Raw genomic sequence first — 57,671 nt, 5'->3', positions numbered from 1 at the left:
ATGCTTCGGGTAGCCACCCGAACCAGCAAATCCGGCGAGCCGCCAAGAACGAAGACTTCCTTGACCTCGGCGAGCTCTTTGAGCTGATGCGCCGAGGAGAGCAAGCGGTCTCGGGCTGTGGACGAGACCACAATAGAGATCATGGCGTTGACGGCCACGCCAAGAAGTTGCTCATTGATCGCAGCATGGTAGCCGGTGATCACCCCCGCCTTGGAGAGGGCTTTCACCCGGCCCAAGCAGGTGGACGGCGCCAGGCCGACTTTTGCAGCCAGGACGTTATTGGCAATTCGAGCATCCTTGCTCAGCTCGGCGAGAATGGACAAATCCGCTTCGTCTACACGAACAGGATTCGGCTTGGCGTCGCCTTGAACTGTCCATAATGAACCTGCCACGGTTGATCAACTCAATTCTTTGGGAAAGTTCAGATTTAGTCGCACTATATCGAATCTGATTCTACGATGGAAACACCATCGAGAACGGAAGTTCTCCCGCTTTGATCTTGGCTGAACAGGAGATCCAATGACCACGGAACTGACCCGAGAGACCCTTGCCCAGTTGGACGCGACAGACCCGCTGGTGGCCTTTGGCGACCGCTTCAACCTCCCGGAAGGCGTCATCTACCTCGATGGCAACTCATTGGGCGCGTTGCCGAAGGGTGCGGCCGAACGTGCCGCCCAGGTGGTGACCGAAGAATGGGGCCAGGGCCTGATCCGTTCCTGGAACACCGCCGGCTGGTTCGAGATGCCGCTGAAGCTCGGCGACAAGCTGGGGCGGCTGCTGGGTGCGAACCCCAGCGAAACCGCGATCACCGATACCACCACACTGAATCTGTTCAAGGCCTTGGCATCGGCACTGCGCACGCAGAAGGCTGATGCCCCGCAGCGCCGGGTGATTCTCACCGAACGCGACAACTTCCCAACAGATATCTATATCGCCGAGGGATTGGCTGATCTGGTCAACTCGCTCTCGCAGGAAACAGGTGTGGCCTATGAAGTGAAGCTCATCGATGGCGAGGCGTCGCTGCGCGCTGCACTGGACGAGACTGTCGCCGTGGTTGCCCTGTCGCACGTGAACTACCGCACCGGTTCCATGTGGGACATGGACGAGACCACCGCAGCAATCCACGGCTCCGGAGCCCTGGTGGTCTGGGACTTGGCCCATGCCGCGGGTGCAGTGCCGATTGACCTGAATGCCGCAGATGCAGACTACGCCGTGGGCTGCACCTACAAGTACCTCAACGGCGGCCCGGGTTCTCCGGCTTTCATCTGGGTCAATGCCCGCCACCATGAACGTTTCTGGCAGCCGCTGTCCGGCTGGTGGTCGCACAAGTCGCCCTTCGAGATGGCTGGCAGCTACACTCCAGCAAATGACATTCGCCGCTTCATGTGCGGTACCCAGCCGGTTACTTCGCTGGCCATGATCGAGGTCGGCCTGGATATCGCGCTGGAAGCGGACATGGACAAGGTGCGCGCCAACTCGCTGGAGCTGGTGGACCTGTTCATCGAGCTGGTTGAAACCCGCTGCGCCGGCTACGGCCTGGAACTGGTGACTCCACGCGAACATGCTGCTCGCGGCAGCCACGTCAGCTTCCGCCATGAGCATGGGTACGAAATCATCGCTGCGCTCATTGACCAGGGCGTTATCGGGGACTACCGCGAACCGGAAGTCCTGCGCTTTGGCATCACCCCGCTGTACCTGACGCGTACCGATATCTGGGACGCCGTGGAGAAGCTGCGTGAAATTCTGCACACCAATGCCTGGCAGCGCGAAGAGTACGCCGTGCGTAATGCCGTGACATAACGCAAATTCCGCCGCTTTCGGGTCTTGGTGCGCCGAAGCCGGCGAATCTGCGCGAGAGTAACCTTAACAACAGCACGGCATTTTCGATGCCGTGCTGTTCGCATAGGTCTAAAGGGAGCATCGTTGGGCAAGCAGCCGGTACGCGCCACTGAATTCGGTTCGGGTTTGAAGAAGTCGCTGACTCCTGGGCAGATGTCCATGATCGCGCTGGGCAGTGCCATCGGCACCGGTCTTTTCGCGGGCAGCAAGCTCGCCATCGCCATGGCCGGTCCCTCGGTGATCATCAGCTACCTCATTGGCGGGGTCGTCGCCTTGCTGGTCATGGGCGCATTGGCGGAAATGACCGTCAAGCAGCCGGTGGCCGGTTCCTTCGGGGTCTACGCCGAACGCTATCTTGGACGTTTCGCCGGGTACCTGACCAAGTACCTGTACTGGTCTGCGCTGATCTTCGCCGTGGGCACCGAAGTCAGCGCGGTAGGCGAGTACATGCAGTACTGGTTCCCCGAGATTCCAGGGCTGGTTTGGGTCCTTGTCTTCTCGGCCGCGCTTTTGGGCGTGAACTTCTCCAGCGTGAAGATCTTCGGAACCACCGAATACTGGTTCTCCGCGATCAAGGTCTTCGCGGTGGTCGCGTTCATCATCATTGCCCTCTGGCTGGTGTTCCACGACCCCAGCGACCAATACGGGTTCCATAACTACTCGGCCGAAGGCGGCTTCTTCTCCAATGGCCTGTTCGGCATGTGGACCGCTGTCATCGTGGCGATCTTCTCCTACATGGGCATCGAGGCGATCTCCATTGCCGCCGCAGAAGCAAAGAACCCCAAGATTGCCGTACGCAAGGCCTTCAAGGTCTCCTTCCTGCGCTTGCTGCTCTTCTACGTGTTCACCATGGCCCTGATCCTCGCGGTGGCGCCCACCAGCGAACTGCTGGCCGGAGGATCGCCATTTGTCACTGTGATGTCCCAGATGGGTATCCCGTTCGCCGATTCGGTACTGAACTTCGTGCTCATCATTGCCGCGCTCTCGGCCATGAACGCCCAGCTCTATGCGGCAACCCGCATGCTGCATTCGCTGGCTGATTCCGGGCACGCGCCGCGCCTGGCACACCGGACCAACAGTGCGGGCGCTCCTATCCACGCGGTGTGGATGTCTGCCGGAGGCATCGCCGTGGCAGCACTGGTCTACGCGCTGGTTCCGGAGGGAGGCTTCGGCATCATGATGTCGCTGGCTACCTTCGGTGCCCTGGCGACGTGGTTCATGATCCTGGTGACCCACGTGTCCTTCCGCCGCCAGGTGCGCCTGGACCGGGCCGTCCTGGAATACAAGCTGCCAGGCTACCCGGCCGCGTCGATTCTCGGCTCGGTACTGCTCGCCGGCCTGCTGGTGACCTCGTTCTTCGTGCCGGAATTCAAGTACACCCTGATTTTCGGTGTTCCCTTCGTCATCTTGATGTCGGTGCTCTACAGGCTGGTTTTCGCCGGCAAGAAACAGCCTGCGGTGAAATAGCAGGGCAACCGTCCGCGGCGCCGGTTCGCTGGCGATCCGCGGCGCGGGCACTAAGATCTTAAGGGGCCTGCCAGTTGGCAGGCACCGCAACTTTCGAGGAGCAATGGTGGCCAAGCTGTATTTCCGCTACGGAGCGATGAACTCGGGCAAATCCACGAGCTTGCTGCAGGCTGCCTTCAACTACGAAGAACGCGGCCAGCGTATCCTGCTGGCCAAGCCGGGAGTCGACACCAAGGGCGAGAAATCAATCGTTTCCCGCCTGGGCATTGAACGGGAAGTCGACTTCAGCGTGGGGCCGGAAGAGAACCTCCGCGAGAAGTTCGCGGCCCATTGCCTCGGCGATGACCCTGATGCCTTGCTGCCGCATGTGGATGCGCCGCCGGTAGCCTGCCTGCTGGTCGACGAGGTGCAATTCCTCTCCCGAACCCAGGTCGATGATCTGCTGCGCATCGCCGTGCTCGATGATGTTCCGGTGCTCGCCTACGGTATCCGTACCGACTTCCGCACCCGCGCCTTCCCGGGGTCGGCACGCTTGATGGAACTGGCGCACTCGCTTGAAGAGCTGAAGACCATCTGCCGTTGCGGGCGCAAGGCCATGTTCAATACCCGCAGATCAGGTGACCACATTGTTTTTGACGGAGACCAGGTCGCCATCGACGGTGAAGAGGTCTGGTACGAGTCGCTGTGCGCTGCCTGCTATCTGGAAGCATCCGGCGGCAAGCTGAGCTAGCTCAGCAGCCTTTCGGACCGGCAGCCAGCGGCCGGTCTGCCCAGTGGCGGCTAGTCCGGTAGCAGTCGAGTGCCGCGTTGCGCCGATAGGCAAGACCGTGCGCGCACCGATCGATGCGCTCCTGTGCCGGACAGTGAAACATATGCCCGGCATCGGACAAGCGCGGGAACGATACGACCAGCTCGAAGAGCAGAATGGAAATTCATCCCGCTGGCCTTGCCTCCGGCTCATCAGGATCCCTCGAAGGCGCAAAACCCATGGCGGAAAGAACGGCCTGCGTCCGGCCGCAAGCACATGCCAGCGGTTCCAGGAGGGAGCCGTGAACAAGGAATTGACGCATGATGCGATCGAGCAAGGGTGTACTGCCGGAGCTGTTGCCATGGCAGTGCTCCACGACCTGGCGCGCAGGACGCCCAACCGTACCAGGATTTCGCGCAGGAACGGATCGCCGCCGCTCGGATGTGCGGCACGCCAGTGATTGCGCGTTGGGTGGCTGATATGGCCTTGGCCGAGTTCGCGTAACTGGAGATCCAGTGCAAAGCAGCCTGGCTGCTTGTCGACTCGGTGCAGGAAGCGAAGGACTACCTGGCAAGTTTGGTTGAGGACGCCCCGGCGCGAGGCGCTAGCCGATGAGGCCGGCAACGGCCCGCTGCAGGCCCCAGTCGAAGCCGTCAGCCAGGGGTGCATCGACATCGAGCTGCACGAGGTTCTGGCGGTAGGCGACCGAGCCGAGCACGTGGTTCAGCAGCAGCTGCTGTCCATGGCGGGCATTTTCGGCAGGCAGCCCTGCTGCTTCCAGCAGGGTGCGAAGCTGCAGCACCGGCTGGAGCTCGGTGGCCTGCATTGCGGTGGCGACTTCGATGACCTCGGGGCTGTCCTGGATCGGCAGCAACGCGAGGTAGAGCTTGCGCGCCAGCTGCAGGATTGCCTCGGATGGGGAATTGTAGTCCTCGGCAACCACCGACAGCGCAGGGGTGTTCAGCAGCTGGGCGGCAACCTGCGCCAGCAGCTCCTGCTTGTTCTTCACATGCCAGTAGAGCGCACCGACCTGGACATCGAGTTCCTTGGCCAATCGGCGCATCGACAAATCAGCCAACCCGAACTGTTGCAGGATGCCGACCGCGGTGTCCACGACCGTTAACTGAGTCAATGCCATGGTGACAAGTCTAGTCGCAACGCCTGTGCGCGTTCAGGTTCCAAACACCGTGCGGTTCAGGAAGCCGTTGCGGAACTTGCCGGACGGATCCAGGCGCTGCGCCAAGGCAATGAAGTCGTTGAACTTCGGATACAGCCCGGCCAGTTGCGCGCCGGTGGCTGCGAAGAGCTTGCCCCAATGCGGACGTGCCGCAAAAGGTGCCAATGCTTCCTCGATCCGTGGAAGGAGCGCCTCGACAGCCTCCTGCTGGGGCTTCCACGTGAAGTGCAAGGCAATGCCGTCACGGCCGTAGTTTCCACTGAGCCACAGGTCATCGGCGGCAATGGTGCGTACTTCCGAGACCAGCAGCAGGGGAGTGATGGCAGGAGAAAGACTGCGGACAGCCTGGATCGTTTCGACTGCGTGCTCGCGCGGAACCAGGTATTCGGTCTGCAATTCATCGCCGGCACTGGGGGTGAAGTCCATGCGGAAATGCGCCAAGCGATCCGACCATGCACCGGCCTGGCCCAACTGGATGCTGCAGATCCCGCCGTCGGCGCCGGGCAGCGGGTGCAGCGCAGCGGTCGCCGGGAACCCGCCGAATCGGCCCTGGTCAATATGCTCTGCCAGCGCGTCGCCAACGCGGCGCTTGAGCCAGGCCTGGCCTACCTGCTCGCCGCTCCAGTCAGTGAACAGGCTGACGCTGTAGGCCGAAGCCTGAATGGTGTCGAAGTCCTCGAGCACCTTGTCCCAGGACAGGTCCTGGTAGACGGTCTGCTCCACCTCGAAGCTGGGCACGATATCCAAGGTGAGGTGGGTCAGCACGCCCAGCGCACCCAGGCCGACCACGATGCCATTGAAATCCTCGCCGCCGCGCTTCACGCTCAGCTGCGAGCCATCGGCCAGCACCAGTTCCACCGCGCGCACGGCGGTGGCGAGGTTGCCATGGGTTTCGCCGGAACCGTGGGTTCCCGTGGATACCGCCCCGGCAACCGAGATATGCGGCAGGGAGGCGAGATTGTGCAGGGCATAGCCGGCGCGTTGCAGTGCATCAGCCAGGGCGCCGTAGGTGGTGCCGGCGCTGACGCGCACGGCCATGGCCAGCTCATCAATCTCGATGGCTTCTGGCATCTTGGCCAGAGAGATCATCAGCTCCTCGGTATCGGCGATGTCATTGAATGAATGGCGCGAACCCAAGACCTTCACGGATTTTGCAGCACGCACCAGGTTCCGCAACTGTTCAAGGCTGGTGGGGTAGAGCAGTTCTTTGGCCCGGTATTCAAGATTTCCGGCCCAGTTCAGTTCCCTGTTGCGCAGTTCCAAGGCTATTCCCTACTTGTCGAGCCACTGGCTGGAAACCAGTGCGCGGTAGCGTTCCAGTACCTGCGGGGCCGGTTCCATCGCCGGGACTTGGGCAGTGCCCTGTGCCCAGTGGGGGAATTCCCCGGCCAGTACGCCGGCCGCCTGGCGGGCTGCGCCATCGGCGACGTATTCGCCCGGGGCCGGGATCAAAATTGGCAATCCCAGGATCTGGGCGGCGATCTGCTGGACCGCGCGGGACTGCGCGCCACCGCCGACAAGGATGATGCGCTGCGCTTCAACCCCTTGGGCTTCCAGTGCGCGCAGGCCGTCGGCTAGCGAGCAAACCACCGCTTCCACGGCGCTGCGGGCCAGATTCGCGGCGGTGTAGTTGGCTCGGGTGATGCCATGCAGCGAGCCGGTGGCCTCTGGCAGGTTCGGGGTGCGCTCGCCGTCGAAGTAGGGCAGCAAGGCCAGCCCGTCGCTACCCGGGACGGCGGATAGTGCCAGGTCATTGAATTCTTCGAGGCTGACCTGCAGCAGGGTGGCGGTGGCATCGAAGATGCGGGTGGCATTCAGGGTGCATACCAATGGCAGGTAGTTGCCGGTGGCGTCGGCGAAGCCTGCCACCAGGCCGGAGGCATCTGCCGATGGGGAATCGGCAACCGCGAAGACGGTGCCGGAGGTGCCCAGGGACATGACGACGTCGCCCACCGTGGCGCCTACGCCCAAGCCGGCCGCGGCGTTATCGCCCGCGCCGGCACCGATCAGTGCTCCGGAAGTGGTGCGGCCAATGGATTCCAGCGGGCCAGCGACCGTAGGCAGAATCGGGGCGTGGCCCAGATGCTGCTCCAGCGCCTCGTAGTCATAGGCGTTTTCGGCGGCACGGTAGTAGCCGGTGCCCGAGGCATCCGAACGATCGGTGCGCAGGGCGGCCAGCCCTGCTGCCCCGGAGCCCGGGCCGTAGCCGGCCAGGCGCCAGGACAGCCAGTCGTGCGGCAGGCAGACGGCAGCGACCTTGGCCGCGTTCTGGGGCTCATTGTCCCTCAGCCAGCGCAGCTTGGTCAGCGTGATCGAGGAGACCGGGACGGTGCCGGTGCGCTGTGCCCAGTACTGGGCGCCCGCCGCGGCATCGCCCTGGCCTGCCTCGGTGATGATCTGGCTGGCCGCCTGCGCGCTGCGGGTGTCGTTCCACAGCAGTGCCGGGCGGATCACCGCACCGCTGGCGTCGAGCACCACCATGCCATGCTGCTGCCCGCCCACCGAGATGGCGTCCACGTCGTCCAGGCCCCCGGCCTGGGCGATCGCTTCCTGCAATGCGCTGAACCAGGATTCCGGATCCACTTCGGTGCCATCGGGGTGCGAGGCACGGCCGGAGCGGACCAGGGCGCCTGTTGCGGCGTCGCGGATGACCACCTTGCATGACTGGGTGGATGAATCTATGCCGGCAACGAGCGTCATTGTTCTTCGGCTGCTTTCTGCGGTGGGCGGGGGTGAGCGGTCTAGCGGGCGTTGAGCAGGTGCTCGATGGCCAGCTGGTTCAGGCGGATGAACGCGAAGTTGCGCTGCGCTGCGGCGTTGGCGTCGAAGTCGGCGAAGCTTGCCGCATCGTCCATCAGCTGCTGCGCGGTTTCGCCGGCGTCCAGGGTGCTCTCGCCCAGCTCGAACACGCCCGAGAGCTTCATCGCCTCCTGGACCTCGGGGTCTGCGCGGAATGCCTGTGCGCGTTCCTTGAGCATCAGGTACATGGACATGTTGGCCTTGGCCGAGTCCCACACGCCGTCGTAGCCGTCGGTGCGCGATGGCTTGTAGTCGAAGTGGCGGGGGCCATCGTACTTGGGTCCGCCGGTCGGGAAGCCGTTCTCCAGCAGGTCGACGGTGAAGAAGGCGCTGGTCAGATCGCCGTGGCCGAAGACCAGGTCCTGGTCGTACTTGATGCCGCGCTGGCCGTTGAGGTCGATGTGGAACAGCTTGCCTGCCCACAGCGCCTGGGCGATGCCGTGGGTGAAGTTCAGGCCAGCCATCTGCTCGTGGCCGGTCTCCGGGTTCAATCCGACAATGTCCCCGTGTTCCAGCTTCTCGATGAAGGCCAGGCCGTGGCCTACGGTTGGCAGGAAGATGTCGCCGCGTGGCTCATTCGGCTTCGGCTCCAGCGCGATGCGCAGGTTGTAGCCTTTTTCCTTGATGTAGCCGGCTGCGGTGTCCACGCCTTCGCCCATGCGGTCAAGTGCCGCGGCCAGGTCCTTCGAGCCGTCGTACTCGGCGCCTTCGCGGCCGCCCCACATGACGAAGGTTTCGGCGCCCATTTCGGCTGCCAGGTCGATGTTGTGCAGGACCTTGGCCAGCGCGAAGCGGCGGATCGAGCGGTCGTTGGAGGTGAAGCCGCCATCCTTGAATACCGGGTGGCTGAACAGGTTGGTGGTCACCATCGGGACCTTCAGGCCGGTTTCCTTGAGTGCTGCACGGAAGTCCGAAAGGATCTGCTCGCGCTGGGAAGCGGTGGCGTCAAAAGGAATCAGGTCGTTGTCGTGGAAGGTGATGCCGTAGGCGCCGAGCTCGGCCAGCTTGTGGACAGCTTCCACCGGATCCAGGTTCTTGCGGGTGGCGACACCGAAGGGATCGGCACCGGTCCATCCCACGGTCCACAGTCCAAAAGTGAAGCGGTCGGCGGCGGTTGGCTGAAGAGTCATGGGATGCATCCTTGGATCGGGGGTTGGCTGATGCCATTTAGTTTATGTCCTGAACTATATGGGTGGTGATGCGCTAGAGTCAATAGCGAGCAGTGAACGATTCGTCCCAAAAAATTCTCAAGGAGAAGGCATGCGCCAACCAGCGTCTAGCGCCCGTGCCGCAAGCTCTTCGGCCCCGGGTAACGTCGGAGACGTGCGCAAAGCCAACCTGGCCAGGGTCCTATCGGTGATCGCAGGCGCAGGGGAAGACCAGCGGTTATCACGCGCCGATATCGCCCAACTCAGCCAGCTCACCAAGGCCTCGGTCTCCAGCCTGGTCGCCGATTTGCTGGCGGCCGGACTAGTTATCGAAATTGGCGTGCACCGCGACGGGGAACGCGGGCGGCCCTCGGTGGGGCTCATCCTGAACCCCGCACGCTGTGTCATGGGCATGGAAATCAACGTTGACTACATAGCCGCCGGGCTGGTGGACCTCAGCGGCAAACTGCTGGCACACGAAATCCTGCCCAGTGCCAACCACAGCTCAACAGCCAGCGAAGTGCTCGCTGCGCTGGGAGAGCTGAGTCAAAGGCTCCAAGCTGCCGCCCGGGCCCAAGGGCTAATGATTCTCGGCGGCGGGTTGGCTGTTCCTGGTTTGGTCAACGAGGAGCGGTACACCGTCCTGCAGGCCCCTAACCTCGGCTGGGAGCGGCAAGACCTGGATGTCGCAGCATTGCTGCCCGACGCCAAAACCCGCTTCAGGCTCTTTAACGAAGCCAACGCCTCAGCGCTGGCCCAGCAGCAGTTGATGGACGTCAAAGAACGCGACTTCCTGTTTGTCTCCGGGGAAGTGGGCATCGGTGGCGGATTGATAATCGACGCTGAACTTTTTGCCGGTCCCCAGGGACACGCCGGTGAACTCGGGCATGTGGTGATTGCCCCCGAGGGCAGGGCCTGCAGTTGTGGCGGTCGTGGATGCTTGGAAACCATTGCCGGGCAGGAAGCGATCCTGGCTGCCGCTGATCTAGGGGCGATGGTCGATAGCGCCTCGCGCCAACGGCGGATCCACCAGCTATTCCAAGCGCTGGAAACCGGAACCGAACCCGCGCTGAGCGCGGTAGCCGAGGCCGGAAAATCCTTGGGAATTGCGGTGGCCTCGGCCATGCGCCTGTATGACGTTTCCACGGTAGTCTTTGGCGGGCACTTTGCCGCCCTGGAACAGTGGCTACGTCCTGCCATGGAAGCCAGCCTCCAGATGCACGCGCCGAGCATCGCCGGCCAGGCTCGACTGCTGTGCTCGCCGCTGGGCCAAACAGGTGCGCTGGTCGGTGCCGCGCGCAGCGTGGCGGGGGACCTGTTGGAGGCCCCGCATCAGCTGGTGGGTTGAGAAACGCCTACCGGCTGCTGCAGTTCGGTCACCCAATCACCTTGGTCTTCGGAGATGGCACGCACGTAGACTTCGCGGCACGGACCGGTCGGAACCAAACCGCGGGCTAGGACTTCTTCGTGCACGGCCTGCCAGCTTTCATGGATGGTGTCCATGGAGCCGAGGTGCACTCCGCAGATGGCTTCGGGCACCGCGGGGAGCTCGATGATTTCGACATCGGCGAGGTTGGGAGCGTTAGTGGCGTATCCGGCAATGACCTCTACTCCATCCTCAGTTCCGTTGTATTGCGCAATGGGCGTGGCAAGGCTTTGGCCCTGAATGGACTGCGCGATTCTGTCGAAGAGCGGGCCGATGCGACCAGCGATTTCAGGTTGCTCGGACACCGTGAAGCGGCCTGCGGCCAAGCGCACTGCGGGCAGTGGCTTGTGGATGATTTCAATGCGTGACATGAGATTCTCCTTTGAGATCAAGCGCAGGCGCCGTTGCACATCCTGCAGCCGCTGCGTGGCCAGCCGGTGTTCGGCCTCGACCTGCGCGGCACGATTCTGCAAGTGCTCAGCAATCTTTTCCGCGGTGGCTCCCTGATCCAGGATCAGGGAAACCTCTTCCAGGCCGAAACCCAGCTCGCGCAAGGCCACGATCTGATGCAAGCGCTGGAGCTGGGAAGGGTCGTAGGAACGGTAGCCGCTGCACGGGTCTACGTGGGCGGGCTTGAGCACCCCGGCGGTATCCCAGTGCCGCAGCATGCGGTGGGTAACCTGGCCGATCTGCGCAAACGCCCCGATGGATAGCATGCTTCAGTTCTCCGCCCTCACACTGTGTCAGGGTCAAGCCCTTGGCTGGTTTTGGAATAATTGTTGCATCGCGAGAGTTCTCCCGGGCGGTTTTGACGGCCGGCAAAGTTCCGGAATCTCCGAGCAGCTACGCATGAATCCTTGGATGAGGCAGCAGCTGGCTATAGTCTTCCAGGGTGAAGACCCGTCAAACCGCCTTGCGCTTCCTCAACCTGGCTCGGATACTGTGGGCGCTGGCCACCCTGGGCGCTATCGTGGCGACCTACGCCGACACTGCCTCACGGGGCCCGGTGCAGCCACTGAATTTCTTTGGCTACTTCACCATTCAGTCGAATCTGGTGGTGGTTCTGGTCGGGCTTATCGCAGGACTGATGGGCCTAGCCAAGGGTGCTTCGATGCCCCGCTGGGTTGTGGGCCTGCGTGCCATGGCGAGCGTGTGCATGGTCGTGGTCGGGCTGATCTACCTCACGCTGCTGGCACCCTTAGGGGCCGCAGGCGGGGTTCCGCTTCCTTGGGCGAATTGGGTAATGCATATTCTCGGTCCCCTGCTGGTTCTGGCCGATTGGCTCTTGGCCAGGGACCGTACTTCCCTGTCCTACCGGGCGGTGCCGCTATTGCTGATTTACCCGTTGCTCTGGACCGGGGTAGTGCTGATTCGCGGAGCGTCCGATGGATGGGTTCCTTACCCGTTCCTCGACCCGGATCAGGGATACCCCGTCATTGCCCTGTACGTTGTTTCCATTGCCGTGCTCTTCGCGGGAATAGCTTTTCTGGTTGTCGCTTATGGCCTGCGTGGGCGACATCGTGACGTGCAACTCGAGATTCGCTAATCGTTTCGGTAAACTTTGGTCGTAAGAGCCCCTAACTCTTGCAACGGACCTTCAGGTTTCAGTGAGCAGGACAGGGGCATATTTTTTGTCCGGCACCGTGCCGGGACGGCGCTAAGCACGCCGCAACCGCTGCTTTAAGCAAGGGGGAGGATCCCATGCCAGCAATCGTGATCGTCGGAGCCCAATGGGGCGATGAAGGCAAAGGAAAGGCTACCGACCTGCTCGGTGGCAAGGTCGACTATGTAGTGAAGCCAAACGGCGGCAACAACGCCGGGCACACCGTGGTCGTAGGCGGCGAGAAGTACGAGCTCAAGCTCCTTCCTGCCGGTATCCTTTCCCCGAACGCCACTCCGATTATCGGCAATGGCTGCGTGGTGAATCTTGAAGCCCTCTTCGAAGAAATCGACGGCCTGGAATCGCGCGGCGCCGACACCTCGAAGCTGCGCGTTTCGGCCAACGCCCACCTGGTGGCCCCGTACCACCAGACCATGGACAAGGTCACCGAACGCTTCCTGGGCAAGCGGGCCATCGGCACCACCGGCCGCGGCATCGGCCCCGCCTACATGGACAAGGTCGGACGCCTGGGCATCCGCGTGCAGGACGTCTTCGACGAGTCCATCCTGCGCCAGAAGGTCGAAGGCGCACTGCGCCAGAAGAACGAGCTGCTGGTCAAGATCTACAACCGCCGCAGCGTCGAGGTCGAGGAAATCGTCTCGTACTTCCTCTCCTACGCCGAGCGCCTGCGCCCGCTGGTCATCGACTCCACCTACGAGCTGAACAAGGCTCTGGACGAGGACAAGGTCGTGCTGATGGAAGGCGGCCAGGCCACCTTCCTGGACGTGGACCACGGTACCTACCCATTCGTGACCTCCTCCAACCCGACTGCTGGTGGCGCGTCCGTGGGTTCGGGCATCGGCCCGACCCGCATCACCCGCTCCATCGGCATCATCAAGGCCTACACCACCCGCGTGGGTGCTGGTCCGTTCCCTACCGAGCTGTTCGACGACATGGGCCTCTACCTGCAGAAGACCGGTGGCGAATTCGGCGTGAACACCGGACGCCCGCGTCGTTGCGGTTGGTACGACGCCGTGCTGGCTCGCCACGCTTCGCGCGTGAACGGCTTCACCGACTACTTCGTCACCAAGCTGGATGTGCTCACCAACATTGAGCAGATCCCGGTGTGCGTGGCCTATGACGTTGACGGTGTGCGCCACGACGAAATGCCGATGACGCAGACCGACTTCCACCACGCGAAGCCGATCTTCGAGTACTTCCCGGGCTGGACCGAGGACATCTCGGGTGCGCAGAGCATGGAAGAGCTTCCGGAGAACGCCCGCAACTACATCCTGGCCCTGGAGAAGATCTCCGGCACCCGCATCTCCGCCATCGGCGTGGGACCGGACCGCGATCAGACCATCGTGCGCCACGATCTGATCCAGGACTAGTTCCTGTAGCCAAGGAGCCGCCGCAGTTCATCAGCTGATGAACTGCGGCGGCTCTTTTTCGTTTGCGTAGCGCCAAAGCATGTTGGCCACGAGATCCAGTCACACCCAGATGAAACTCTAGGATTGAATGGTGCCTGCCGGTTGTGCCGAACAGGCGCAACCAGTATGCGGATGTACCAAGAAGGAACTCGAATGCCAGAACAGATTATTGTCAGCGCCGTCATTTTCAGAAACGATGCGGGGCAGGTTCTGACAGTCCGCAAACGGGGTACGGCATCATTCATGTTCCCTGGTGGCAAGCCAGAGCCAGGGGAAGCGGCTATTGATGCAGCGATGCGAGAAGTGAGCGAAGAGCTGGGAGTGAGCTTGGATTCAGCATTGCTGCGTCTCATTGGAACCTTCACGGCCCCGGCGGCTAACGAAGAAGGGCATAGCGTTCAAGCCACCGTATTTGAACATCCGTTGGTACCGATTGCTGAACCTCTGGCCGAAATTGAACAGCTGCGGTGGATTGACCCATTAGCGGAACTGGACGAGCTCGCTCCTTTGCTCAAAGACGTGGTCTTCCCAGTCTTGGCCGCCCAGCACCGAAAGATTCGAAGGCTGGCAGTTTTCACCGGCTCCGCTTCGGGCAATTCACCTATTTATGAGCAGGCGGCAGAAAACTTCGCGCGCACTGTTGCTGCCTCGGGTCGAGCCATCGTCTACGGCGGCGGACGGGTAGGCCTGATGGGATCAATTGCTGATGCTGCCCGAGCGGCCGGTGGAGACGTTTTCGGAGTTATGCCGCAGGTCCTGGTTGATGGTGAACTGGCGCATCCAGGATTAACGAGCTTGGAAGTTGTGCCCGACATGCATGCTCGCAAGCACCGCATGTCAGAACTGGCTGATGGTTTTGTCGCCCTGCCTGGTGGCGCCGGAACGTTGGAAGAGCTCTTTGAAGTATGGACTTGGCAACAGCTTGGAATCCACGCAAAACCGGTAGCACTCCTGGACGTCGACGGATTCTGGCAGCCGCTGCTGAGCATGCTGGATCACATGACGGATCAGGGTTTCCTGGCCCCGAAGTTCCGTGACTCATTGGTGGTCGCCAGCGAACCGGAAGCACTTTTGGATGCCCTATCCTCGTGGGAAGCGCCAGCGGCAAAATGGGGCGCCGGTTCCAAGAACGGAAGCTCGATGAACCAAACGAGCCCTGTGCCCAGCGGTTTTCACCGCTGGGCACAGGGCTCGAATCTATCTGCTCGACTCGGTATTCCTGGCGGACTAGAGCGTAGGCTCTTGTGCCGTGGCATTGATCGGAGCGTCCTGGATCTTGCCCGCAACCCGCAGGTTCCAGTGCTCAATCACCTGTCGGTCCGTCGACTTGGTCAATAGCGAAACAGCAATGAACGCTGCTGCCGAAGCGATCAGGCCATAGTAGATCGGCTCATTGGCATAGACGCCGTCGAACTTGTTCTCGGCCTGGATCTCCAAGATGATCATGGTGCCCAAAGTAGCTATCGATCCGGCAGCCATGGAGGCCGTAGCGCCAAGGCCGTTGCCGCGCTTCCACAGCAGGCCGCCGATGATTGCCACCAGCAATCCGCCCACCAGGATGTCATAGGCAATGGTCAATGCTGCGACCACGTCATCCACCAAGATCGCCAGCGCGACCGTCACGACGCCCAAGGCCATGACCCAGATGCGGTTTGCGCGCACGTCATGCTCCGGGTTCTCATCGGTATTCACTTCCAAGTGCTTGCCGAACCAGCTGGCGACAAATGGGGTGACGTCGGTGCGGGCCACGGTGGCGGCGGCGATCAGCGCACCGGAGGCGGTGGACATCATCGCGGCCACGGCCGCGGCCATGACCAATCCGCCCACCGCAACGGGCAGCAACTGAGTGGCGACCTCGGCATAAACCACGTCCTTGTTATCCGCCGCGCCGGCGATGTTCGGCAGCGCCACCTTCGCGGCCATGCCAATCAGTGCGCCGGCAGCACCGTAGAAGATGCAGTAGATGCCGGCGGTCATCCCGCCCCAGCGGGCGACCTTCGGGGTTTTGGCGGTGAAAACGCGCTGCCAGATATCCTGGCCGATCAGCAAGCCCAAGGTGTAGACCACGAAGTAGGTGATGATCGACTGCAGCCCCATGCCGGTGAAGCTGAAGAATTCGGCGCCCACGCGCTCGCGGATGCCATCCATGCCGCCTGCGGCATTCATGGAGAATGGCAGCATCAGGGCGAAGATGCCGACGGTCTTGATGACGAACTGCACCTGGTCGGCCAGGGTGATGGACCACATGCCGCCGATAGTGGAGTAGATGACTACGATGGCGCCGCCGATGGCGATGGCCATCCATTTCTCCCAGCCGAAGAGCACCACGAAAATGGTGGCGTAGGCGCTGGTTGAGGTGGCGCAGAGCATCAGCGTGTAGGCCAGCATGACGATGCCGGAGGTATTGGTTGCCGCCGCGCTGCCGTAGCGCAGGGTCAGCATCTGCGAAACGGTGAAGACCTTGAGCTTCTGCAGCGTCGGGGCGAAAGCCAGCGACAGCAGGATCACGCCTGCGCCAATAGCCACCACGAGCCACATGCCGGAGATCCCGTGCTTGTAGCCCAGGCCAACGCCGCCCACGGTCGAGGCTCCGCCGAGCACCACCGCCGCCATGGTTCCGGTGTAGAGGAAGGGGCCCAGGCGCCGGCCGGCCACCAGATAGTCGCTGCTGTTCTTGGTGCGGGATTTGCCCCACCAGCCAAAGGCCAGCATTGCGGCCAGGTAGGCGGCGACAATCGCGCCGTTGATGAATTCCATGGAGAACCTCGATGTCCGGATAAAAGCAGCGCTTACCTTAAGTAAACTTTTGTTGCATCACAGGCTACTAGCGCTGACGCTGCCGATCAACGGAAATCGCGAACATTGCCCACCGCACTGCTCTGGCCAGCCGCAATGTGACGAAGCAAACCGTTCCATTCAGTGAAACTTTCTAGACATTTTGCACTCAAATATGATTCACATACGGCATCGTGTCACATATGCGTAGCATTCGATCGGCAATGTGTGCAATCGCAGCTTGTTTAGTACTGTTTCACGTTGACGCAGCGTTGCATCATTGGCCAGCAGGGCCGTTTTCTCCGCCGTTGCGTCAGACGATTTCTCGAAACCAGAAAGACGCCTAGAAGATGAGTGAAAATGGTCAGGGCCTGACAAAGAAGTCGGCCGGACACGTCATTGTCGACACGCTTGCCGCGCACGGCGTGGAACGCGCCTACGTGGTGCCGGGTGAAAGCTACCTGGATGTCCTTGATGGGCTGCACAACTCGCCAATCGAAACCGTGGTCTGCCGCCACGAAGGCGGAGCCACCTACATGGCCGAAGCCGAAGGCAAGATGCACCAGCGCCCCGGCATTGCCATGGTGACCCGTGGCCCGGGAGCTGCCAACGCCCACGTCGGCCTGCATACCGCATGGCAGGATTCGACCCCGCTGGTGCTATTCGTGGGGCTGATCCCGTTCGAGCACCGTGAAAAGGAAGCCTTCCAGGAATTCGATCCCAAGGCATGGTTCGGCACCGGCGCCAAGCGCGTGATGATCCTGGACCACGCCGATCGCGCCAGCGAAGTCGTCGCCGAGGCCATGTTCGCTGCCATGTCCGGACGCCCGGGCCCGGTGGTCGTCGGCCTGCCAGAAGACATCATCCGCAACGAAGTTTCCGCCGAAGTCCATCCGGAAATCCCGGTGGCTACCGGCGGCATGACCGTGACCGACTGGAAGGCGCTGAATACTGCCTTGCAGGAAGCGGATAAGCCGCTGTTCATTTTCGGCGGCAACGACTGGTCCCACGAAGGCGCAGCGGACTTCACTCGTTGGCTCGAGGAACACGACCTGCCAGCCGCTGCCGAATGGCGTTGCGAGGGTACCGTGCCTTTCAACTCGCCATCCTATGTTGGCCCGATCGGCTACGGCCGCCCCAAGCCGACCTATGACCTGCTGGAAGAGACTGATCTGCTGATCTTCGTCGGCACGGTTCCAGGCGACGTCATCACCGACGGCTTCAATGTCCGCCAGAACTGGGACAAGAAGAACTTCCTGGTCACCATCGACCCGTCGCTGCGCGGACGTTCCGGCCCGGTATCGCACCAGATTGTCGCCAAGCCCGATGTCTTCGTTCGCGACCTGCTGCTGATGGATTTGCCGGTCAAGGAATCCTGGAAGGAGTGGACTTCCCGGATGCGCGGCGAGCAGGAGAAGTTCGCCGAACTTCCACCAGCGCAGCCTTCCGCGGGCCAGGCGAGGATGGCGACCATGATGGCTAATCTGGTTGGATCCCTGCCCGAAGACGCCCTGGTGACCTTCGGCGCTGGCGAGCACACCAACTGGGCCCACCGCTACTTCCCAACCAACGGCTACGCTTCGATGCTCTCGGCACGCAACGGTTCCATGGGCTACTCGATTCCTTCCGCCGTCGCCGCTTCGCTGAACTACCCGGGGCGCCGCGTGGTGACCATCGCAGGTGACGGCGAGTTCTTGATGAATGGCCAGGAGCTGGCTACCGCTGCCCAGTACGGCGCCACCCCGCTGGTGATCGTCATGGACAACCAGCAGTACGGCACCATCCGCACCCACCAGGAACGCCAGTACCCGGAACGGGTTTCCGGAACCCAGTTGGCCAACCCCGACTTCGCGCTGATGGCGCAGTCCTTCGGCGGGTTCGGCGTCCGCGTCGAGAATGATTCAGATGTCCCGGCTGCCCTGGAAAATGCGCTGAAGGCCATTGACGAAAACAAGAAATTCGCGTTGATCCATTTGGTGGTAGAGCAGGGAGTCAAGGCCTACTAGGCACTGGGTGCGCTCAGCGAACAGTCGGGTCTGCGACGTATAATTCCAGCGGGTGTCGTTTCTAGCGATACCCGCTGGATGCTTTAACCAGCAGAGGCAACAGACCGAGACCTTCAACCGTGGAGCGGCCCTAGAATGAACGATGCCCTTATTGCTAGCCTTCTCCGGGCCGTAGAAGCAGCGCCGGACGACCATGCCCTGCGATTGCACCTGGCTGAACAGCTCGATGGTGCCGGTCGATCCGCCGAAGCGCTGTCCCATGTCAGCATCGTGCTGCAGCAGGATCCGGGGAACGCGTCCGCGCTGGGAATGCTTGGAGCGATCAGCGCGTCGATGGCCGCAACGATGGCCCCGCAGGCGCCCGTCGCACCCGCAGCGGATGCCGCGCCGGCTGGAAACCAGCAGAACGATACGCCACCAGGCTACGACTGGGAAGCAGGTTCCAAGGAACTCGGCAGTTCGCTGCCGGCGCCCTTTATTGAAGGACGGGTCCCACTGCATTCAGATGCGGGGTCCGATGTTCCGGAAGCTCCCATCGAGAACCCGGCCGGACCGGGAGTCACCCTGGATGATGTGGGTGGCTTGCAGGCGGTCAAGGACCGCCTGCACGAATCCTTCCTGGCACCGATGCGCAACGCCGCAATTGCCAAGGCTTTTGGCAAATCATTGCGCGGCGGGCTGCTGCTGTATGGGCCACCGGGATGCGGCAAGACTTTCCTGGCTCGCGCGGTGGCCGGTGAGCTGAAAGCCAATTTCATGTCTGTCACCATTACCGATGTGGTTGACTCCTACATCGGTGAAACGGAAAAGCGGCTCAAGGCGATTTTCGACCAGGCCCGCAAGAATGCTCCAACGGTTCTCTTCATCGATGAGATTGATGCCATCGGCATCCGCCGCGGTTCGCTGACTGGATCGGGCGCGTGGATGCGCCAGATGGTCAATCAGCTGCTGATCGAGATGGATTCGCTTGCGGGAAACAACGATGGCCTTTACGTTCTGGGGGCTACCAACCACCCATGGGACCTGGACGAAGCACTGCTGCGTCCAGGCCGGTTGGACCGGACCCTGCTGGTGACTCCGCCGGACGCGCCGGCACGTGAGTCCATCTTGCGGTACCACCTGAAGAACCGCCCGATTGCCGGAATCGACCTGGAATGGATTGCGGCACAGACCGACGGATTCTCGGGCGCGGACCTGGAGCACGTGTGCACCACTGCCGCCGAGAAGGCAATGATGCAATCCATCGAGCGCAACGAGGTTCTCCCCTTGGACATGGGCCATATCAGAACTGCCCTGGCGGAAATCAAGGCGTCGACTTTCCCGTGGCTGGAATCCGCGCGAAATGTGGTGCGCTTCAGCAACCAGCATGGCCGCTACGATGATTTATCCGAGTATCTGGTTTCGCAGAACATGCTCTAGAAAGCACCGGGGGAGTACACCGCATGGAATTCGAGCGACTGCATCACCGGATCACCCACCACCTGGCGATCGGACGGGAAACCGAAGCGATTGCCTTGCTGAAGGATAACCTCAACGAGCACCATCAGGTCCCTGCCTTCTGGATCCTCTATTCGTCATGCCATTTGAGCCTCAAGCAGTGGGCCGAAGCGGAGTCCGCTGCCAGAGCCGGGCTGAATCTGGATCCTGCCAACCCGGTGGCCGGGGAGTGCCTGGCCATCGCCCTGATGCGCCAGCATCGACGGGAGGAGGCGCTGCTGGCGATCCGGCAGGTAATCGAAACGGAACCGGAATACGGCAACGGGCACTACTGGCTGAGCATGATCACGCTCAGCGATATTCGGAGCAACGATGACAGGGTGCTGGCCCGCCAAGCCATCGAGCACGCGATTCGGCTGGAGCCGGGGAACCCCGATTACTACCAGGGCGCGGCAATTGCTGCCGAAGCCCAAGATGACAACCTGGCGGCTCTCGGATTCCTCCAATCCGGGCTGCAGATCGACCCCAATCACCAGGGGCTGTTGCGGGCGGCCGGAAGTATCGGCAATGGCGAAAAAATCGTCGGGGAACAAGGCGATGTGCTGCGTGGATTGATATCCATGGATCCGATGAACGAAGGCCTGCATCAGGACTACGCGGAAACCTTCGTTGCGAAGCAAACTGCCTACGCTAATCGGTTCTGGCTTTTCACTCCGGTGCTGGCAGTTGCCGCCGCCCTGGGGCAGCGGGCTGGTGGAACCGGGGCACTGCTGGCGATTGCCGCCATTGCCATCGTGGCCGGGCTCTTTGGATGGTGGAACAAGAAGGCGGCCAGGTCGTTGCCCGCCGGCTACGCCAAGGACATTGATGCGCGCTTCCCCAAACTGCCCCGAGCTATTCGCTCCTACCGGATTGGTTGGCTCCTGAGCACGAGCGGAGCGGCCCTGGGCTGTTTCCTGCCGGTGGCTGGCATCATCGTGATGCTGCTCGGTGTGCTGGCAAGCCAGCTAGGAGCACTGTGGATCCTGCAAGAAAATGCTGGCCCGCCAAGAAAGGGCTCCGACCGCCACGAGCAACGCCGGTACCTGGTCCGGTGCAGCGGCTTGCACGCGGCTGGCTTCTGGAAGCGGGCGTGCCTGGCGCTCATCCAGCTAGTGCTCTTAGGGATTTGCTTGGCCAATGAAAGCAGGATCGCTGCCGTGCCAGCCGGATCGGTGGCCGCCGGACTGCTGGTACCCGGAGTCTCCTTGCTGGCAGCCCAAGTCCGCCTGGGGTTCAAGGAAAATGCCTTCGCCTACGGGCTGGCTGTCAGCTCCTCGGCCAAAAACCGGAACTGGGCCATGCTGCGCGGCAATATCGGCGGCCTGTATTTCATCGGAGTGCATCTGTTCGCCGGACTGCTTGCCGCAGCTGCTTCGCTGGGGCTGCTCATATCGGGAGTGGAGGGTTCGCTGGATTCGCCACCGGAGCCCCGTCATCCAAGCCAGGATAGCGTCCTCGACGAAGACTTGCTGAATCAGCTCAAGGATGTGGAAACTCCGGATTCCCAGCCCCGTGAATACTCGATCCCTTCGCTGCCGGACATGCCCGATATTCCGTCCCTCGGCGTCCCGAACCAGTGAGCAGGAACCTACGCGGAAAAGATCACAACGCCGTGGGCCTTTCTGTCTTGGCACGCGCCCGCTGAAGAAATAAGATGAATTGCTACCGATTCCCGTGAGCACTAGAACCCCAACCACGAGGTGGATAATCTGATGGCACAGATGAGCGAAGAGCTCATTGAGCAGTGGGCTGACGCAACTGCTGAAATCTACAATGAGTCCCTGACTGGCATTAATCTGAGCCGTCTGCCCGAGGCAGTGGCTCAGTACGTCGACCTATTCGCGCAGAGCGAGAACTTGACGTTCAATGGGGAGGCCACCCCCACCGATTACTTCGATAATCACCCATTCCTCGCGGTGACCGCAGTGCTCAACAGCCCAGAGGCGCTGGAAGCCCTGGATTCCGATGCGCAGGACGCGTTGGATGCGATGGTTGACTTCACCGAGGCCTGGTACAACTTCGACCTCGAGAATGAGCCGGAACTCGGTATCTCCGAGGCGGATGGCGACGACGAAGAAGACTGGTAAGCCTTCTGCCGCCCAGGGGCCGGCACCCAGCAGCGTACGCGCGCTGGGTGCCGGCCTTTGCTGCAGGCGGCCGGAAACCGGATTGCATGCCAACAGCCATGAAGCTATTCCATTTGGCCGCCGAGGGTGGCACTATGCGGATATGAGCCAGTTCAGCGTTTTCGAGAGCACCGTGGTCATTCACCTGCCGGTGCACCGTGTCTGGGAGCTGCTTACCGATTGGGCAGCAACACCCTTGTGGATCCATGGGATCGGCTCCATGCATTCGGACGACCCGCAGCTCAAGGTCGGCACCCAGCTGGTATACCGCGTTGCCGGCCATGAACGCGTGTATCGCGTCCATGACCTGATCGAGAACCGCTTGCTGATCCTGCACACCTCGGAGAATCCCGATGGGCTCTCCTACCGCTACGACCTGAAGGACGACGCGGGGCATACCGAGGTAGTGCTGCAGGTGGCAATCATCAACCCGGATCTGACGGTGGAGCAGTGCGAGGAGCTGGCGGCAAATATCCGCGAAAGCGAAGGGGACAAGCTGGACCAGCTGCGGCTGTACGCAGAGCAGGCCCCCTGAGCACCTGCGCGGCGCAAGACTATTTCCTCGCGCCGGGAGCAGGAGCCGAAGCATAGGCCGTCGAATTCTCCAGCTGGCCATTGAATAGCTGGTCCACGGTGACCGGGGTGTAGCCCTCGGCCTTCAGCTTCTCCACGAGATCCGGCAGTGCCTTGACTGAGCTCTCATGGATGTCATGCATCAAGATGATGGAGCCCGGATGGACTTCGTCCATGGCGATGCGCACCGTTTTCTCCGGATCGTGGTGCTTCCAATCCAGGGTGTCAACATCCCACAGCACCAACGGGTAGGGCACCAGCCGGTCATAGACGGCACCGTGATTCCCATAGGGCGGGCGGAAGACGGTGGGCTCGTGGCCGGAGGCCTTTTCTACCGCTTCGCTGGTCCATCCCAGCTCATGCTGGATCTGTTCTCTGGTCAGCGTCGTGAGATCCGCATGGTCCCAGGTATGGCTGCCCAGCTGGTGGCCTTCGGCGGCCATGCGCTTGACCGCGTCGGGGTATTTGGCAATGTTCTTCCCGACCATGAAGAAGGTGGCTGGCGCCTCCGCGGCCTTCAGCTCGTCGAGCAGCCGCCCGGTGTACTGGCCAGGTCCGTCATCGAAGGTCAGCGCCACGCATCGGGCCACGGCGCAATCCACCTGCTCGCTTGCCGCGGAGCCCGTGGGCTGCGCATCGGGAGCAGGCGCTGGTGCAGGGGAACAGGAAACCAGGAATGCCGGGCCCAGCGCCAACAGCGCCAACAAGGCCAGGCGCGCCATGTCGGGCAATCGAGAAGTCATCCTTCCACCTTCCCGTCATGCCCGGTCCGTGCCCGGGAACTACACGCGAAAATCTGCTGGGAGTTTGATCAGTGCCGGCCCAGCGCCAGCTGGTCGCAACCGGTCAACTGCGCTCGCCGTCCAGCTCCGCCGGAACGGGGTCCGAGAGCGGATGCGCTATTTCGTCGCGGGCAAATTTCCCGGCCCGCCATGCGATGATTCCGAACAGCGGCGAGGCGAGGCCGGCAATGACGAATATCGCCTGCAAGCTAAGCACCTGGGTCAAAGGTCCCGCCGCCGCCATGGACAGCGGCATCAGCGCCAGCGAAACGAAGAAATCCAGGCTGGAGATCCGCCCGAGCAGGTGTCCGGGAACCCGGCGCTGGAGCAAGGTGCCCCAGATGACCATGCCCACGGCGTCGGTGATGCCGAAGGCCAGCAGGATCGCGAAGAGCATCCACGCGGCATCGACGTAGCCCACCAGGGCCAGGGGCAAGGTGCCCAGGCACCAGCAGGCGGTCATCAAGCTCAAGTAGCGCCGCGGGAATTTCGCGGACGCGACCAGCAGCGAGCCGATCGCCGAACCGAGGCCGAAGAAGGCCAGTGCGAAGCTGAACAGTTTCGCGTCCCCGTGCAGGTTGCCGCTGACGATGAAGGGCAGCAGCACCTCGAAGGGCCCGATGAAGGTGAACACCGAAATGACCGAGAACAGCAGCGTCCACAGCAGCCAGCGGGTGCGCACCGTATAGCCGATGCCTTCGCGCAGCTGCCGGAACATCCCGGGCTGTCCCTGGCCGTCAACGGGGCCTGGCGCGTTGTACGCCTGGCGGTTGGGGATCCGGCGCAGCATCAGCAGCGCCGCGAGGTGGATTACGCAGATGCCGACGATGGCGTGCGCCGGCGAGAGCCCCGCCACCACGAATCCGGCGGCCATCGGGCCCAGGGCGGTGTGCACCACCGGCCGGGCTGTCCCTTCCAATCCGTTGGCGGCCAGCAGCTGCTCGGCGGGCAGCATCTTGGGCAGCAGTGCGGAGTAGGCGGGGTAGAAGAAGGCCGACCCGGCCCCGCCGCAGAAGCCGGCGAGCATCAGGTGCCACAGCTCCAGGGCACCGGCCATGGCCAGCACCGCGGTGATGCCCATGACCGCCAGCGACAGCGCCTCGACCAGCATCACGATCCGCCGGCAGGAATGGCGGTCCGCCATGATCCCGCCGAGCAGCACGAAGCAGAGCAGCCCGGCGGCACTGGCGGTGGCCACGGCAGAAAGCTGGATGGGCCCGCCGCCCAGCTGGCGCACCTGGTAGACCATTGCCACGGCCCACATGCCGGCGGCGAAGGTGGAGAGGACAAGTGCGCTGGCCAGCAGGGCGTAGTCGCGGTAGGCGAACGGCTTGATGAGGCGCAGTGCAGAGGTTTTGAGCGCGCTCATGGAAGCTCCTGCGGTAGTGCGTAGGAACTATCATCCATCCACTGATTGAGTTTTGTCAATCAGTGGATGGTAATTAAATAACTCCGGGGACCACGCGATGGCGCGTGGTCCCCGGAGCTCGGCTTCGCGCTACTCGGCGTCGTGGTCGGTTTCCAGGATGGCCGCCAACTGCTCCAGGGCAGCTTCGGCTCCTTCGCCTTCGGCGCGCAGCACTACGGTGGTTCCATATTCCGCGCCCAGGCCCATCAGCGAGAGGATGCTGGACGCGTCCAGCGCCTCGTCCACGGGCTCGCCCTGAAGGGCGATGGTGACCTCGACCGGCGCCTCGGCCGCGGCCTCGGCGAAGATGGCTGCCGGGCGGGCGTGCAGGCCGACGCGGCTGCCGATGATTGCTGTACGTTCTGCCATGATGGCTCCTTCAGGATCTATTGAACGGTTGATTGCGGTAAATTCGGGGGGCCTAGAGGCCGAATCGGTCCAGCTCGCCCAGCTGCGCGCGCACGGCAGTGCGTGCCGCCTCGGCCGACTCGGCGTCCAAGGCCAGCTGGGACAGGCGCTGCGCAGTGGGCAGGTCTACGGTGCGCAGCACCGCGGCAACCGGTGCCAACGCCCGCTTGTTCATGGACAGGGTGTCCACGCCCAGGCCCACCAGCACCACGGCCAGCGCCGGGTCGGCGGCCGCTTCGCCGCACACCCCGACGGGTTTGCCGCCGGCCGCCTGCGCACCGGCGGCGGTGGCGGCCACCAGGTGCAGCACTGCCGGCTGCCAGGGGTCGTTGAGCTCGGCCAGGGCACCGAGCTGGCGGTCCGCGGCCATGGTGTACTGGGTCAAGTCGTTGGTGCCGATGGAGACGAAATCGCAGCGCTGCAGGATCTGGCCTGCCAGCACCGCCGCCGAAGGGACCTCGATCATGGTCCCGGCGGTGGCCAGGCCAGCGGCCTTGGCCAGCTGCGCGAATTCCTGCGCTTCGGACGCAGTGGAAATCATCGGCGCCATCACCCAGATTTCGGCCTGGTGCTCGCCGGCGGCTTGCGCGATGGCCTGCAGCTGGCGTTCGAGCACGCCCGGGCTGGACAGGTCAGTGCGGTAGCCGCGCACGCCGAGGGCCGGATTCGGCTCGCTGGCATCGGTCAGGAAGGGCAGCGGCTTGTCCGCTCCCGCATCCAAGGTGCGCACCACGACCTTGCGGCCGGGGAAGGCGGCGAAGACCGCACCGTAGGCTGCCACCTGCTCGTCATGGGAGGGCTCCTTGTCCTTGCCCAGGAAGCAGAACTCGGTGCGCAGCAGGCCCACGCCCTCGGCGCCCGCCGCGGCGGCCAGCTGCGCGTCGTCGCCGCTGCCGACATTGGACAATAGCGGCACGCGGTGCCCGTCGCGCAGCTGCCCGGTGCCGGAGAACTCCGGCAGCGCCTCGCGGTTGGCGTAGGTGGCGGCCAGGTGCTCTTCGGCCTCGCCGGGACCGGTGATGACCAGCCCGTCGATGCCGTCCACGAAGACATGGTCCCCGTCGGCCAGCGCTGTGGTGCCGGCAGCGGCCACGATGGCCGGAAGGCCCAGCGAGCGCGCGATGATGGCGGTATGCGATTGCGGCCCGCCATCGGAGGTGACCAGCGCCAGGACCTTGGCCGGATCCAGCGTCGCGGTATCGGCCGGAGCCAGGTCCACCGCGGCGAGGATGAAGGGCTGGTCGGAGTCCGGGATGCCCGGGGCGGGCACGCCGCGCAGTTCGGCAACGATGCGCGAGCGCACATCGAGCACATCCCCGGCGCGTTCGGCCATGTAGCCGCCGAGGGCCGACAGCTGCGTGGCGACCGCGTCGGCGGCCTCCCAGATGGCCGATTCGGCGCAGGTGCCCGATGCCACCAGCCTGGTGGCCGACTTGAGCAGCGTGCGGTCGCTGGCCATCAGCGCGGTGGCCTTGAGCACGGCTTGGGCATCGCCGGTGGCCTGCGCCGCGCGTTCCTTGAGCTGCGCGGCGACCGCCTGCGTGGCCTCGGCCAGGCGCAGGGATTCGGCTTCCGCGCTGGAACCTGCTGGCAGGGGCGCGCCGTCGGCGGGCGGGAGGATGGGGTCGGGCATGCGGCGCACGGATCCGATGACCCGTCCGGCGCTGACGCCTACTCCGGTGAATTTCTGGCTCATGCTGCGGCCTTTGCCTCTTCAGCGGCCCGTGCGGGGGCCTTGCGGACATATTTCTTCAGGATGATCACCAGCGCCGCGGAAACCAGCGTGCCGATCACGGTGGCCACCAGGAACATCGGCCAGGTGCTGTCCATCGCGAAGAAGACGAAGATGCCGCCGTGCGGTGCCTGGGAGAGCACATCGAAGCTCATGATCAGCGAGCCGGTGACCCCGGCACCCACCATGGAGGCCGGGATGACGCGCAGCGGGTCGGCCGCGGCGAAGGGGATGGCGCCTTCGGAGATGAACGCGGCACCCAGCAGCCAGGCCGCTTTGCCGTTTTCGCGTTCCGCCCCGGTGAACAGCTTCGGGGACACCGCGGTGGCCAGGGCCATCGCCAGCGGCGGAACCATGCCGGCAGCCATCACGGCTGCCATGATCATCAGCGGGGCCGGGTTCTCGGCCACCGAACCGGCGCCCAAGCCGGCTACCGCGAAGGAATAAGCGACCTTGTTGATCGGCCCGCCCAAATCGATGGCCATCATCAGGCCCAGGACCAGGCCGAGGATCGCCGCCGCGGTGCCGGACATGCCCGCCAGCCAGCCGTTGAGGGCTTCGGTGAGCTGGGCAATCGGCCCGCCAAGGAACAGGAACATCAGGCCCGAAGCGATGATTGAACCGAGCAACGGAACAATGACCACTGGCATCAGCCCGCGCAGCCAGCGTGGCACGGTCCAGGAATTGATCCAGCGGCAGGCCAGGCCGGCGATAACGCCGCCGACGATGCCGCCAATGAACCCGGCTCCCATGAAGCCTGCCACGGCACCCGCGGTGAAGCCCGGGGCGATGCCCGGACGGTCGGCGTAGGCATAGGCGATGTAACCGCCCAGCGCCGGGACCAGGAAGCCCATGGACAGGCCACCGATCTTGAACGCCACCGCGCCGAGGTAGGCCAGCAAGCCAGCTTCCGGCAGATTGAACAGCGTATTTTCGGTCAAGTACTGGTCTGCTGCATCAGTGATGGCGTAGCCGCCGAGCAGGAAGCCCAAGGCGATCAGCAGGCCGCCACCGGCGACGAACGGGATCATGTAGGAGACACCGGTGAGCAGCGCGCGCTTCAGGCCAGCGCCGAAGCCCTCGGAAGCAGAATCCGTGGAGCGCTCGCTTGCCGTTTCGTTGCCGGCTGGTACCTTGCGGGCCGCCGGATCCTTGGCCGCGGCCAAGGCATCCTTGAGCAGCTTTTCGGGTTCATCCACACCGCGCTTGACTGGAACCTGGATCACTGGCTTGCCGGCGAACCGCGATTGGTCGCGCACGTCGACGTCCACCGCAAAGATCACCGCGTCGGCCTGGGTGATTAATGCCGGATCCAACGGCTTGGACCCCGAGGACCCCTGGGTTTCCACAGCGAAGTCAATGCCGAGTTCTTCGGCGGCCTGTGCCAGGGAATCGGCGGCCATGTAGGTGTGGGCGATGCCGGTCGGGCAGGCGGTGACGGCCACGATCTTCGGCCGCGCCGTGGCAGCGGGTGCAGCTGCTGGTGCAGCTGGTGCGGCGGGGGCATCGGAGAGTACTTCGGAGACCAACGCGACGATTTCCTCGTTGCTCCTGGCTGCACGCAGGGCCGCGGTGAAGGGTTTCTTCACCAGTGCGCGGGCCAGCTTGGAGAGCAGCTTCAGGTGCTCCTTGTCGGCGCCTTCCGGGGCGGCAATGAAGAAGACCAGATCTGCCGGGCCGTCCTTGGCACCGAAGTCCACCGGGGTGCCCAGCCGGGCCATGGCCAGGGTGGGAACGGTGACCGCTGCTGAGCGGCAATGCGGAATCGCGATGCCGCCGGGCACGCCGGTGGCCGTCTTCGCCTCGCGGGCCAAGGCATGCTCGGCCAATTCGGCAGCGCTGGCGGCTCGCCCGGCCTGCGTGATCTGCTGGGCCAGGTACTTGATGACGTCGGTACTCGTGGAACCTAGATGCGCATCCAGGGTGACGAGCCGGGTTTCGATCAGATCGCTCATGGTCAGGATCCTTGCCTTGGGGTGAGTTCGATGACGCTGACCGCATCGATGCGGAGGTCGGTTGGGGTTGGGATGCCGGAGCCGGGCAGCGAGGCCGCCGCGGTTCCGTAGGCGATGGCCTGGCGCAGCTTGAACGCCGGCAAGTGGCCTGCCGTGTCTGCCAGCAGATAGCCGGCCAGCGAGGAATCGCCGGCACCTACCGTGCTGCGCGGGGTGATCGGCTGCGGCCAGCCGTGCCAGCAGCCCTCGGCAGTGGCCAGTACCGCGCCGTGCGCACCCAGGGTGGTGAGCACCGCGGCCCCGGGGCGGCGCAGCAGCTTGGAGCTGGCGCGAGCGGCCAGCCCGGGATCCGCTTCGAGCTGGGCTTCGCCCAGGTCCTCGCCCAGCAGCTCGGCAAGCTCTTCGGCGTTGGGCTTGACCAGATCCGGGATGTGGATCTCGTCGTGGGCGAAGAGCTGGCGCAGCGGCTCCCCAGAGGTGTCCACCGCAATCTTCGGGCACTTCGAGCCCAGCTGCTCGCGCAACGACGCGGTAAGCAGAGCGTAGTAGTTCGCCGGCACCCCGGGTGGCAGCGACCCTGCCATGACCAGCCAATCGGCGCCAGCGCAGGAATCGCGCACCAGCTCCGAGAGCTGCTCCAACGTGGCCGCGTCCAGCTCAGGACCGGCCTCGTTGATCTTGGTGGTCGATCCATCCGGCGAGGTCAGCGTCGTGTTGGTGCGCAGCGCAGCATTGATTTCCAGCGCCCGGTAGGGCAACTGGTCGGCGGCCAGGGCGGCGATGAGCGGATCGTTTCCGGCTCCGGGGAGTACAGCGAGGGTCCGCTGCCCGGCGGCGAGGATGGCCCGCGCAACATTCACGCCCTTGCCTGCGGCCTGCAGGTGGCTGCCAGCGGCCCGCTGCACCGCACCGGGCTGCAATGCGGCGACCAATTCGATGGTCTTGTCCAGCGCCGGGTTGACGGTCAGTGTGATAATCATGCGATCACCACCTCGACATCCGCCGCTTCCAGCGCAGCGGCAAGTTCAGTGCCGGGTTGCTGGTCGGTGACCAGGGTGTCGATGTCTTCGAGCCGGGCGAAGCAGACCAGGGTTTCCTGGTCGAATTTGGATCCGTCGGCCAGCAGCACCACGCGGCGGGCACTGGCGACCAGGGCGCGCTTGACGGCAGCTTCCAGCGGGTCCGGGGTGCTCAGGCCGAATCCTGCATGCAGCCCGTTGGTGCCGATGAAGGCGATGTCGGCCCGGTACTGGGAATACTCCTGCACGGTGCGGGCTCCGCTGGAGGCGCCGGTGATGCCGCGGACCCGCCCGCCGATCAGCTCCAAGGCGACATCCGGGCTGTGGACCAGCACCGAGGCAATGGGCAGGGCGTGGGTGATGACCACCAGTCCGGTGCCCGCGGTGCTCTTGAGCATGCGTTCGGCCAGGATTTCCGTGGTGGTTCCCGCGTCGATGATGACCGAGGCATCGGAGACCGGCAGCAGGCTCAGCGCGCGCTGGGCGATGCGGGCCTTGGACTCTGAATGGATGGCGGTGCGCACCACGTAGCTTTCCTCGCGGGTGCTGGCTTCGGTGATGGTGACCGCTCCGCCGTGGACGCGGCGCAGGTAGTTCTCGGATTCCAGCTGGGCCAGATCCCGCCGCACGGTTTCCCGGGTGATATCGAAGCGCTGCGCGAGCTGGGCGACGGTTACTTTCCCGTCAGCTTCCAGCTGCTCAACGATCAGCCGGTGTCGTTCTTCGGCGAACATTCTTGCCTCCGCAATTCCTCATGACCTGCAACACATTGATCTGTGTTTCCATGACTTTATGCCCGATTGTGTGGCATCGTCAAGTGAAAATCCGGGGAATATTTGGCTTTAGTTGGTTTTGAGTGGGTTTGCTAGGGGTTATGCAGAATCAACGGTGGGAGATACGCGCAACCCAAGCAGCGTGCGACTTGATTCTGTCCTCCGGAAATCGCCATCTGTGCGGCCTCAGTTGACTGGAAACCCAGCTAATGAGCAAGACGTCTGTACGGCCAGGAACCAGGGCGGGCAGTTCATGAATTCGACAGGAATCATAGGTTGCTGGGCGAATGAGTTGCGTCAGGACGACGTGCCTGGATCAAGCCATGCCACTCTCCGCGCTTGAATGCGTTCGGTCGAGTTGACTGAAATGCAACAGCCCTTTGTGCATTCCTTTTCTCCTCGGATGTTACTCTGCCAAGGTATAACTTCGACCGGAACAGCGTGGGGGCGATCTGAGGTCAGCTCTTATATTTGCACTAGTGGGCGTCTGCTAAAGTCTTTCCGTTGGATTGGCATTTGGCGATGGATTCGTTATTGCGTTCTTGCAGGCTTCCTAGTTGCATTGGAGTCGAATTTACCATGACGGTGAAAACCATGGGGCCCACCGGCAATCTCGGATCGGCGTCACTGCCGTCGAAGCCAGAGGCCCGCAGCTCGAGGTTGTATTCGCGAACTTCGTCGGAGAGTTCGATTGTTATCTAGTTCGAGCGTTCCTCCCAAACCAAGTACATGATCACCGGAGTAGCATCGGGGAAGTATCGCGTCGAGGGCTGTATCGAATTCGGGCCGGCCTACCAGAGCACCGAATAGCTCGTGATGAATCCAGTGGTCATCGCAGCGGAATCGAATGACGAGGAAGCCCTGGACTTGGCGATCGGCGGCCTTAGCCTTGATTGATCCGCGAGGGGATCCGAAGAGACTGGTTATGGAGTCCTTGAAAAGCCTCTCGCGACTAATGGGGCCCGCATGATCCAACGATATTAGTGCGACACATAGTTGGGAGATTCTAGGACTAGTGAGTTCTCAAGGATTCTCGGCTGGGGAGCGGTGCCCGGCGAGACTTCTCGCAACCATGGAGTTGCAATATGTCTCTGGATGGGTGTCGAATTCTTTTGTCATTGACGAACTTGATTGGTGATTACTGAGCACTCTCAGTCAGAATTAGCGCAGCTCGATAGCCATCTGACTCGAGACAAGACATGGCTTCTAGTTGCTGGAAAGCTATCGGTAGGCAGGTAGCATCCACCCAGCTCTCCCCGCTACTAACATCGACCCAAGAGTCCTCGATGAGAATGACGGGACGTTCCGTGGAACCAGCCGTTCCATGGCAGAGTAGCCAGTGCGGAACATCGTAGCCGAGCATCTGCTGCAATGACACCAGCAACAAGACGCGGGCACCCTGACTTAATGCTTTGTGAATCTGTGAGATTTCCATACGCATAGAGGTCACCGGCAACCCGGTAGCTTCTGCACGGCGGCGCGAGTCAGCCTGCAAGATGCCCCGCCAACCACGTTCAACCTCGGGATAATAGTCGACGATTACTGGCTTATCGGTATCCAAAGACACCTGAACTGAGCTTGCTGGCCAGCGCTCAGCGATGGCCAGCCCGAGCCCCACGGGTTCGCAAGCCATGAAATTAGTCGCTTGACGCCACAGTAACAACTCGGCGGTACGCAGGCGATCCATCGTTGCAATGCTCATCGTTTCCCCGTGCGCGGCCAGCGCGGAAACCGCCGCGCAGGTGAAGTTCTCGCTTTGCTGGTAGTGCGAGGTACGCAGATATCGGGCTGGATGTGACCAGTGCACATAGCCGAATTTTGGAATCGATACCGAAGCATCTGTGGTGAAGCGTGGAGCAGGCAACGACTGGAAACCCATTTGTTCAGCCAGGTCTGCTAGCCACGGTTCTCCCGACCAGCTTTCCCATTTCACGCAGGCCAGATCTTTTTCCCTGGCATAGTCCAGCACCGCACGGACGAGCTCTTCATATGCAGCTGTGTCGCGGGCAAGAACCCCAGAGATCTTCACATATGCAGTCGCCGAACGGGCGGTAAGCAATGCGGCACCGAGTATGGTGGCATCTGATGACTGTATCGTGAGCAGCCGAGCGTTGACCGTTGCCATGAGACTTTCCCACGGACCTGATATGGAACCCAGATGCCGTAATTGCGCCGGGTGCTGCTCGGGGTCAAAGGCCTGGATTCTCGTTTGCCGGGCAGAGCGTTTCGCCATGATTCCTTACTATTAGGTGGGGTGGAGGCGGAGTCGGTTAGGATCCTCGCTTAACACCTAGCCGCGTGATCGGTACAAAAGCCAAATGAAGTACGGGGAGCCGAGTAACGACACGATCAGACCGGCGGGAATCTGTGCCGGCGCGATTGCGGTACGGCCCAAGGTATCGGCCAGGCAAACTAGCAAGGCTCCGAAAACCATGGACACCGGGATCGCCCGGTGATGGCGGGAACCCACCAACGACCGCGCCAGATGCGGGGCGATGAGTCCGACAAAGCCAACCACACCTACGGCCACGACGCTGAGTGCCGCAAGCAGCGCGGCAATGGACAATGAGACTAATCGGATGCGAATGGTCTTGACGCCCAGCACCCGGGGCAGGTCTTCGTCGATGGCTAGCAGGTCCAGCTTGCGTCCCATGAGCAGTACGACCGGAAGAGCTAATGCCAACACCGTCAGAACAGGTAACACGTCTGCGAACTGACGTCCATAAGTTGAGCCAGACAGCCAGGTGTAGATGCGCGGAGTTTCCCACGAATTAATGCTCAGCAGCAGGTAGGTGGTGACCGCAGAGAGCGTGTAGCCAGCACCGATGCCGATTAGCACAAAACGTTCGGGGGAGAATCCTCGACGCCAGGCTAGCGCGGTGATGGCAGCGAAGGTCGCGAGCCCGGCAATCACCGCAAAAATCACCAGTAGCGGGCGGGAACCGCCAAAGGCAGTGACCACTACAGCCGCGCCCAGCCCTGCCCCCGCGGTAATACCCAGGATTCCGGGCTCGGCCAATGGGTTTCGCACGGCGCCCTGCACCAAACAACCAGCCAGTCCTAAGGCGGCTCCGGCACCCAGCGCCGCGCTGGTCCGTGGTGCACGTTCGGAGAAGGCTCGGGCAATGAGCTTGGGCGCATCATCCTGGAACCACAAGGCGAGATCTCCCAGCTTGAGTAACATGCTCCCGGCCAAAAGGCCTAGAATCACGGCTCCCAACAGCAAACTGAATCCCAGCGTCATGGTGAGAACGAATCGGCGGTTGCTGCGCAATTTGCTTGCTACCTGTAACGGGTTGCGGGAGCTGGAAGCTTCGGGCAGTCGCATTGCCAAGATGATGATCAGCACCCCGCCCAGGATCGCGGTGGGAACTCCAGTAGGAATGGAAGCCGCACCTTGCGCACCGAGCGAGGCACGAAGCGAAACATCGGCCAGCAGGATCAGTAGCGCACCAATCAGGCCGGTGGCGGGCAGCAAGAACAGTTGACGGCGCAAGACTACCAGGCGGCGCGACAGCAGTCGGGCGAGCACGGGGGCGCCAAGCCCTACAAAAGCAATCGGGCCGGACAGCGAAACGGAAACGCCGGTGAGCAGCACAGCACACAGGACGGCCAGAGTGCGGGTTGAGCGCACCGGGATGCCGAGCACCGCAGCGTTTTCATCACCCAAGGACAGGACATCCAGTCGGCGAGAGAGCAAGAGGCAGATGGCCAGCACCACCAAGATCACTGGCAGACTGCGCAAGAATGCATCGAGATTTAGTTGGGCCAGCGACCCTGAACCCCAGGCATACAGTCCAGTCGTATTTTCCTTGAACAGCAGCAAGATGATTCCGCTGCCTGCTTCCAACGCCATGGCGATGGCTGAGCCAGCGAGGATCAACCGGGTGGTGGCGGTTCCCGCGCTGCGCCCAGAGATAGCCAATACGATCCCGGCGGCGAGCAGCCCGCCAGCGAATGCGAGAGTGCTGGAAGCCAGCGTGGACATGCTTATTCCCAAGGCAGCAGCCACGCTCAACGCGAAGAATGCACCTGAGGTGACAGCCAATGTGTCCGGCGAGGCCAGCGGGTTGCGGGTGACGGATTGGAGCAGTGAACCTGCTACCCCCAAAGCCAGACCAACGGCGGCACCCGCACAGAGGCGCGGTAGCCGGGAGCCGGTGAAGATCTCGGCGGCTCCCACCCCTCCGATACGGGTGTCATCTCCGGTGAGTGCGCGTAGCAGTTCACCCAAACCAATACCGGAGGTCCCCTGGGTGAGGTGCCAAGCACCCACCAGCAGTACCGCTGCCGCTAAGGCGGCTAGCAGACCTAGGCCAGTGGCGAGACGGTTACCGGTGACCGGCGCGGGGGAATAACCAAGGCCGGTCATTTGGATGCCGACCCTGCTGTCCACGATGTGTCGCTCTGCTGATTTTTCAGCGGTTTTCATTTCAGTTGTACGCTACTTGGCTTCCGAGGCGGAGGTCAGTGCATCGGTGAAGGCATCTACCGCTTGACTGGTGGATTTCGGCCCGCCGGCACCCCAGATGTTTGGGAACTGGAAGGTCCGGCCTTCCTTGACTGCGGTCAAGTTGTTCCAGATCTCGCTGGATTCCAGCTCGGTGGTCCACCCGGTGCCTGCGTCGTTGGAGTAGAACAGGTTGACGTCGCCAACGCCCGCTAGGCCTTCTATGTCCGTCTGGGCCAGCCCGTATTCTTTGTTCACGCCGCCGGATCCGAAGGACTTGTTGATGTCATCGTTCCAAGCTGGGCTCAGGCCCAGTTCCTTGCCAAGCTCTGTGAACAGAGCCCCATCAGTGTATGGGCGAATCGTCAGGTTGGAGCCGTCAACCCAACCGTCGAAGAAGAGGAAGTCGGTGGTTTCCAACTTCACCTCGGAGACTTCCTGTTTTTTCTGCGCCAAGTGGGCGTCGAATTCGTTGAGCACTAGGGCAGCACGCTCGGTGCGGCCGGTGGCTTCGGCGACCTGTGAGAAGACATTTTTCATGTTGCCGATGGGATCCGCAGAATCGTTGCCCTTGACCGCCAATACGGGAACGTCGCCCTTATCAAGCTGCGACAGCACGGGGTCTTCTTCACTAAAAGCGTCCACGATGATTAAGTCGGGGTCCAGCGCGTAGATCGAATCCAGATCTGGCTCGCCACGTTCACCCACCGAAGCGACACCCTCAGGCAGCTCCTCTGCAGTGACGTAGGTGCTATATCCATCAGGGGAAGCGACGCCCACCGGAGTGACGCACAAGGTCAGTACATCTTCAATTTCCTGCCATTCGAGCACCACCACGCGCTCGGCTGGTTTATCCAAGTCAAGTGTGCGGCCCAGATCATCGGTCATAGATACCGGATCTGTGCTAGTGGCGGTGGTGTCATTCGCGCAACTTGCGGATGCGGCAGCGGGGCTCCGTTCGGCACCAGCGCTGCTAATGTCTGTGGTACCGCAAGCGGTGGCTGAGAACAACAGTGCTAGAGCGGCCGCTGAAGTGACTGCATTTCGAGCGAGTGTAGGCATAGGTTTTCCCTTGTAATTATATGTTTCGGTGGTAGAAAGAAAGTGGTCAGCTCATCCGGTGGCGGCTAACCGGTTCGATGCGCAACAATCCATTCTGCTTATCAGAGAGGACCTGCACAGGGATCTCATAGACCTCCGAGAGGTTATCTGCGGTGAGGACCTCAGCGGGGGTTCCTGAGACGTATACCCGGCCGTGTTTCATCAGCACCAGCCGATCAGCCAACGCGGCGGCTTGATTCAGGTCATGCAGGACGATGCCGATGGCTAGCCGATCTTGACGGGCTAGATCATGGACCAGATCTAGGGTCTCGACCTGATATCTCAAGTCGAGGTGATTGGTCGGCTCGTCGAGAAGCACCACATTGGTTTGCTGTGCCAAGCACACGGCCAACCAGACACGTTGAAGTTCTCCACCGGATAGTTCCCCAGCTGCCTTCCGAGACATCGAGGTAGTGCCAGTCAGTTCCATGGCCGAGGCAATCGCCGCATGATCCGCATCGGATAGCCCCGAGAAACCGCGCCGATATGGATGGCGACCGAAGGCGACGATATCTGCCACGGCTAACCCTTCCGGGGTGGCGTGGGACTGCGCGAAGAGCGTAACTTCGTGGGCGAATGTTCGTCCATTCAGCGTGCTAATTTCGCGGGCCTCCCCGTGAGAATTGGAGAGCGTGATCACCCCCGCGGCGCGCTCATGCAACCTTGCCATGGAACGGAGAAGTGTGGATTTCCCGCTGCCATTGGGTCCAATGAGTGCGGTGACTTCACCCGGGGATAAACGGATGGAAGCACCGTCCACTACAGTGCTTTTGCCGTAGCGCAGCACTACCTCGTGGGCGAGCATCGTTCCGGCTGCGGCGGATGCTGCTCCGGACGCCACGTCTAGCATGCGTAAGGAACGGATTGAATACGTCCGATTTGAATAGGTATTTTCACTTAGGTAAGTCTAAGTTAACTAATCGATGTCAGCAATCGATGATTTCTGACAGTGCATCCGGCTTTTCGGTCACCTATTCACATTTGCTAAGGCGAATGTGCCAGGTGTGGAGCCCATGGTGCGTCGAAAAGCGTCGATAAAAGTACTCGGCTGCGCGTAGCCCAGCATTTCAGAGATGTCTTGGACGCCTTCACCGTTGGTGAGCAGCTCCAGGGCGCGATGAATTTTCACCGCTTGACGCCACTGGGCAAAGGATAAGCCGGTTGCTTCGCGGAAGACTCGCGTGATGGTTCGTGAGCTGATTCCAGCATCTACCGCCCATCGCTCGAGAGATCGGTTATCCGCAGGGTTGGCTAGTAAACGGTTGGCAATGCCATGGATACGAGGGTCATCGGGCAAGCGCAGCGCTAGCTGATGAGCTGATGGTTTGAGTACGTCGAAAACTACAGCCTCCGCACGCGCTCTGGCTTCTTGGCTCAGTTCCCGACTGGATAAATGGACCAGCAACGACTTAAGCAACGGTTTCATGTCGATCATTGTAGGGGTACTGAATGGGGTGGTGGTTCGTTCAGGGGAAAAGAACGCGCTGAAAAGTTCTACATGTGCGGTCAGGCGTCCACCGTGCAGCGCTCCGCACGGAATCCACAGACCATGACCCTCGGAGACCGTAAAAATCTGTCCTTCGATTTGAGCGGTGAGTGTCCCATCTTGGGTCCATAAGAGCTCATGGGCCAGGTGCGAATGAGGCTCCCACTCCGTAGAGACCTCAATGGTGTGCGTTTCGCTCAGAATCACAAATGATGAGGTCGCATCGCTAGGCAAGGCAGTTGCTTGCACTAGAGCAGTACCTGGTTCACGGGACCAAGTACCAAGCCCGACGGTCGAGGTAGGAGGGGAAGTCATATTTGCAGTATAGAAAGTATTCGGCATGACATAGCAGGTTTCATGTGAGATCTACCGAACCCCTTGAAGAACGGTTCAATAATCGCGTGCCAAAATTCTACGGATCGGCTACTAAACCAAATACATTTCACCCCCAACTGGTTCAATCAGGAATCTAGGCTGCGTTCGGTTACCCACAGAAGGCTATTCCAGTGTGTAGTACTCAAGCATGTCATCACGTTTTTCCAGTCTGAATCCTCGACTGGTGAGCAGTCGGGTTGAAGCAGTGTTAGCCGGAGCTACGCGGGCACTGAATTTCGTAATTCCGTATATCTTGGGAATTGAAATCAGGGTGCTATCGAGCACGGCTCCACCAACTCCTCGCCCCCATTGATCTGGAGATACCCAGTAACCGACCTCCACGCAACTTTCCTGCCGGGTGCAAAACACGAGGCCCACTGCTGCATTTGCTTCAGTAGCTAGGAACCATCGAGAGCCCCCCACAGTGTCGAGTGGTTCATGTTGGAGGGATTGCTTAACGCAGGCGTTGATGGTTTGCCGGTCCCATGGCTCCCCATACCCAATAAAACGAGCTACACGTTCATCCGAGGCCATGCTGGCAAAGAATTCGGTGTCTGCGCTGCGAAATGGACGCAGGGTAATTGATTGTGAGCGCGACATCCAAAGCCTTTCGATGTCGTAAATTTAAAAAACTCTTAAATGCATTAAACAGTACTAGACCTACCTATGGCGCTCTTATTTCAAATAGAGGTCAATGAGCGCTCAGAATCCCGCGCCGACCGCGCCGAGCGTCCCATAGCGGAAACCGAAGAACACGGCCCAGTGAAACGGTCCACAACGAGAACCTGCGCAAAGAACTGTTGAAGGTGAAACGGGAGAACGGCTTCATAAAAGTTGTCGGCGCCTATCGCGCCTCGAACAGTAAGGAGTAAGCGCGGTCTTAGACTTCATCGAAGCCCACATAGGCGAGTATCCAGTGAACTGGATGGGCAGGAAACCCAGAATTCCAGGGGCAGTCACTACCGATGTCTGAACGCCTGTCAAGAGCTGAGCGAAGCCTAAGTCCTGCGAGCACACCGCACGAAACTGCTCCAGGACGAGTGTGAGGCGTCCAACCAGGTCGCCGGTGGCGGACAATCAGTGGATTTGATCCGCAAAAACCATGAGGAAGACATCTCGACATCCACGGTGATGTCGCTCATGAAAGAGCTGAGAATCCGGGCCAGGCGGATGAGCGCCTTCAAAACCACGACCGTGCGTGAGCGCCAATCCCGGACGGTGCGTATGGAAAACCATAGGGTCGACAATCTCGGCATGCGTGACTTCCGCTCCTCGCGGCTTGCGGCGAAACTGTTAGGCGATATTGCCTGCCTGCGCGCCGGTGAAGGCTGGTTGTATTTGGCGACGGTGATCGATTTGAATTCGCGACAGATCGTGGGCTGGTCAATGGGTAAGAACATGTAAACGTAGTTGGCCATTGACGCGAGGGGGCTTGCTGCGTCGCAGGCGTTCATCCAGTTTGGTAGTGTGTTCCATTCAGACCGAGGCCCCAATGTACCTCGGCGCGTTCCAGAGGTGGTGTGCTGCGCACAGGGTGCAGTAGTCGACGGGACGCGCCGGGGTGTCCCTGGGATAATTCCGTCGCCGAGTCAGCCTTCTGGACGATCAAGAAGGAAATGTTCCACCACAGGTTCTTCAGCAGCAGGGTGGCTGCGTGTGCCGCAGTGAAGGAGTGCATCGCGGTTTGGTACAACCGGAAGCGCCCGTATACGGCAAATGGCGGAGTTAGCCCCCAGGCGGTTCTGGACTCGTATCAGGAAAGGGATCCTCTAGCTTTGACGGCTTGAGGAAATGTACAAAAAGATCAAAGTTCGTGTCCCAAAAACTTGACCAGCTCAGGAGCGAGCTCATCCCTTATGAGCTAACAATCGACGACACTGGCAAGATCCAAAACATCGTAGTGAAGGATGATGAGTATCTTGTCTCGCAGTCTGCGGCACTAGCTCTAACTACCGAAGAAGAGGAAATCGAAGTTGCCCCCACTGTCCCTGGCAGCGAGGAGGACAGTGGGGCATTAATCAATCCTCTCCCCCTGAACGTCGCCGAAATGGCGGCTTCAAAGCTTAGTTCGTCCAACAAGACGAAAGTTGCAAACTACGCAATCAAGTGGGCTAAGTCGTACAATCCTGCCTATAAGAGGCACGGCTACGACTGTACTAATTTCGCTTCCCAAGCGCTTTATACAGGTGGATGGAAGAAAATTGAAGGCTACTACAAGAGCAACTCGAAATGGTTTGGCAATGGTGTCATGACCAGCTGGACTTGGAGCGGTGCTGAAAATTTCTATCGTTTTGCCCGGAATGAATCAAAGCGGGCTTCACGTCTTGCCAGTGTCTACAGCCTCGTTCCTGGAGATATCCTTCAGTACAAAACGAACGGTGCCAAGATTAAGAATATGACGCACACCATGGTGACCACTAAGAAAATCAATGGTGTCCCATACCTCTCGTACCACAGCCACGCTACTTTGAATAAGCCCTTCACTCAGCTGAAACCACTGAATGTAACTTGGTACGCGCATAGGATCTAGTCGTACAGCTCATTCGATTTGCAAAGGTCATTTGTGTACGAAAAACGCATCTCAAAGATTATTGCCCCACTACTGCTGTTTCCGCTAGCTCTTTCGGCAGCAGGGTGTTCAGCCGATAGGAAGCAGGCTTGTGACGGAGGAAAACCCGTCAGCGATCCACAGGAAGCAGTTCGAGTACTACTTGAGGCTGCAGAAACAACTGACCATGACAAAGCGTGTTCAGTGATCATGGACAAATTAGACGAAACAGTCATGAACACACAGCTAGCTGCGCTGAAGACCGACATGGATTCGGTAGAAGTCACCTCATCCAACTTCACGATGGTCGAGTTCGAGCGCGGCGGTCCAGCACACTTCTACCATGTGTATGCTGATCAGCCTGATAAGTCCGTGGATCTTACGTTCATGGACGTTGGCAAAGGATCGCGAATAGTATTTGGCGAAAACTACTGAGTCACTACCGTATTATCAAGCCCCGCGATAAGGACGTAGACCCTGAATCTCATTCAGGGTCTGCGTCCTTTCAGCTGATTGCTCATCGATATGAGCAGGGGTCGGTGCTGGTGACCTCGAATATGCCTTTCGGCCGGTGGGGTGAGGTTTTCGGTAATGATGTTGTTGCTTCGGCGATGCTTGATCGTTTGGTTCATCATGCGGAGGTGTTGTCTTTGGCTGGGGATTCATATCGGGTGAAGAACCGTCAGGATCTGCTGCGCAACGCTGAGCAGGTATAGAACAAATTGGGTGTGGAGGGGTCAATTTTCGATTGGCGGTAGGGGGTCAATTTTCAGTTAGCGTTGATAAACTTTGGCTACAAATCCCGCTGTGGGTTCTGAACATGCGAGCATTCCCCGTTCAGGATAGTCGTGGACGTTAGACGCAGGCTAGGTATGCCATGAGGTTCTCGTCCCGTTGAACACCCTGGGTCCTCGCAAGCTCGTCTCCAGGGTGTGTCGGGCGTCCGCTGGCGTGTCCGGTTGGTGGCCCGGACTTCGTCCGGTCTTTTCCTGTTTTTGCTGCTGTCCTTCGGAGTGTACGGGCCACCTCCAAACCCACAAGCCACTCGCTGCGCTTCGGGCGTGCTCCACCAGAAATTCTTGGTCCGCGCTCCTTCGTCGCTTCTTTCGGCCCAAGATTTTCGTGGATTGCGCACCCCTGACGGGTTGATGGGTTTCCGGCTGGCCCCGCTTCATTTCTTTTCGCCAGCAGGCAGAAAACAACCGGGGGAGGGCTTCGACGGGAGGCTGGCAATCTGCCCCACTTTCCGTGAAGCGAAAGGATGCAAAAACCTATGCAGACCACGACCAAAGACAGCCGCGAAACCGTTACCGTCCCGGCAACTGTCGAGCGCGACATGTACGGCGAAATGTATGACTGGATGGAATCGCTGGCCGGTACCGGGTGGTACGAAGTTCCAGGGTGGGGACGCGACGGATGGGACCTGGGATCCTGGCCTTACATCATCTTCGCCGCGACGAAGACGACCGATGAAACCGGGAAGCTGTGCGGATACACCACCTACGTGGAAGGCGACGTAACTGGTCAAAAGAACTAGGCCGTCCGGCAGAACGCTCCGATTATGGACAAGGGGAGCAACAGCTAGGAAGCCTTTTTGGTTTCCTTGGTAGCAAACCAGCCGGGCAAGCTAATCAGCAGCCCCACGACACCAACAATCGCCACCACCCAAAGAGCCGGGGCAGGCCATGAGTCCAGGTTGTTCTCATCCATGATGACCCCCGTAGAATACAGGGCAATCCCGCTGCATACCAAGGCAGTCAAGCTCATCCCGAGGGCCACGGACCATAGGGTTCTTCGATTTGCATCCACTGTCTGCTCCTTCGTATCTCCAGTCAACTGGCGCACTTCCAAGGAAGCTTCTGCTTCCGGAGAATTCTGAATAGTGCGTCAACCCAGAGTACTGTCTCCGATGCCTCTTAGCTGGGTGCCGCAGAGGGAATCCTCGCCCAGAGAAATTTCAACTCCGTGCAGCATTGAGGGTGCGGCGCAATGCTATTGCGAGATGCTGGAATATTCTCGGGCCAGGGGAATTGAGTTTTCATATAGCAGTGCGGGCGGGATTTTTCTTCTTTCGTTCGCGCTCGTAGCGAATCGAAATCGATTCTCTCTGCCTGTTTTAGGGTTGGGTCGTTTGGCCTTGCGTTGCAGTGCTGTGGTTTGCAGATTTTTCGATCTGTGATTGAACGCGTCGAGCACTTCGGGGCCACACCCACGGCATGCCGTGGGCCAATTGCGTCGACCATGGTTCGTCAGAGGTCTTGTTCTTCCTTCGGAATGCTCCGTGCAAAAGTTCAGCGTCGTTGACCAAACCGGCCGATTCCGGGGAATTGCCGCAGAAAAATGGGTGCATGCAACGCAACGTTGCATGCACCCATTTCCTGGAATCTTGGACTCCCTAGGCAAGTACCTGGCGCTTGGAGGAAATGACGCCGGTATTGAATCCAGCCAGGCGCAGGCCGCCGTGGAAGCGGGCGTGCTCGATCTTCACGCAGCGGTCCATGACCACATTCATGCCCGCGGCCTCGGCGCGCCGGGCCACTTCCTCATGCCAGGATCCCAGCTGCAGCCACAGGGTCTTCGCGCCTACGGCCAGGGCCTCGTCCAGCACGGTAGGCAGGTCATCGTGCTTGCGGAAAACCTCGACCAGGTCCGGGGTCTCCGGCAGATCGGCCAGCGACTTGTACACCGGCTGGCCCAGGATCTCATCGAGTACCGGGTTGATGAAATACACCTTGTACTTGGAGGAGGAGAGCAGGTAGGTAGCCACGAAATAGCTGGCGCGCGATGGCTTGTTCGAGGCACCGACAATGGCGATGGACTTGGTGTCGCGCAGGATCTCCAGGCGCTGTGCGGCTCCAGGGCCTTCCCAAGCGGTATCAACGGCAGTCATTAGATTGCTCCCTTCGAAGCGGTTGGCAATGCGCAGGCGGAACCATCATAGGCCGGAGCCTCGAACCCTGCGGCGGAAGCGGCAATCGCTTCCTGCGAAGCGGCAATCGCTTCCTGCGAAGCGGCCAGCGCCTGGTCCAGATCCCAGAGGATGTCCTCGACATCTTCCAGTCCTACCGACAGCCGGATCAGATCTTCTGGCACGCCAGCGGAGACCAGCTGCTCGGCGCTCAGCTGCTGGTGGGTGGTGGAGGCCGGGTGCAGCACCAGGGTGCGGGCATCGCCGATGTTGGCCAGGTGGCTGGCCAGCTGCAGGGCTTCGATGAACTTCGAGCCGGCTTCGCGCCCGCCCTTCACTCCGAAGCTGAAGACCGAGCCGACGCCCATGGGCAGCAGCTCCTTGGCCTGCGCGTGCTGCGGGTGGGATTCCAGGCCGGCATAGTTCACGTAGGTCACACGCTCATCGGCCTGCAACCAGGCAGCGACCTGCTTCGCGTTGGACAGGTGGTTGTCCATGCGCTGCGGCAAGGTCTCCAGGCCCTGCAGCAATTGGAATGCGGACTGGGCCGGCAGAGCCGGTCCGAAGTCGCGCAGCTGTTCGCTGCGCAGCTTGGTCAGGAAGCCGTACTCGCCGAAGTTGTCCCACCAGGAGACGTTGCCGTAGCTGGCAACCGGTTCGGTCATGGTGGGGAACTTGCCATTGCCCCAGTTGAACTTGCCCGACTCGATGACCACGCCGCCCAGGGTGGTGCCGTGGCCGCCGATGAACTTGGTGGCCGAGTGGATCACGATGTCCGCGCCGTGCTCGATAGGGCGCAGGATGTACGGGGGAGTGAGCGTCGAATCGACCACCAGCGGGAGATTGTGGCGGTGCGCCACCTCGGCCAGTCCCTCCAGGTCAGCGATGTCGCCGGACGGGTTGGCCACCACCTCGGTGTAGACGGCCTTGGTATTTTCCTGGATCGCCGCTTCGAAGTCGGCGGGATCATTGGAGTCGATGAAAGTGGTGTTGATGCCGAAGCGGCGCAGCGAGACATCGAGCTGGGTGATGGTGCCGCCATAGAGCTTCGAGGAAGCCACAATGTGGTCGCCTGCCTGGGCCAAGGCCGCAAAGGTGACGAATTCCGCGGCCATGCCCGAGCCGGTGGCTACCGCTCCGATGCCGCCTTCCAGTGAAGCCATGCGCTCTTCGAAAGCCGCTACGGTCGGGTTGCCGATACGCGAGTAGATGTTGCCGTACTTCTGCAGGGCAAAGAGGTTGGCCGCATCGTCAGCGTCCTTGAAGACGAACGAAGTGGTCTGGTAGATCGGTACTGCGCGTGAGCCATGCTCGGCATCGGGGGTGCCTCCGGCATGCAATGCGCGGGTGCGGAATCCAAACTTGTGATCTGCCATGGTGGCTTACGACTCCTTGTCGATTGGGGTTTCGCGGGCACCGCAGGGCGGGTCGCGATCGAGGCAGGAATCCCGGAATCAATGTCGCTTCCTGCTGTGGTCCAACGGGTAGGCGGCTGCATCGTTTCTGGCGGTAGCACCGTAACCACCGGATGTGGCAGGTTGCTGCGGCGTCATCGAACCAGATCTCTCAGCCGCTCGGGATGGTGTAATAATCTTCGCAACATGACCGTTCGTGACCCAACTATGAGTCGTAACGTTGCGTATTGGAGCTGTTATCGGAGATTCTTCGATACCTATTACCCCGGTTAGGCTGGAGTCATGGATACTTCGCTGGCACTGGTGCGACACGGGCAGACCGATTGGAACCTTGCAGGGCGCCTGCAGGGGCGTACCGATATCCCGTTGAACGATACCGGGCGCGAACAAGCTCGCGAGGTCGGGCGCCAGCTGATCGGCCAGAACTGGTCGCTGGTACTTGCTTCGCCCTTGGAACGTGCCCGGGAAACTGCCGCGCTGATTGCCCAGCAGATCGGGGCCGAGACGGGGGACGCCGTTCCGGAACTCATTGAACGCGGCTTCGGCCCGCTGGAAGGCCGGATCATGGCCGAGGTCAGCGAAGCGGAATCGGCTGCTGCCAAGGACCTGCGTGAGCCGCGTGCCCAGATCTTGAGCCGTGCGGTGCCAGCGCTGCTGGACTTGGCCAGCAGGCATGCCGGGCGCAAGGTCATGATTGTCAGCCACGGGGCCACCATGCGCACCATCCGCGACGCATTGGCCGGAACCACGGATCCCCAAGGCGTGGAAAATGGCGAAATGCTCCACCTGGACTTGATCCGCCTTGAGCAGATCGCCAGCGAATTGGATCTGGTGGCATTCTAGGAATCCATGGGTATCTGCGTGAAGGAATTTTTTTCGTTCACGCCTCACAAAATGGTCTCCTCGTACGTTTACATGGTGAGAGGCCATGAAGGCGCAAAATTCCAGGAGAGCCATGCAAGCACCGTTCGAGCGGATAGTCCAGGACTATGGACTGAACGTCCTGCGCGTTTGCCGTGCCCTGCTTGATGAGCATCGCGCGCAAGACGCCTGGTCCGAAACATTCCTCGCCGCGCTCAAGGCGTACCCGCAACTGCCTGAGGACGCCAGTGTCCTGGCATGGCTAGTGCGTATTGCCCGGAATAAAGCCATTGACGAGTTGCGCAGAAGTAAGCCGGAAATCCTCATCGGCCAAGACGTGGACAGCCTGGCCCCATCGGCCCAACGGCCGGATCTGCAGTTGGAAAACCTGCAGCTGTGGCATGAGGTGAACCAGCTTCCTGGCAAGCAGCGGCAGGTGGTGGCCTACCGCTACCTGGGCGGAATGAGCTACGCGCAAATTGCCGGAATCCTTTCCGGCACCGAAGCTGCCGCCCGGCGTTCGGGCGCCGATGGGATCAAGAATCTGCGGGCCCGGATGGATGACCAAGAACTATGGCGGGAGCAGCCATGAACGGAAAAAATTATCGGCAGCAGGCTACGGCCGCTGAAACGCAAATCCTCGAGTCGCTGCAGGGCCGGCTCGTTGAACGGGCCCGTGCACGGGAACTTGTTGATGTTGCCTATCGCGTGGTCGATAGCCCCGTGGGGGCCTTGCTGCTGGCCAGCACCGATGCCGGGCTGGTCCGGGTCGCTTTTGAATCCGAAGGCCATGACCGGATTCTGGAGGTGCTCTCGGAAAGGCTCAGCCCGCGGATCCTGCGCGACAAGTCGAGCTTGGATGGTGCCGCCCGGCAGCTGGAGGAGTATTTCGCGGGCCAGCGGCATGGCTTCGATCTTCCGGTGGACTTGCAGCTCTCCACCGAGTTCCGCCGCCAGGTGCAGCTGGAACTGGGCCATATCGATTACGGGCATACCCTGAGCTACGCCCAGCTGGCGCAGCAGATCGGCAAGCCGAAGGCGGTGCGGGCCGTCGGTTCAGCCTGCGCCACCAACCCGATTCCCATCGTGCTGCCCTGCCATCGGGTGCTGCGCACCGATGGTTCATTGGGCGGCTACCTGGGAGGCTTGGAAACCAAGTCCGAGCTGCTGAAGCTGGAGAACCCGGACTTCGCCAGCGGCGCCGCGACGCTGTTCTGACGGGCAGTTCCCGCATGAAACAAGTGCTGGGCGGCTGCCTCCCTTGCGGGAAGCAGCCGCCCAACACTAATTGCTACGGGCCTGCAGCCCAGCAGCTGCTACTTGCTGCGCAGTTCGAAGCGATCTGCGTCCATGAGCTTGGCCCAAGCGGAGGCGAAGTCATTGACGAACTTCTCCTTGGCATCATCCGAAGCGTAAACCTCGGCCAGTGCACGCAGCTCGGAGTTGGCACCGAACACCAGATCCACGCGGCTGCCGGTCCAGCGGCCATCGGTGGTGGTGTAGGTCTGCTCGTCAGCGGACGGGGTCCATTCCAACCCCAGCTCCAGCAGGTTCGCGAAGAAGTCGTTGGTCAACGCGCCTGGGGTGTCGGTGAAGACGCCCAAGTTGGAGCCGTCCCAGTTATTGCCGATGACGCGCAGTCCACCGAGCAGTACGGTAGCTTCCGGTGCCGAGAGGCCCAGCAGATTCGCGCGGTCGATCAGCAAGTACTCGCTTGGCAGCTTGACGAAGCCCGAGTCGTAGTTGCGGAATCCGTCGGAAACTGGTTCCAGCCATGCGAACTGGTCAACGTCGGTTTGCTCCTGGGTTGCGTCTACACGGCCCGGGGTGAATGGAACCTCGACCTGCTGGCCAGCTGCCAGGGCTGCCTGCTCGACTCCGACGTTGCCGGCTAGGACAACGACGTCCGCGAAGGAAGCCTTGATCCCGGAAGTGGCGTTGAAGTTGTCAACAATCTCTTCCAGCTTGGCAATTACCGGCTTGAGCTGTTCAGGCTGGTTCACGCTCCAGGAGACCTGTGGTTCCAGGCGGATGCGGCCGCCGTTGACGCCGCCGCGCTTGTCCGAGGTGCGGAAGGTCGAAGCGGCCTTCCAAGCCGTGGATACCAGCTGCTGGACGGTCAGTCCCGAATCGTTGATCAGGGCTTTAAGTGCGGCAACTTCAGTTGCACCCAAGGTGGTCTGCGGAGCTGCTGGCAGTGGATCCTGCCAGAGCAGGTCCTCAGCAGGAACCTCTGGGCCGAAGTAGCGGGACTTCGGGCCCATGTCACGGTGGGTCAGCTTGAACCATGCGCGGGCGAAGGCGTCTGCGAACTGGTCAGGGTTCTCCTTGAAGTTCTTGGAGATCGGGCCGTAGACCGGGTCGAAGCGCAGGGCCAGGTCGCTGGTAAGCATGCGTGGCTCGCGGTGTTCCAAGGTCTCGAATGCAGGCTGGACCAAGCCGGCTCCGCCATTGTTGACCGGGCGCCACTGCTTGGCGCCTGCTGGGGATTCGAACAGTTCCCATTCGTAGGCGAAGAGGATGTGGAAGAACTCGTTGTCCCAGCGGGTTGGGTGGTAGGTCCAGGTGACTTCAAGACCCGAGGAGACGGTGTCCGCGCCCTTGCCGGTGCCGTGGCCGTTCTTCCAGCCCAGTCCCTGCATTTCGAGCGGAGCTGCTTCTGGATCCGGGCCGATCTTGTCATCGGCATGCGCGCCGTGGGTCTTGCCGAAGGTGTGGCCACCGGCGATCAGCGCGACGGTCTCCTCGTCGTTCATGCCCATGCGGCGGAAGGTTTCGCGGATGTCTACGGCCGAGGCCAGCGGATCCGGATTTCCGTCAGGACCCTCAGGATTCACGTAGATCAGGCCCATCTGCACTGCTGCCAGAGGAGCATCCAGGTCTCGCTTGCCGGTGTAGCGTTCGCTGTCCAGCCAGACCTTTTCAGGGCCCCAGTAGACATCGTCATCTGCTTCCCAAACGTCCTTGCGGCCGCCGGCGAAACCGAAGGTCTCGAAGCCCATGTCTTCCAGAGCCACATTGCCAGCCAGCAGGATAAGGTCGGCCCAGGAAATCGACTGGCCGTACTTCTTCTTCACTGGCCACAGCAGGCGGCGAGCCTTGTCCAGCGAAACGTTGTCAGGCCACGAGTTCAGCGGAGCGAAGCGCTGCTGGCCTGCGCCGCCGCCGCCACGGCCGTCGTGCGAGCGGTAGGTGCCTGCGGAGTGCCAAGCCATGCGGATGAAGAACGGGCCGTAGTGGCCGAAGTCTGCTGGCCACCAGTCGTGCGACTGGGTCATGATTTCGGTCAGGTCGGCTTTTACTGCCGACAAGTCGAGGGCATTGAAGGCTTCAATGTAGTCGAAGTTCTCGTCCAGCGGGTTGGAAACCTGCTGGTTCTTGGCCAGAATCCTCAGATTCAGCTTATTCGGCCACCATTCGGTGTTGGCATTGCCCTGGGTAGGGTGAATTCGACCCGCGCCGCCAACTACTGGGCACTGACCTGCAGTCATCTCAGACATGTGCTCTTTCCTTCCGGATTGTTTAGGGTTTATCTGGTTTTATCCATCGCACAGCAGCTGCGCTGATGACGATGGCAAATCTAGGGGTTTACTTAGACAGCAACTATGCGTTCGCAGCCTGGCAACCCGGGCAGGTGCCCCAATAGATCACTTCGGCTTCATCAATGCTGAACCCGTGGTCATTGGAAGCATGCAGGCACGGGGCGCCGCCGACAGCGCAGTCGACGTCCGCCAGCTTTCCGCACTGGCGGCACACCACATGGTGGTGATTGTCGCCAACGCGGGCTTCATAGCGGGCGGTATGGCCCTGTGGCTGTATCTGCCGAATGACACCCAGCTTCGTGAAGAGCCTGAGTGAATCGTAGACAGCTTGGTGCGACACATTGGGGTGATCTTCACGGACAGCCGAAATGATGGTTTCGGTATCCGCGTGCGGGTGCGCCGCGACGGCGGAAAGTACCGCAACGCGCGGTTGCGTGACCCGCATCGATGCCGCCTTCAGCACCTGCTCGATCCCTGCCTGTGATGTCATGTACCCAGCATGCCTGCTTATTTTGAATCAGTCAAGATAAGTTCCAGTGTATTTCACGTTAAAAGTTGGTGGACCCCGGTTCGCTGGTTGAATCAATGGCTCATTAGTAAGTATTCCGTAACTGACATGTTCAGGCGTGACGTGCTTCCGGGGAGAAAAATTGCGGAATCATAGAGATTTCACCAGAAATAGGAAAGGCAATAATGGGCGATTTTGACTCCAAGAATATTTCCGGTCATTTCATGATTTCGCGGGGGCAAGGAGTGGAAAACTCCATGGGGCGAGGAAGCTCACATGGATGGTGATGCCAGCGTAAACAACGTGATCCTGGGGCGGAGGGGGTCCGAAAATGGCGAGAAATCAAGGAACAGATTTGACCCTTGATGAGATGTCGACCATGCTGGAAAAGGCCCATTTTGGGATTTATCGTGTCAAATTCGTGCTAAATCGGGTCAACTCGCAGAAATAATTTGCGGGATATTAGCGGAGAATAGCTGTTTCTTTCAGGCTGCTCCAACGCTAGATTTAGACACAACGGACCGACACCCGAAAAGCAATTCGCAATCAATCACACTGCATGGCGATCGTTTACTCGAGAGGCGATGGCTCGGCAGATTCCGCCCGGATCTTCTCCGCGGGATCTCACCAGTGAAGGAAGAACGCAATGAAGCAGACGGATCAATCAATCGTAGACCTCGTCGAGGAACTGCATTCAGTTCGTCACAGACGACCTAAGAAGTACTCACTTTCCGGTACGGATTACTGGGTATTCGGAATTGCCGGCGTTCTAGCGCTGGCATTTATCATTTGGGGTTTCGCTACCCCGGAAGGGCTGGGCAAGGCCTCCAGTGCGGCCCTTGATTGGGTTATCACCAACACTGGCTGGCTTTTTGTCATCGCTGCCGCGGTTTTCGCGGTCTTCGCCATCGTCGTAGCGGCCAAGAACTTCGGACGCATCCCGCTGGGCAAGGACGGCGAGACGCCAAAGTTCTCCACGGTCTCGTGGATCTCGATGATGTTCGCAACCGGCATGGGCATCGGCTTGGTCTTCTACGGCGTAGGCGAGCCGCTGTACTTCTACATGTCGCCTCCTCCGGGAACGGTGGAAGGTTCCACCAGTGATGCCCTGAGCACCGCCATGGGCACCACGCTCTTCCACTGGACCCTATTCCCATGGGCCATGTACGCCATCGTTGGCTTGGGCATGGCTTACGGCAGCTTCCGGCTGGGACGCCCCCAGCTTTTCTCAGCCATGTTCAGCTCGATCTTCGGCGACCGCGCCATCCATGGTTGGGGCGGGCGCACCATCAATATCCTGGCCATCATCGCCACCCTCTTCGGCTCGGCTTGTTCGCTGGGTCTGGGCGCATTGCAGATTGGCGGCGGCATCCAGGCCACCGGGATGATGGAGAAGGTCGGCTCCGGCGTTCTGGTTATCATCATTGGCATTCTGACGGCATTGTTTGTCGCTTCTGCCGTTTCCGGCATCGAGCGAGGTATCCAGTGGTTGTCCAACACCAACATGGTATTGGCATTGATCATCGCATTGATCGTTTTCATTGGCGGCCCAACTCTGTTCATCCTGAACGTCATTCCCAATGCCATTGGCGCTTTCATCGGCGACTTGCCGGAGATGGCTTCGCGTACGGCTGCCGGCGATGGCGCAATGTCTGATTGGCTGTCCTCGTGGACTGTCTTCTACTGGGCATGGTGGATCTCTTGGAGCCCATTCGTAGGCTTGTTCATCGCCCGCATTTCCCGTGGCCGCACTATTCGCCAGTTCGTCACCGGCGTGCTGCTCGTTCCATCCAGTGTCACCCTGATTTGGTTTGCAATCTTCGGCGGTGGCGCAATCGGTATTCAGGAACGCGCTGAACGCTCCGGGGAAACCGGGGAAAAGCTGGCCAGCATTGTTGACGGCGTACCAGATATCGACTTCGATTTGATCCTCTTCGACATGCTTGGGCGCCTCCCGCTGTCGGGCTGGATGGCTACCGTGCTGATGGTCGTCACCGTGCTGCTGATTGCAATCTTCTTCGTGACCGGCGCAGACTCGGCCTCGATCGTGATGGGTGCGCTCAGCGAACGCGGCGCTGAAGAGCCATCCAAGAAGGCCGTGATCTTCTGGGGCGTGGCCACCGGCGCTGTGGCCGCGGTGATGCTGCTGGCTGGCGGCGATCATCCGGCGGAGGCATTGACCGGGCTGAAGAACATCACCATTGTTTCGGCGCTGCCATTCGTGATTGTGATGCTCCTGCTCTGCGTGGCGTTGTGGAAGGACCTGAGCAAGGATCCGCTGGTGCTTCGCGGCAAGGTGGCTCGAAAGGTCCTGGAGCAGTCCGTGGGCCAAGCGGTTGACCGCCATGAGGGCAGCCAGTTCAGCTTGATGACCACCGAAATTCCTTTGGTCAGTGCCGAGGGCAAGGCCTCCGAAGGGAAGCTCTTCGCCACCGAAGCCGCCGCTGACCCGGTGCAGGACGGCAAGAACACTGCGGCCGATGGCCAGAGCCAGAAGCCAACGTCCGGGGATTCCTAACCGGCAAATCAAATGAAGCTTCTTCCCCCGCCGGGGAAGAAGCTTCATTTGTTTAACCCCAAGGGGCCTGGGAGCAGCGATTAGCCGCGCGCGCGGCAGATCGCGTTGATCTCCGGAATGCACGGCTCATTCTGCAGGCTCGTTGTGTCGCCGAGCGTGGTGCCCTCGAACAGCTGGGTGAGCAGGCGGCGCATGATCTTGCCCGAACGGGTCTTGGGCACATCTGGAACCAAGACGATTTCCCGCGGCTTGGCAATCGGGCCGATCTGCACCGCGACGGTATTGCGGAGTTCAGCAATGAATTCGGCCTGCCGTGCAACGAGCTGCTCGTCAGGCGACTCGGCAACCAGGGTCTTGTCCAGCGGTACCACGAAGGCGGTTGCAGCGTGTCCGGTCTTGGAATCCGGGGTGGGGCAGACGCCGGCTTCCACCACGCCGGGGTGGGTGACCAATGCCGATTCGATTTCAATGGTGGAAAGCCGATGGCCGGAAATATTGATCACGTCATCGGTGCGGCCCAGGATGTAGATATCGCCGTCCTCATCGAAGCGGGCACCGTCGCCAGCCAAGAACCAGCCCTGCTCTACGTATTGTTCCCAGTAGCTGGTGTAGTAGCGCGTCGGGTTGCCCCATACGGTACGGGCCATCGACGGGCCAGTGCGCGTGATGACAATATTGCCCTGCTGGTTGGCCGGCACGCTCAGGCCGCCATCGTCGACAATGTCCACCGAGATGCCCGGCAGCGCGCGTGCGGCGCAGCCTGGCTTGAAATGTCCATCGGTCGGCAGGGGGGAAAGCACGGTCGCGCCGGATTCGGACTGCCACCAGGTGTCAACCATCGGCAGTCCTGCTTCGCTGTCCCGGCCGATCTGCTGGCGGAACCATTTCCATGCCTCGGGATTGACGGCTTCACCCACAGTGCCGCCGATCTTCACCGAGGACAGATCGTATTGAGCGGGGATGCCGTCCGGGAACCAGCCCATCAACGAGCGGACCAAGGTGGGAGCGGTGTAGTAGCTGGTGACCTTGTAGCGTTCAATGACCTCGAAGTGGCGGCCCGGGTGCGGGGCGTTGGGGACGCCCTCGTAGATTACCTGGGTGACGCCATTGGCCAACGGGCCGTAGATCTCGTAGGTATGCGCGGTGACCCAGGCGAGGTCGGCGGTGCACCAGTGCACGTCCTTGGCGCGCTGGGATTCGTCCGGGTTGGCGAACAGCAGGTTGTAGCTGGTGGCCGCCTGCGTCAGGTACCCGCCGGTAGTGTGAACCAAGCCCTTTGGCTGGCCGGTGGTTCCCGAGGTGTACATGATGAACAGCGGTGTTTCCGCATCGAATGCCTGCGCGTGGTGCTCGGTGGACTGGGTATCAACCACCTCATGCCACCAGATGTCGCGGCCTTCGGTCCACGGGATTTCGTCGCCGGTGCGGCGGATAACCAGGACCTTTTCGATTTCGTTCTCGCCGGCAACGGCCGCATCGGCGTTGCCTTTGACCGGAACCGAAGTGCCGCGGCGGAACTGGCCGTCGGTGGTGACCAGGACCTTTGCCTTGGTGTCCTCCACGCGGAACCTCAGCGCCTCGGCGGAGAACCCGCCGAAGACCAGCGAGTGGATGGCGCCGATGCGGGCGCAAGCCAAGGTGATGACAATTGTTTCAATGAGCACCGGCAGGTAAATGACCACGCGGTCGCCCTTCACCACACCCAGGGATTCCAAGGCGTTGGCTGCCTGGGAGACCCGCTCCTGCAAATTCTTGTAGGTGACGGCTACCCGGTCACCGGGCTCGCCTTCGAAATACAGTGCGACCTTCTGGCCGCGTCCCGCAGCTACATGGCGGTCGGCGCAGTTCACTGCGGCGTTCAGCTTGCCGCCGAGGTACCAAGAAATTTCCGGTCCGCGCTTGGCATCCGGATCGGCCGGAATGATGCGGCTGGTGGTGTGCCACGGGGTGTCCCAATCCAAGAGGTTCGCCGCTTCGTCCCAGAATTCCTGGCGTGCTGCCTCTGAAACTTGAGTTGAGGTTGTTGCCAATTCGGTGGTCATCGCAAACTTTCTTTGGTGAGGGGTAGTTTTGTCAGCGGGTACTAGCTGGTCCGGTTTCAGGTCCAGCGCTTGATAGCCCAGCGTTCTGCTATCGACAGCAGGGCATCGGTGATCTTTCCAAAGACGGCCAGCAGCACGATGGTCATGATTAGGCGGTCCAATCGGCCGTTGTTCTGCGAGTCGGTGAGCAAGAAGCCAAGGCCCATTGACGCGCCGAGGAGTTCGGCTGCGACCAGGAAGAGCCAAGCTTGGGCTAGTGCCAAACGCAGTCCGGAGAAGATCGAAGGGACCACTGCGGGCAGCTGGACGGTGCGCAGCAGCTTCAATCCCTTCAACCCGAAGGCGCGGGCTGCTTCGACCAGGTGGGCATCGACATGGCGCAACGCCAAGGCGACGGTGGTAAAGACCGGGAAGAAGGCACCAATGATCACGAGTGTGACCTTGGAATCTTCACCCATTTTCATCCAGAGCACCAGCAGCGGAACCCAAGCCAAGGAAGGGACTGCACGCAGGGCGCTGATGCTCAGTCCCAGAAATGCATCTGCCAATTTGGACAGCCCGACAAGCGCACCCAGCGCCAAGCCCAGCAATGATCCGAAGGCGAAACCGAGAAGAACACGCTGAGTGGAGATGCCGATGTGCTTTCCGAGTTCGCCATCCTGGAAGAGCTCAATGGCAGCAGAAACCACTGAACCCGGAGTTGGCAGTGTCCACGGAGCAACGATTCCGGTAACGGTGACAAATTGCCACACAGCCAGGGTGGTCAGCGGCAAGATAAGCGCAAGCAGCCATTTCGGGGCACGCAGGATCGTTGCGGCCATGCTGGCCTTCTGCTTGGCAGGTGTTTGGCTTCCGCGGGTTCCAGCCACGTTAGTGGGGCTCATGGCTGGTTACTCTCCGGAGATCTTTGTTGCGTCTGCCTTGACGGCAAACTGGTCATCGATGAGGGTTTCCAGAGCTTCATCAACGGATTCCTGCTCCGAGACATCGCCGCTAGCGACCAGCGTGGGAGCAATCTTGCTCAGGACTCCAGTGAATTTGGCGTCGGGAACTGCCGGAACGTCCAGATTGGAGCGTTCCTCAATGACGGTGGCAGCAACTCCTGGTTCGAGCCCTGCTACGTCGGCCAGGATTTCTGCGGTTTCCTCGGGATGGTCAGCTGCCCAGCCACGAGCCTTTTCGTAGGCATCGACAACGAGCTGGGCGAGTTCGGGGCTCTGCTCAATGAAGTCTTCGCGAGCGTTCAGCGCACCGTAGGTGTTGAAATCCAAGTTCCGGTAAACCAGTTGCGCGCCGTCTTTTTCGGCAGCGGCCATGATCGGATCCAAACCGCTCCAGGCATCAACCGAGCCGTTGGCCAGGGCGGTACGTCCATCGGCATGCTGGAGGTTCTGCAGCTTGATGTCAGCTTCACTCAAGCCCGCGGATTCCAGCGCCTGCAGCAGGAAGAAGTATGGGTCGGTGCCCTTCGTAGCGGCCACGGTCTTGCCAGCGAGATCTTCAACGGACTCGATTTTCGAGTCCTTATCCACTACCAGGGCCGCCCATTCCGGCTGCGAATACAGTGCGATGGTCTTGATGGGTGCACCGTTCGAACGGTTCAGGAGCGCAGCGGAACCGGCTGTGGAACCAACATCGATTGCGTCGGCGCGAAGAGCTTCATTGGCCTTGTTGGAACCAGCGGACTGGATCCATTCGACATTTACGCCCTGCTCCTTGGCGGCTGCTTCCAGCCATCCTTTTTCCTTGAGCACCAGGCTCAGCGGGTTGTATGTGGCAAAGTCGATGGACAGGGTCTGGCCATCCGAGGAGGCTGTAGCGTTTTCGCCAGCACAGCCGGTCAGGGCAATTGCGCCAACGATCAAGGCGGCGGCGGACAATGCAGTGCGGCGGGTGAGACGGTTCAAAAGCATGGAGAATCCTAGAATTGTGCGTGCAAGCGGTGTAGGTGAAATGGCAAAGGGGACGAATGGTTCGGGACCCACGGCGTGGCCGGGACTAGTGGTTGGTTGGGTCGACGCCGAGCAGGCGCAATAGGTGCAGGCGATCTGCAACGAACTTTTCATCGGTATGCCGGCGTGGATGCCCAGCTGAGATGGACAGATCTTCGATGACGCCCGCTGCACTATGCCCAGCGCCTCGCCCCAGAACAATCACGCGGTCAGCCAGAGTCAACGCCTCGTCCACATCATGGGTCACCATGAGAACGGTGGTGGGGAACGATGCGTGAATCGAGAGCAGCAGATCCTGCATCTTCAAGCGTGTCAGCGCATCGAGGGCGCCGAAGGGTTCATCAAGAAGCAATACACCCGGGCGCCGAGCCAGCGCGCGAGCCAGCGAAACCCGCTGCGCCATGCCTCCGGAGATCTCGCGTGGGCGCAAGCTGGCTGCATGGCTCAGACCGGTCAGCTCGATCAACTCCTCGATCAGCGCGTTGCCGGAGCGCTTATCGGTTTCCGGTGCCAGGCCCAGTGCAATGTTCTGGCGAACCGAGCGCCATGGCAGCAGCCGGGACTCCTGGAAGGCAACGGCGCATAACTCGTTGATGCCGGTGACCTCGCGGGTGCCGGTGCGAATGGTGCCGGTGGTGGGGTGGTCCAAGCCCGATACTGAACGCAGCAGCGTGGATTTTCCGCAACCGCTGGCTCCAAGAATGGCCACGACTTGACCTGCTGGAATTTGCAGGTTGATATCGGCCAGGACGGTGCGGCTTTCCATCTTGGTGGTGAAGGTCCGCGACACGTTGCTGAACTGCACGTCCAGGGCGCTTGAAGCTGAGGCAACGGAAGCTGCCTCGGGCGCTGCAAAGGAAAGAGTCATGTTCATCTCCATCGGTCCTGGCGGTAGCACCGGCCTGCAGAGCAAAACTCCAAAGGTGGTTGCTGCGGCGTCGTGGAGCCAGATCTCTCAGCCGCTCGGGATGGGTCGTAATTCATTTGTAACGGTAATAAACCGGTGATTCCAACCCGCGAAGTCACATTTCGTCCCAGTGCCGGAAGTGCCCATCTTCAAATTTCACAGCCTAATCCGTGTCCTGCCGAAGATGAGTTGCAAAGTTTTGCTTAATGTCGAGCAAACCGGCCTGCAATAAAATAAATAACGAAATTTCTGGGCAATGTGACGTAGTTGTCGAAGATTTTTTCATATTACGCAAGATTTGCGTTCAAATCGTTCGACTCGTTGTAATGGACACGTAACCATCCCGAGCGGCCGAGAGATCTGGCTCGTTGACGCCGCAGCAACCACC

Annotated in this window: 49 protein-coding genes, 1 pseudogene and 2 riboswitches (1 of these 52 running past the window's edge); of the genes and pseudogenes, 21 read left to right on the top strand and 29 right to left on the bottom strand. The window is 61.0% G+C overall.

Annotated features, from left to right (window positions below):
* On the bottom strand, window positions 1-392 hold the 5' portion of the coding sequence (locus CQ012_RS16210) for an Lrp/AsnC family transcriptional regulator (protein WP_105662647.1). It extends 94 nt beyond the left edge of the window; only the first 392 of its 486 coding nucleotides appear in the window; its start codon is at window positions 390-392; its stop codon lies beyond the left edge, outside the window.
* 127 nt (window positions 393-519) lie between these two features.
* Between CQ012_RS16210 and kynU the strand changes: the two genes are divergently transcribed.
* The 3 genes from kynU to CQ012_RS16195 all read left to right on the top strand — a co-directional run bounded on the left by kynU (window position 520) and on the right by CQ012_RS16195 (window position 4,036).
* Window positions 520-1,800 (top strand): kynureninase, encoded by a 1,281-nt coding sequence (kynU, locus tag CQ012_RS16205; protein WP_105662646.1) that lies wholly within the window; start codon window positions 520-522, stop codon window positions 1,798-1,800.
* 123 nt (window positions 1,801-1,923) lie between these two features.
* Window positions 1,924-3,306 (top strand): amino acid permease, encoded by a 1,383-nt coding sequence (locus tag CQ012_RS16200; RefSeq protein WP_105657913.1) that lies wholly within the window; start codon window positions 1,924-1,926, stop codon window positions 3,304-3,306.
* A 106-nt stretch (window positions 3,307-3,412) separates the two neighbouring features.
* Window positions 3,413-4,036, top strand: coding sequence for a thymidine kinase (locus tag CQ012_RS16195; protein ID WP_105658007.1), 624 nt, complete (start codon window positions 3,413-3,415; stop codon window positions 4,034-4,036).
* Window positions 4,037-4,658: 622 nt separating this feature from the next.
* Here CQ012_RS16195 and CQ012_RS16190 read toward each other — a convergent pair.
* From CQ012_RS16190 to xylA, 4 genes are read right to left on the bottom strand one after another with little or no spacing between them, the layout of a single operon-like run.
* The gene (locus tag CQ012_RS16190) at window positions 4,659-5,192 is read right to left on the bottom strand and encodes a TetR/AcrR family transcriptional regulator (protein WP_105657914.1); all 534 of its coding nucleotides are present in this window, start codon (window positions 5,190-5,192) and stop codon (window positions 4,659-4,661) included.
* A gap of 33 nt (window positions 5,193-5,225) precedes the next feature.
* Window positions 5,226-6,494: an FAD-binding protein gene (locus CQ012_RS16185; RefSeq protein WP_105662645.1), complete on the bottom strand. Its 1,269-nt coding sequence runs from the start codon at window positions 6,492-6,494 to the stop codon at window positions 5,226-5,228.
* 9 nt (window positions 6,495-6,503) lie between these two features.
* Entirely contained in the window at window positions 6,504-7,931 is a 1,428-nt protein-coding gene (gene xylB / locus CQ012_RS16180) for a xylulokinase (RefSeq protein WP_105662644.1), read from the bottom strand.
* 41 nt (window positions 7,932-7,972) lie between these two features.
* Window positions 7,973-9,160 carry a xylose isomerase gene (gene xylA, locus CQ012_RS16175; protein WP_105662643.1) on the bottom strand — a complete coding sequence of 396 codons (1,188 nt, stop codon included), beginning with the start codon at window positions 9,158-9,160 and terminating at the stop codon, window positions 7,973-7,975.
* Window positions 9,161-9,290: 130 nt separating this feature from the next.
* Here xylA and CQ012_RS16170 point away from each other — a divergent pair, with 130 nt between their 5' ends.
* Window positions 9,291-10,526 carry an ROK family transcriptional regulator gene (locus CQ012_RS16170; protein ID WP_105662642.1) on the top strand — a complete coding sequence of 412 codons (1,236 nt, stop codon included), beginning with the start codon at window positions 9,291-9,293 and terminating at the stop codon, window positions 10,524-10,526.
* On the opposite strand, the gene CQ012_RS16165 is transcribed toward CQ012_RS16170, so the two are convergent.
* Entirely contained in the window at window positions 10,511-11,320 is an 810-nt protein-coding gene (locus tag CQ012_RS16165; RefSeq protein ID WP_105657919.1) for a MerR family transcriptional regulator, read from the bottom strand. The genes CQ012_RS16170 and CQ012_RS16165 overlap by 16 nt on opposite strands.
* A gap of 176 nt (window positions 11,321-11,496) precedes the next feature.
* On the opposite strand from CQ012_RS16165, the gene CQ012_RS16160 reads away from it, so the two are divergent.
* From CQ012_RS16160 to CQ012_RS17795, 3 genes are all read left to right on the top strand, one after another.
* Window positions 11,497-12,150 (top strand): Pr6Pr family membrane protein, encoded by a 654-nt coding sequence (locus tag CQ012_RS16160; protein ID WP_105657920.1) that lies wholly within the window; start codon window positions 11,497-11,499, stop codon window positions 12,148-12,150.
* 155 nt (window positions 12,151-12,305) lie between these two features.
* Entirely contained in the window at window positions 12,306-13,595 is a 1,290-nt protein-coding gene (locus CQ012_RS16155) for an adenylosuccinate synthase (RefSeq protein ID WP_105662641.1), read from the top strand.
* Window positions 13,596-13,787: 192 nt separating this feature from the next.
* Window positions 13,788-14,972 (top strand): TIGR00730 family Rossman fold protein, encoded by a 1,185-nt coding sequence (locus CQ012_RS17795; RefSeq protein ID WP_353616152.1) that lies wholly within the window; start codon window positions 13,788-13,790, stop codon window positions 14,970-14,972.
* Here the strand turns inward: CQ012_RS17795 and CQ012_RS16145 are convergent.
* Window positions 14,862-16,391, bottom strand: a complete 1,530-nt coding sequence (locus CQ012_RS16145) for a sodium:solute symporter family protein (RefSeq protein ID WP_105662639.1) — start codon at window positions 16,389-16,391, stop codon at window positions 14,862-14,864. The genes CQ012_RS17795 and CQ012_RS16145 overlap by 111 nt on opposite strands.
* Before the next feature lie 368 nt (window positions 16,392-16,759).
* Here CQ012_RS16145 and CQ012_RS16140 point away from each other — a divergent pair, with 368 nt between their 5' ends.
* From CQ012_RS16140 to CQ012_RS17690, 5 genes are all read left to right on the top strand, one after another.
* Window positions 16,760-18,415 carry a thiamine pyrophosphate-dependent enzyme gene (locus CQ012_RS16140; RefSeq protein WP_105657924.1) on the top strand — a complete coding sequence of 552 codons (1,656 nt, stop codon included), beginning with the start codon at window positions 16,760-16,762 and terminating at the stop codon, window positions 18,413-18,415.
* A 135-nt stretch (window positions 18,416-18,550) separates the two neighbouring features.
* Entirely contained in the window at window positions 18,551-19,834 is a 1,284-nt protein-coding gene (locus tag CQ012_RS16135) for an AAA family ATPase (RefSeq protein ID WP_105662638.1), read from the top strand.
* Between the two features lie 23 nt (window positions 19,835-19,857).
* Window positions 19,858-21,474, top strand: coding sequence for a tetratricopeptide repeat protein (locus tag CQ012_RS16130; protein WP_105662637.1), 1,617 nt, complete (start codon window positions 19,858-19,860; stop codon window positions 21,472-21,474).
* A 132-nt stretch (window positions 21,475-21,606) separates the two neighbouring features.
* Window positions 21,607-21,981 carry a hypothetical protein gene (locus CQ012_RS17695; protein ID WP_105657927.1) on the top strand — a complete coding sequence of 125 codons (375 nt, stop codon included), beginning with the start codon at window positions 21,607-21,609 and terminating at the stop codon, window positions 21,979-21,981.
* 142 nt (window positions 21,982-22,123) lie between these two features.
* Window positions 22,124-22,555: an SRPBCC family protein gene (locus CQ012_RS17690; protein ID WP_166650869.1), complete on the top strand. Its 432-nt coding sequence runs from the start codon at window positions 22,124-22,126 to the stop codon at window positions 22,553-22,555.
* Between the two features lie 19 nt (window positions 22,556-22,574).
* On the opposite strand, the gene CQ012_RS16120 is transcribed toward CQ012_RS17690, so the two are convergent.
* The 13 genes from CQ012_RS16120 to CQ012_RS18035 all read right to left on the bottom strand — a co-directional run bounded on the left by CQ012_RS16120 (window position 22,575) and on the right by CQ012_RS18035 (window position 38,682).
* Window positions 22,575-23,336 (bottom strand): polysaccharide deacetylase family protein, encoded by a 762-nt coding sequence (locus CQ012_RS16120; protein WP_105662635.1) that lies wholly within the window; start codon window positions 23,334-23,336, stop codon window positions 22,575-22,577.
* Between the two features lie 103 nt (window positions 23,337-23,439).
* Window positions 23,440-24,744 carry an MFS transporter gene (locus tag CQ012_RS16115; RefSeq protein WP_105662634.1) on the bottom strand — a complete coding sequence of 435 codons (1,305 nt, stop codon included), beginning with the start codon at window positions 24,742-24,744 and terminating at the stop codon, window positions 23,440-23,442.
* A gap of 129 nt (window positions 24,745-24,873) precedes the next feature.
* On the bottom strand, window positions 24,874-25,152 hold the full coding sequence (locus CQ012_RS16110; RefSeq protein ID WP_105657931.1) for an HPr family phosphocarrier protein: 279 nt from the start codon (window positions 25,150-25,152) through the stop codon (window positions 24,874-24,876).
* Between the two features lie 52 nt (window positions 25,153-25,204).
* Window positions 25,205-26,887 carry a phosphoenolpyruvate--protein phosphotransferase gene (gene ptsP / locus CQ012_RS16105; protein ID WP_105662633.1) on the bottom strand — a complete coding sequence of 561 codons (1,683 nt, stop codon included), beginning with the start codon at window positions 26,885-26,887 and terminating at the stop codon, window positions 25,205-25,207.
* A complete protein-coding gene (locus tag CQ012_RS16100) occupies window positions 26,884-28,878 on the bottom strand; it encodes a PTS fructose transporter subunit IIABC (RefSeq protein ID WP_105662632.1) in 1,995 nt (664 codons plus the stop codon). Before CQ012_RS16100 ends, ptsP begins: the two co-directional genes overlap by 4 nt.
* Before the next feature lie 2 nt (window positions 28,879-28,880).
* A complete protein-coding gene (locus CQ012_RS16095) occupies window positions 28,881-29,858 on the bottom strand; it encodes a 1-phosphofructokinase family hexose kinase (RefSeq protein WP_105662631.1) in 978 nt (325 codons plus the stop codon).
* Window positions 29,855-30,631, bottom strand: a complete 777-nt coding sequence (locus tag CQ012_RS16090; protein ID WP_105662630.1) for a DeoR/GlpR family DNA-binding transcription regulator — start codon at window positions 30,629-30,631, stop codon at window positions 29,855-29,857. The genes CQ012_RS16095 and CQ012_RS16090 overlap by 4 nt, the downstream gene beginning before the upstream one ends.
* Window positions 30,632-31,808: 1,177 nt before the next feature.
* Window positions 31,809-32,903, bottom strand: coding sequence for a peptidase C39 family protein (locus CQ012_RS16085; RefSeq protein WP_105662629.1), 1,095 nt, complete (start codon window positions 32,901-32,903; stop codon window positions 31,809-31,811).
* 57 nt (window positions 32,904-32,960) lie between these two features.
* Window positions 32,961-35,042 carry an iron ABC transporter permease gene (locus CQ012_RS16080; protein WP_105662679.1) on the bottom strand — a complete coding sequence of 694 codons (2,082 nt, stop codon included), beginning with the start codon at window positions 35,040-35,042 and terminating at the stop codon, window positions 32,961-32,963.
* A 72-nt stretch (window positions 35,043-35,114) separates the two neighbouring features.
* Entirely contained in the window at window positions 35,115-35,978 is an 864-nt protein-coding gene (locus CQ012_RS16075; RefSeq protein WP_286134247.1) for an ABC transporter substrate-binding protein, read from the bottom strand.
* 250 nt (window positions 35,979-36,228) lie between these two features.
* Complete coding sequence (locus tag CQ012_RS16070; RefSeq protein WP_105657938.1) at window positions 36,229-37,071, bottom strand: ABC transporter ATP-binding protein; 843 nt, start codon at window positions 37,069-37,071, stop codon at window positions 36,229-36,231.
* Between the two features lie 117 nt (window positions 37,072-37,188).
* On the bottom strand, window positions 37,189-37,956 hold the full coding sequence (locus CQ012_RS16065; protein ID WP_286134702.1) for a helix-turn-helix transcriptional regulator: 768 nt from the start codon (window positions 37,954-37,956) through the stop codon (window positions 37,189-37,191).
* A 249-nt stretch (window positions 37,957-38,205) separates the two neighbouring features.
* Window positions 38,206-38,682: a GNAT family N-acetyltransferase gene (locus CQ012_RS18035; RefSeq protein ID WP_105657939.1), complete on the bottom strand. Its 477-nt coding sequence runs from the start codon at window positions 38,680-38,682 to the stop codon at window positions 38,206-38,208.
* Window positions 38,683-38,793: 111 nt separating this feature from the next.
* On the opposite strand from CQ012_RS18035, the pseudogene CQ012_RS17940 reads away from it, so the two are divergent.
* The 5 genes and pseudogenes from CQ012_RS17940 to CQ012_RS16030 form a co-directional block, all read left to right on the top strand.
* Window positions 38,794-39,869 (top strand): annotated as a pseudogene (locus tag CQ012_RS17940) (IS3 family transposase); the annotation flags it as partial.
* A gap of 26 nt (window positions 39,870-39,895) precedes the next feature.
* Window positions 39,896-40,612, top strand: a complete 717-nt coding sequence (locus CQ012_RS16045) for an amidase domain-containing protein (RefSeq protein ID WP_105662624.1) — start codon at window positions 39,896-39,898, stop codon at window positions 40,610-40,612.
* A gap of 33 nt (window positions 40,613-40,645) precedes the next feature.
* Window positions 40,646-41,065 (top strand): hypothetical protein, encoded by a 420-nt coding sequence (locus tag CQ012_RS16040; RefSeq protein WP_105662623.1) that lies wholly within the window; start codon window positions 40,646-40,648, stop codon window positions 41,063-41,065.
* Window positions 41,035-41,346, top strand: a complete 312-nt coding sequence (locus CQ012_RS16035) for an ATP-binding protein (protein WP_353616153.1) — start codon at window positions 41,035-41,037, stop codon at window positions 41,344-41,346. Before CQ012_RS16040 ends, CQ012_RS16035 begins: the two co-directional genes overlap by 31 nt.
* Window positions 41,347-41,903: 557 nt before the next feature.
* Window positions 41,904-42,167: a hypothetical protein gene (locus CQ012_RS16030; RefSeq protein WP_286134701.1), complete on the top strand. Its 264-nt coding sequence runs from the start codon at window positions 41,904-41,906 to the stop codon at window positions 42,165-42,167.
* Between the two features lie 44 nt (window positions 42,168-42,211).
* Here the strand turns inward: CQ012_RS16030 and CQ012_RS16025 are convergent, their stop codons facing one another.
* The 3 genes from CQ012_RS16025 to CQ012_RS16015 form a co-directional block, all read right to left on the bottom strand.
* Window positions 42,212-42,439 (bottom strand): hypothetical protein, encoded by a 228-nt coding sequence (locus tag CQ012_RS16025; protein WP_146112981.1) that lies wholly within the window; start codon window positions 42,437-42,439, stop codon window positions 42,212-42,214.
* 586 nt (window positions 42,440-43,025) lie between these two features.
* Window positions 43,026-43,520, bottom strand: a complete 495-nt coding sequence (locus tag CQ012_RS16020; RefSeq protein ID WP_105657946.1) for a CoA-binding protein — start codon at window positions 43,518-43,520, stop codon at window positions 43,026-43,028.
* Entirely contained in the window at window positions 43,520-44,914 is a 1,395-nt protein-coding gene (locus tag CQ012_RS16015; RefSeq protein WP_105662621.1) for an O-acetylhomoserine aminocarboxypropyltransferase/cysteine synthase family protein, read from the bottom strand. Before CQ012_RS16015 ends, CQ012_RS16020 begins: the two co-directional genes overlap by 1 nt.
* A gap of 115 nt (window positions 44,915-45,029) precedes the next feature.
* A riboswitch (SAM riboswitch) is annotated at window positions 45,030-45,124 on the bottom strand.
* 111 nt (window positions 45,125-45,235) lie between these two features.
* Between CQ012_RS16015 and CQ012_RS16010 the strand changes: the two genes are divergently transcribed.
* The 3 genes from CQ012_RS16010 (at window position 45,236) to CQ012_RS16000 (ending at window position 47,032) form a co-directional block, all read left to right on the top strand.
* The gene (locus CQ012_RS16010) at window positions 45,236-45,796 is read left to right on the top strand and encodes a histidine phosphatase family protein (RefSeq protein ID WP_105662620.1); all 561 of its coding nucleotides are present in this window, start codon (window positions 45,236-45,238) and stop codon (window positions 45,794-45,796) included.
* Between the two features lie 112 nt (window positions 45,797-45,908).
* The gene (locus CQ012_RS16005) at window positions 45,909-46,406 is read left to right on the top strand and encodes an RNA polymerase sigma factor (protein WP_105662619.1); all 498 of its coding nucleotides are present in this window, start codon (window positions 45,909-45,911) and stop codon (window positions 46,404-46,406) included.
* The gene (locus tag CQ012_RS16000; RefSeq protein ID WP_105662678.1) at window positions 46,403-47,032 is read left to right on the top strand and encodes a methylated-DNA--[protein]-cysteine S-methyltransferase; all 630 of its coding nucleotides are present in this window, start codon (window positions 46,403-46,405) and stop codon (window positions 47,030-47,032) included. The genes CQ012_RS16005 and CQ012_RS16000 overlap by 4 nt, the downstream gene beginning before the upstream one ends.
* A gap of 98 nt (window positions 47,033-47,130) precedes the next feature.
* On the opposite strand, the gene katG is transcribed toward CQ012_RS16000, so the two are convergent.
* Window positions 47,131-49,314 carry a catalase/peroxidase HPI gene (gene katG / locus CQ012_RS15995; protein WP_105657950.1) on the bottom strand — a complete coding sequence of 728 codons (2,184 nt, stop codon included), beginning with the start codon at window positions 49,312-49,314 and terminating at the stop codon, window positions 47,131-47,133.
* A 103-nt stretch (window positions 49,315-49,417) separates the two neighbouring features.
* Window positions 49,418-49,846 carry a Fur family transcriptional regulator gene (locus tag CQ012_RS15990; RefSeq protein ID WP_105657951.1) on the bottom strand — a complete coding sequence of 143 codons (429 nt, stop codon included), beginning with the start codon at window positions 49,844-49,846 and terminating at the stop codon, window positions 49,418-49,420.
* 664 nt (window positions 49,847-50,510) lie between these two features.
* Between CQ012_RS15990 and CQ012_RS15985 the strand changes: the two genes are divergently transcribed.
* Entirely contained in the window at window positions 50,511-52,382 is a 1,872-nt protein-coding gene (locus tag CQ012_RS15985; RefSeq protein WP_105657952.1) for a BCCT family transporter, read from the top strand.
* 80 nt (window positions 52,383-52,462) lie between these two features.
* Here the strand turns inward: CQ012_RS15985 and acs are convergent, their stop codons facing one another.
* The 4 genes from acs to CQ012_RS15965 all read right to left on the bottom strand — a co-directional run bounded on the left by acs (window position 52,463) and on the right by CQ012_RS15965 (window position 57,244).
* Window positions 52,463-54,424 carry an acetate--CoA ligase gene (gene acs / locus CQ012_RS15980; RefSeq protein ID WP_105662618.1) on the bottom strand — a complete coding sequence of 654 codons (1,962 nt, stop codon included), beginning with the start codon at window positions 54,422-54,424 and terminating at the stop codon, window positions 52,463-52,465.
* A gap of 56 nt (window positions 54,425-54,480) precedes the next feature.
* Window positions 54,481-55,245 carry an ABC transporter permease gene (locus tag CQ012_RS15975; protein WP_442904195.1) on the bottom strand — a complete coding sequence of 255 codons (765 nt, stop codon included), beginning with the start codon at window positions 55,243-55,245 and terminating at the stop codon, window positions 54,481-54,483.
* A 69-nt stretch (window positions 55,246-55,314) separates the two neighbouring features.
* A complete protein-coding gene (locus CQ012_RS15970; protein WP_105662616.1) occupies window positions 55,315-56,337 on the bottom strand; it encodes an aliphatic sulfonate ABC transporter substrate-binding protein in 1,023 nt (340 codons plus the stop codon).
* A gap of 85 nt (window positions 56,338-56,422) precedes the next feature.
* Window positions 56,423-57,244 (bottom strand): ABC transporter ATP-binding protein, encoded by an 822-nt coding sequence (locus CQ012_RS15965; protein ID WP_105662677.1) that lies wholly within the window; start codon window positions 57,242-57,244, stop codon window positions 56,423-56,425.
* Between the two features lie 5 nt (window positions 57,245-57,249).
* Window positions 57,250-57,351, bottom strand: a riboswitch (SAM riboswitch).
* Window positions 57,352-57,671 lie beyond the last annotated feature (320 nt).

This window comes from Arthrobacter sp. MYb214, from assembly GCF_002979865.1.
Classification (GTDB): Bacteria; Actinomycetota; Actinomycetes; order Actinomycetales; family Micrococcaceae; genus Glutamicibacter.
This window is presented reverse-complemented; position numbering and strand designations above follow the sequence as displayed.

Coding starts and splice junctions, on each gene's coding strand:
- CQ012_RS16170 (WP_105662642.1), top strand. CDS start 9,291: ATGCGCCAACCAGCGTCTAGCGCCCGTGCCGCAAGCTCTTCGGCCCCG.
- CQ012_RS16100 (WP_105662632.1), bottom strand. CDS start 28,878: ATGAGCGATCTGATCGAAACCCGGCTCGTCACCCTGGATGCGCATCTA.
- CQ012_RS15965 (WP_105662677.1), bottom strand. CDS start 57,244: ATGACTCTTTCCTTTGCAGCGCCCGAGGCAGCTTCCGTTGCCTCAGCT.
- CQ012_RS16135 (WP_105662638.1), top strand. CDS start 18,551: ATGAACGATGCCCTTATTGCTAGCCTTCTCCGGGCCGTAGAAGCAGCG.
- CQ012_RS16020 (WP_105657946.1), bottom strand. CDS start 43,520: ATGACTGCCGTTGATACCGCTTGGGAAGGCCCTGGAGCCGCACAGCGC.
- CQ012_RS16130 (WP_105662637.1), top strand. CDS start 19,858: ATGGAATTCGAGCGACTGCATCACCGGATCACCCACCACCTGGCGATC.
- CQ012_RS16070 (WP_105657938.1), bottom strand. CDS start 37,071: ATGCTAGACGTGGCGTCCGGAGCAGCATCCGCCGCAGCCGGAACGATG.
- acs (WP_105662618.1), bottom strand. CDS start 54,424: ATGACCACCGAATTGGCAACAACCTCAACTCAAGTTTCAGAGGCAGCA.
- CQ012_RS16165 (WP_105657919.1), bottom strand. CDS start 11,320: ATGCTATCCATCGGGGCGTTTGCGCAGATCGGCCAGGTTACCCACCGC.
- CQ012_RS16115 (WP_105662634.1), bottom strand. CDS start 24,744: ATGAGCGCGCTCAAAACCTCTGCACTGCGCCTCATCAAGCCGTTCGCC.
- CQ012_RS15985 (WP_105657952.1), top strand. CDS start 50,511: ATGAAGCAGACGGATCAATCAATCGTAGACCTCGTCGAGGAACTGCAT.
- CQ012_RS16000 (WP_105662678.1), top strand. CDS start 46,403: ATGAACGGAAAAAATTATCGGCAGCAGGCTACGGCCGCTGAAACGCAA.
- CQ012_RS16110 (WP_105657931.1), bottom strand. CDS start 25,152: ATGGCAGAACGTACAGCAATCATCGGCAGCCGCGTCGGCCTGCACGCC.
- CQ012_RS16005 (WP_105662619.1), top strand. CDS start 45,909: ATGCAAGCACCGTTCGAGCGGATAGTCCAGGACTATGGACTGAACGTC.
- CQ012_RS18035 (WP_105657939.1), bottom strand. CDS start 38,682: ATGTCGCGCTCACAATCAATTACCCTGCGTCCATTTCGCAGCGCAGAC.
- CQ012_RS16010 (WP_105662620.1), top strand. CDS start 45,236: ATGGATACTTCGCTGGCACTGGTGCGACACGGGCAGACCGATTGGAAC.
- CQ012_RS16015 (WP_105662621.1), bottom strand. CDS start 44,914: ATGGCAGATCACAAGTTTGGATTCCGCACCCGCGCATTGCATGCCGGA.
- CQ012_RS16145 (WP_105662639.1), bottom strand. CDS start 16,391: ATGGAATTCATCAACGGCGCGATTGTCGCCGCCTACCTGGCCGCAATG.
- CQ012_RS17695 (WP_105657927.1), top strand. CDS start 21,607: ATGGCACAGATGAGCGAAGAGCTCATTGAGCAGTGGGCTGACGCAACT.
- katG (WP_105657950.1), bottom strand. CDS start 49,314: ATGTCTGAGATGACTGCAGGTCAGTGCCCAGTAGTTGGCGGCGCGGGT.
- CQ012_RS16155 (WP_105662641.1), top strand. CDS start 12,306: ATGCCAGCAATCGTGATCGTCGGAGCCCAATGGGGCGATGAAGGCAAA.
- CQ012_RS15975 (WP_442904195.1), bottom strand. CDS start 55,245: ATGGCCGCAACGATCCTGCGTGCCCCGAAATGGCTGCTTGCGCTTATC.
- CQ012_RS16030 (WP_286134701.1), top strand. CDS start 41,904: ATGCAGACCACGACCAAAGACAGCCGCGAAACCGTTACCGTCCCGGCA.
- CQ012_RS16095 (WP_105662631.1), bottom strand. CDS start 29,858: ATGATTATCACACTGACCGTCAACCCGGCGCTGGACAAGACCATCGAA.
- kynU (WP_105662646.1), top strand. CDS start 520: ATGACCACGGAACTGACCCGAGAGACCCTTGCCCAGTTGGACGCGACA.
- CQ012_RS16080 (WP_105662679.1), bottom strand. CDS start 35,042: ATGACCGGCCTTGGTTATTCCCCCGCGCCGGTCACCGGTAACCGTCTC.
- CQ012_RS17795 (WP_353616152.1), top strand. CDS start 13,788: ATGCCAGAACAGATTATTGTCAGCGCCGTCATTTTCAGAAACGATGCG.
- xylA (WP_105662643.1), bottom strand. CDS start 9,160: ATGACTCTTCAGCCAACCGCCGCCGACCGCTTCACTTTTGGACTGTGG.
- CQ012_RS15990 (WP_105657951.1), bottom strand. CDS start 49,846: ATGACATCACAGGCAGGGATCGAGCAGGTGCTGAAGGCGGCATCGATG.
- CQ012_RS16085 (WP_105662629.1), bottom strand. CDS start 32,903: ATGGCGAAACGCTCTGCCCGGCAAACGAGAATCCAGGCCTTTGACCCC.
- CQ012_RS17690 (WP_166650869.1), top strand. CDS start 22,124: ATGAGCCAGTTCAGCGTTTTCGAGAGCACCGTGGTCATTCACCTGCCG.
- CQ012_RS15970 (WP_105662616.1), bottom strand. CDS start 56,337: ATGCTTTTGAACCGTCTCACCCGCCGCACTGCATTGTCCGCCGCCGCC.
- xylB (WP_105662644.1), bottom strand. CDS start 7,931: ATGACGCTCGTTGCCGGCATAGATTCATCCACCCAGTCATGCAAGGTG.
- ptsP (WP_105662633.1), bottom strand. CDS start 26,887: ATGAGCCAGAAATTCACCGGAGTAGGCGTCAGCGCCGGACGGGTCATC.
- CQ012_RS16120 (WP_105662635.1), bottom strand. CDS start 23,336: ATGACTTCTCGATTGCCCGACATGGCGCGCCTGGCCTTGTTGGCGCTG.
- CQ012_RS16140 (WP_105657924.1), top strand. CDS start 16,760: ATGAGTGAAAATGGTCAGGGCCTGACAAAGAAGTCGGCCGGACACGTC.
- CQ012_RS16090 (WP_105662630.1), bottom strand. CDS start 30,631: ATGTTCGCCGAAGAACGACACCGGCTGATCGTTGAGCAGCTGGAAGCT.
- CQ012_RS16190 (WP_105657914.1), bottom strand. CDS start 5,192: ATGGCATTGACTCAGTTAACGGTCGTGGACACCGCGGTCGGCATCCTG.